Genomic DNA, 57,671 nt, shown 5'->3' with positions numbered 1-57,671 from the left:
CATGGTTTGCAGCACAAACTGAGAATACTGCAGCGATTGCTGCTGACCGGATTCAGCCAGCAACTTGGCATACTGCTCCAGCTTGGGCTGCAGCTCATCCAGATTGCGGCACAGCGGGAACACATACTGGATATAAGCCGCCAGTGCGTAGGCGCTCCATTCCATATCACCCGCATCCAGTGCCAGTTGATGGGCGTTGAGCAAGGACTCCATGCAGTGTTTCAGCGGTTCACGATAGTGGCGAATATAGCAGTCGAACAGCGTCAGCGTGCGGTGGTGAGTGAGCGTTGACAAGTTTTGCTCGTCCAGTTGTAACGCCAGTTTTCCCAGCCGATAGCCTTGGTCGATGGCATTGAACTGGCCGCAGAGCACGCCGCCATAACCGGCAAAGGCCAGTGCGGCCAAAGGACTGAGGCCGTGTTTGAGGGTCAGCTCGACCTGGCGTGCCATGACCAGCGGGCGTAGCTCTGAACTGGAGAATTTGATCGCGCCAAACATGCTGGCCAGGATCGGCATCGCAGCCAGTAGTTGCGGATCTTCCATGGCTGGTAGCTGCAATATTTTTTCCGGGGGCATCCGGCGTAACAGCCACTGGGTACGGGTGACGGCATAGGTCAACTGACCACGGCCGGGTATGGCGGGCATATTTACCCCCAGCTGCTGCAAAGCCAGTTGGGCCGTCTGCAAGGCCTGTTTGAATTCATTATTGGCGACTTGCGACTGGATCAGAATTTGATACACCCGGATGCGGTCGAGCAGTCGTGAGGCATGGGCTTCCACGGTACGAATCAGGGCCAGCATCTGTTCGTGCTTGCCCTTGATGTTGGCGATGTCCGCAGCGGCGGTGTGCAACTCCAAAGCCAGAGTATAGTCACGTTGCCAGCACTGTGATGGCAGGAGCGAAAGGCCGGTATTGAGGTAGTCCAGTGCAGAGTCGAACGCTGCAGATTCTCGTGCCCGAATACCGGCGCGCAGGTTGAGCCGGGCCAGTTGCAGGCGTTCATCATCGTGTTGGAGCAGCTTCTGTGCCTGATTGAGATGGTTGCTGATCTCGAAGATACGGCTATCGATCTCGTCGGGTTTGAGACTCTGTTCTAATTGCCGGCCGATTTGCAGATGCAGTTGCTCCAGCGCGGTATCGGCGATCAGCGAGTAGGCCGCTTGCTGCACTCTGTCATGCACGAAACGGAACCGGGTGCGCTCGGGCTCAATGTTCTGGAACAGCCGATAGCTGTCATCCTGAGGCACGATCAAACCTTCGCTCATGGCAGGCCAAAGGCGGTCGGTAACATCGCGAGGAGGGTGCCCGCTAACGACAGACAGGGTGCGCAGGTTGAAGTGGCTGCCGATGCAAGCCGCCAGCGGCAATACCTTTTGGGTGGCCAGTGGCAGACGCTGGATCTTATTGACCATCAACTCGATCACATTATCGGTCATTTCCTGAGAATGGATGGCGTCCTCATCCCATTGCCAGCGCTGTTCGCGGAAACTGATCAACCCATCCTGATGCAGTGCATGTAAAAACTGGCTGAGGAAAAAGGGGTTGCCCTGGGTTTTTGCCATGCAGGCACGGGCGAGGCCGTGGCAGGTTGTGCGTTCGACCTTCAAGGTATCAGCGATCAGCTGATTGACTTCAGTCAGCTCCAGCGGTTGCAGTGCCAGCTCAAGGGGGGGCTGCGGGTTCTGTTGTAGACGCTCCAGCAGGGTGCGCAGTGGATGGGTTGCGCTCAGTTCGTGATCACGATAACTGCCGATCAGCATTAACCCCGGTGGGGCACTGACATTGACCAGTGTTTCGATCAGGTGCAGCGAGGCCAGATCCGCCCAGTGCAGATCATCCAGGAACAGCACCAGCGGCCGTTTGGGGGATGCGAGTACACGCAGCATCTGGGTGAACAGGCGGGAAAAACGGCTCTGTTCATCTGCCGGAGGCAGCGGGGGCAGATCCGGCTGGCTGCCGATGATCAGCTCCAGTTCGGGAATCAACTTGAGCAGCACCTGCGCCTGGCTGCCAATGCTGTCCAGCAGTTGCTGTCGCCAGCGTTCGATGCGCTCTTCAGGTTCGGTCAGAAGTTGGCGTACCAGCCCCTGCAGTGCCTGAAAAATAGCGTAATAGGGGCGGTTGCGGCGGAATTGGTCAAACTTGCCACCGCTGAAACTGCCACCCTGTTCGTTCACATACTGGCGCAGTTCATATACCAGACTGGTCTTGCCTACACCGGCATACCCGGTGATCAGGACCAGCGGAGATTCACTCCGGCAGCAGCGGTCGTACTGCTGGCGCAATTGCTGCAACAGGGGCTCGCGGCCATAGAGACGCTGTGGCATCTGGAAGCGTGCCGAGAGATCCTGCTGGCCTGGCTGGAAGGTAAAGTCATGTTGGTGGCGCTGGTGTGCCTGCAGACATTGCTGCAGGTCGTGGATCAGGCCGACACTGGATTGATAGCGTTGGGCGGCGTCCTTGGACAGCAACTTGAGGATTACCCGCGACAGTATTTCAGGCAGCTGCGGGTTGAGCTGATGCGGTGAGCCGGGCTGTTTGGCAATATGGTCGTGTACCAGCGCCATGCCATCATCACCCATGAAAGGCGGACGTCCGGTCATCATTTCGTACAGGCTGGCACCCAGGCTGTAGTAATCGCTGCGGTAGTCGATACTGCGGTTGATGCGACCGGTCTGTTCCGGTGCGATGTAGGCCAGTCCTTCCTGGCTCAGGTCCGGTGTATGCCAGTTGGCCTGTTCACGGCTCAATCCGGTGCTGCGGGAAAAACCGATCAGCTCAACCATGCCGGTGTCGGGGTTGAGCAGCAGATGGTCGGGGCTGATCTGTTTGTGGGTGATGCCCGCTTCATGCAGCCGACCGAGCAGGTTGCTGATACGGATGGCGATCGCCAGCCATTGCGGCCATTCCAGTTTCTGTTCGACGATCAGCTGGCGCAGTGGCAGCGAGCCGGAGTCGATGTAGATGGCCGCCGGACCGCTCTCCAGCGTAAGCAGATCCAGCGGCTCCATGATGCCCCGTATGCGTAGACGGGACAGAATGTCGTACTCATGCTGGAAACGACTTAACCGGTCGCGGCTGCACTGGTTGCGGTTGAGTTGCTTGATGACCACATCTCGACCATCCTTGAGTCGTACCGCGCGACTGATACGGCAGTCGTTGCTCCGGTGCAGCTGGCGGTAGATGCGGTAGCCTTCAGGGGCCTTCATGTGCCGGTGTTGCCAGCGAACATGTAGCCGGCGCCATGGGCGGTCAGGATCAGCTGGGGATTGGACGGGTTGTCGCCCAGCTTGCGCCGCAGACGGCCGATCAATACATCGACGGAACGGTCGTTGGGTGTCCATTCGCGGTCATGGATGGCATCCATCAGCTGATCACGAGACAGAACCTGGCCCGGGTGGTTGACCAGCGCCTGTAACAGTTTAAATTCGCCCTCGGGCAGACGCTCGTGCTGGCCGTCCGGGCTGGTCAATTGGCGTTTGTGCGGGTCCAGTACCCAGCCTTCAAAGTGATAGCCGGTTGTTGTCCGCGCGTCGCTCTGGGTCTGTGGCCGGTCGGCATTGAACATCCGCCAGAGCAGGTTCTTGGAGCGTACGAGCAACTCACGCGGATTGAAGGGCTTGGTAACATAATCGTCTGCCCCCAGTTCCAGGCCAACAATCCGGTCGATCTCGTCGCCCTTGCTGGTCACCAGGATAATACCGACGCTGGAACTGGCACGCAGCTCGCGGGTAACGGTGAGACCATCCTTGCCAGGCAAACTGATATCCAGCAGAACCAAGTCGATGCGTTCACGTTCGATGCGTTCGCGCAGGTTGTTGGCCTGATCAGTTTCGGACACGCGGTAGCCTTCGTTTTCAAAATAGCTGACCAGCAGAGAGCGTGAAGCCAGATCATCTTCAACAATGAGAATATGAGCGTCGGCGGGTGTGGTTTTCATCTGCAGGGTCTCTTCTTGCTGCGGTGGTCGCCACCGGTGTGCGAGTGGGTACGGGGAGGAATATCAACTGAGCGGCGCAAAAGTGAAAGGTATTTTTACATCCTGTTACATCTGGGCACAACTTAGCACAAAAGCTGAGAACTTGGTTTACATGCCCCGTTTAGTTTAGCCATAAGCACTGAAGCGGATTGAGGCACTGTGCCGGCGGGCCGCTCGGGCGAAACACAAGATCCATCTCATCAGTGAGGGAGTGATGGCATTGAGTAATAATAATTCGAAACGTGCAGTTTTGGGCACGGGCGTATTGGCATTGGCCGGGTTGGCCAGCATGCCGCTACACGCCCAAGATGCAGAGCAGATCATCAAGGACCGTTGTCTGGCGTGTCACACCGTTAGCGGTGATGCCGAAGCCCCCAGCTTCTCGCGTATCAGTCAGCAACGTAAAACGCCAGAAGGCTGGTTGATGACACTCAACCGAATGACCCATCTGCGAGGCCTGGAACTTGCCGCTGGCGAAAAACGGGCACTGGTGCAGTACCTGTCTGACACTCAGGGCCTGGCCCCTGAAGAGGCGGCGCCTTACCGTTATCTGCTGGAACAGGACACCAATCGCGTTGAGTCCGGTATTGAACCGGCACTGGCCGAAACCTGTTCCCGCTGTCACTCCGCCGCCCGTTTCAGCCTGCAGCGCCGTACCGAGCAGGAATGGAAATACCTGGTCGACTTCCACATGGGCCAGTTCCCGACTACTGAACTGCATTCTCTGGCCCGTGACCGTGAATGGTACAAGATTGCCAGCACGGAAACTGCCGCTGAACTGGGTCAGCGTTTCCCGCTGATCACGCAGGAGTGGAACAACTGGCAGCAAGCAGTCAAAACCGATCTGATGGGCCGCTGGCGCATCACCGGCTTCGTGCCGGGCAAAGGCGAATTCGATGCTTGGATGAGTGCGGTCAAAACCTCCGACAACCATTACGACGTGACGCTGGACGGTCACTATGCCGATGGCACCCTGCTGTCCGGCGCGGGCAAGGCAACCGTATATACCGGTTATGAATGGCGTGCCAGCCTGACCATCGATGGCGTGAAAATGCGTCAGGTGATGGCGGCTGATAAAAAAGCCAACCGGCTTGAAGGTCGCATGTTCCTGGCAGCCGAACGCGAGATCGGCGGCGAAGTGAGCGGTGTACGTGATCAGAACATGGCCGCACTGGTTGCGGTGCAGCCGTCCTACCTGCGCGCAGGTGAAAGCGCTGAACTGACCCTGATCGGCCAGTACCTCAAGGGTGATATTGATCTGGGCGAAGGCGTTGTTGTCGAGAAAATTCTGTCTCGTGCGGATGACCGCATTACTTTGATTGCGAAAGCGACCGGCAGTGAAGGCCTGCGCACGCCGCGTGTGGGAACCGCGGCGGATAACGCGGGTCTGGCGGTGTACAGCGAATTGGCCCGTGTTGAAGTATTGCCTGCCAATGCGGTCAGCCGTATCGGCGGTGCTGGTGGCAAGATGGAAAAAGTACGCGCCGCCTACCGTGCCGTGGGTTACAGCGCCGGTGCTGACGGCAAACCGGGGACTGACGATGATCTGCGCTTGGGTTACATGCCTGCGAGCTGGAGCATCAAGCCAGCCGATGAAGTGGCTGCCCATGACAAAGATGAACAATACGCGGGCAGCATTAATGCCGCCGGTATCTTCACGCCGGGTGATGCCGGGCCTAACCCGGAACGCAAAATGTCGGCCAATAACGTCGGTCGTCTGACCGTGGTTGCAACCGTTGCCGACAGCAGCGCCAAGGTTGAGGGTGAGGGCAGCATGCTGGTCTCGGTTCCCGACTTCGTGCGCCGCGTGCTGGACTGATCGATAGCGCATGCTGAACACGCAGCTACCCAATAGAACAACAACGAGGTGAGTATGGGCGCCATGACGCTAGTGAAACCGAATCTGCACCGGGTTGATGTTGATGCCCGTCAGATGCTGTTTCATATCCCCAGCAGCAGTATCTTCGAGCTCGACGAACTTGGCCGTGAACTGCTTCACGTGTTCGATTGCCATGAGCAGGTCCAGCCGGAACACCTGGCTGAACTGCAGGTGCGTTATTCGGTAGAAGCTGTCAATGAAGTGCTGGACGAGCTGCGCAGCCTGGAGGTGATCTCCGAGGCGGGCGTGGTGGCCCGGATTAACCCCGAGCCGCAGAAGGTGGACAAGTTTCCGTTGAATACCGTGGTGTTGAACGTCAACACCGGTTGCAACCTGAGCTGCACTTATTGCTACAAGGAAGATCTGACCACCCCGTCCAAGGGTGAGAAGATGGCGTCTGCGACGGCGATCCAGTCGGTCGAGATGATGCTGCGGGAGTCGCCGAACCAGCCCAACTACAACGTGGTGTTCTTTGGTGGGGAACCACTGAGCAACATGACGCTGATCCGTGAAGTGGTTGCCTACTGCGAGGAACGTTTCGCGGCACTGGATGCCACAGTGGACTTCACCATGACCACCAACGCCACCTTACTCAACGAGTCGCTGGTGGATTGGTTCAACGAACATCGCTTCGGCCTGACCATCTCCATGGACGGACCCAAGGCGATGCACGATAAGAACCGAATTACGGTTGGCGGTCAGGGCACCTACGACGTGGTGCGGCGCAAGGTGGAAATGCTGCTGGCGCGCTACACAGCACGTCCGGTGGGCTGTCGCGTTACCTTGACACGTGGCGTCACTGATGTGGAGACGATCTACGATCACCTCAGTGGCGAGCTGGGCTTCTTTGAAGTTGGCTTTGGTCCAGTGACCTCGGGCGATATTGCCGAGTACAACCTGACTGGCGAAGAGCTGGTTGAGGTGTTCGCGGGGATGAAACGTCTGGGCAAGCGCTATCTGGATGCCGCGTTGCGCAATGAAAACTTCGGCTACGGCAACATGCACCAGCTGATTACCGACATGTATGAGGGCAACAAGAAACTGGTGCCCTGCGGCGCCGGTATCGGTCTGCTGGCGGTGGACAAGGATGGCGGGCTCAACCTGTGCCACCGGTTCACCGGCTCGGACATGCCGCTGTTCGGTGATATCGAGAATGGCATCGACCGGCCGCGTCTGGCCGAGTTTGTCGAGAAGCGTCTTGATCGCAGCAATACCGGCTGTGAAACCTGCCGTATTCGTAACCTCTGTTCGGGTGGTTGCTACCACGAAAGTTATGCCAAATATGGAGATCCGACGCATCCTTCCTACCACTACTGCGACCTGATGCGAGACTGGGTCGATTTCGGCGTGGAAGTGTATTCGCGGATCATGCTCGAGAACCCGGGGTTCTTCGACGCATACGTCTCTCCCAGGAGGAGTGCCTGATATGAAACACCTGAAATCTCTGAACAAAAAAGCACAGTTGATCAACAAGGCCATCAGCCCGGAAGAAGTGGAAGATGTGGTGGCCATGCAGACCGTTGTTGGCTGCACCGCGACAACTGACCCGGGTTGGGAACTGGACCCCTTTGGTGGTCTGGGCTCACTCTGCCAGCCGATGGAGTCCGACCTCTACGGTTGTGCCGATGCCTGCTGGTGGCCGGCGCAGGTGCCGGACACCATGAACACCTACCCGAACTGGGGTGAAGGTGTGGCGAAAGCCGATAAGGACTGGCGCAAGCTGGACGGTATTTTCGAGGATGCAGAGTAAGGGAATTTGGTGATGAAACTGAATAAACTGTTTAAATCGGCCGGACTGGTCGGCTCGCTGGCGCTGGGCAGTGTGTTGTCGGCGGTGGCTCCGGCGGCGATGGCAGATCAAGAATACCTGCTGACCGTCACCCGTCCCAACCAGCTGCATGTGATCGACATGGAGACCAACAAGGTTGCCCGCACCTGTGATATTCCGGGTGACTTCGGGTCCGGTATCATGTCGGTACATCCCGACGGCACCCACGTGTTCATCCTGGGGCACAACTGGGAAGACGTATACGGCTTTGATATCCGTACCTGTGAAGTGACTTTCCATGCGGCACAATCCACACCGACGTTGCAGGTGAAGAGTTACCAGTCACTGGCGGTCAGTGCGGATGGCAAGGAACTGTATACCGTACAGAACCCGACTCGGAAACACCGTGACCGTTTCGAAGTGCTGGAACCGCGTCTGGCGGTCTTCAACATCGCAGACGGCATGGGTGCCGAACCGGTACGTACCTTTCCAGTGGACCGTCGCATTACCAAGATTGTTGCGACTGAAACCGGTGAAGTGGTACTCGGTGGGGCTGACTTGAAAGCGATCAACCCGCAGACCGGTGAAACCCGCATTGTTACGAAGCTGGCCAACTGGGAACGCGGTCCGCAGTGGCTTCCGCCTGATGCATTTGCCATGCACAGCCAGGGCAACCAGTCCAACGAGTACATCATGCCGTACTCCACGGCGAAGTTTACCGACGATACCATGAACTTCGAAACCGCTGAATGGTGGTGGGGCATGGCGCGTGTTGATCTGGAGACGGGTAAAGTCGAGCGTCGTGAGATCTTCCCGTTCGAGTTCATCATCTTCAACTTTGTCAGTGATCCGCGTAACAACGATATCCTGTACGGCAGCTTCAACACGCTGTCCAAGCATGATATCAGCCAACAGAAGACACTGGCTGTGAAGGAGATGCCGCACACCTACTACACCATCAATATCTCCGGTGATGGTGAAACCCTCTACGTGGGCGGTACCAGTAGTGATATCTCGATCCATGACTCCGAGACTCTGGACAAGATCGGTTCAATCCAGCTGACTGGTGACATGAGCACGGCCGATATGCGGGTAGCCACCATCAAGGACTGATATCTGGCTGAGTCTTGTAATCGGGTATAGTCAACGGGAGGTGCCGGCAACGGGCCTCCCGTTTTTGTCGTCTGGTATTGAAATACGGCTGAGGAATTCAACATGCTAAACTGGCTGGTACGCGCCATTCATGCGCCCGACCGCACCCAGCTGGAACGCGGTTTCCACTGGTTATACAGCTTCGTCAAACCGCAGCGGCGGGCCATCATCGGCCTGCTGGGGTTATCGTTCATTGGCTCTGCACTGGTGCTGCTACAACCCTGGCTGACCAAGCTGCTGATCGACGATGGGTTACTGGCCAAAGACTACGGCATGCTGATCCAGATGGCGATCGCCATGGTGTTGGTGGGCGTGTTCAGTACGGCACTTGCCGGCCTTAATCGTTATCTGCACACGCAGCTGTCTGGCCGCATCCTGTTTGCTCTGCGCACCGACCTGTATGCGCACCTGCAACGGCTGTCGCCGTCGTTTTTCGGTCAGCGCCGGATTGGTGATCTGCTGTCCCGCATCGATGGGGATGTGGCGGCGATCCAGCGTTTTGCCGTGGACAGCCTGTTCTCGGCGGTGAGCAGCATTATAGGGTTGGTCGGGGCGCTGGTACTGCTGGTTGCGCTGTCCTGGCAGCTGTCACTGCTGGTACTGGTGCTGATTCCACTGGAAATTGTCTGGCTGCGCTGGATGCGGCGCAAGGTGGAACTGCGCACCCGCGAAATGCGTGAACGCTCGGCGGATCTGTCCAGCTTTCTGGTGGAAACCTTGCCCGCGATTAAGTTTATCCAGTCCAGTGGTCAGGAAGCGCGCGAACGTACCCGGCTGGGCGGTCTTAACGACAATTATCTGGACAAGCTGTTGCAACTGCAGGTGACTGAATTCTTTACCCATGCCATTCCCGGCACTTTGACTTCAATCACACGTGCCAGTGCGTTCCTGATCGGTGGTTGGTGGGTGATACAAGGGCAGTGGCAGCTGGGTTCACTGATCGCATTTTCCACGTATCTGGGGATGGCGACAGGGCCGGTGAACAGCTTGCTTGGTCTGTATGTCGCGATCCAGCGGATGAGTGTCAGTCTTAACCGGGTCAGTGAACTGCGGCTGACCGATGCCGAGATCGATTCACCAGCGCAGCCCAAGCCGCTGCCGCAGCCGCTACAGGGTGAGTTGACGCTGCAGGGCGTCAGTTTTGCTTATGAAGGACGGGAGCCGGTGCTGAGTCAAGTCAGTGTGGTATTGCCGGCGGGACAAAAGATCGCCTTGGCCGGTGCTTCAGGTGCGGGTAAATCAACACTGATCGACCTGCTGCAGCGTCACTACGATCCTCAGGCAGGGCAGGTGTTGCTTGATGGTGTGGATATTCGTGAGTTGGGGCTGGCGGACTTGCGCCGCAGCGTGGCAGTCGTGTCTCAGGAGATCACGTTGTTCAGGGGTTCGCTGGCGGACAATCTGCGCTATGCCTGCCCAACAGCCAGCGACGAACAGGTGCGTGAAGCGGCTCGCGAGGCACAGCTGGATGCGTTGATCGATTACCTGCCGCAGGGGCTGGATACGCCTCTGGGTGAACGTGGTCAGCAGCTCTCCGGTGGGCAGAAACAGCGTATTGCCATCGCTCGTGCGCTGTTGCAGCAGCCGGCGGTACTGGTGCTGGATGAGGCAACCTCGGCAGTGGATGAGGCCACCGAACAGCAGGTAATTGCGGCGGTGGACCGGCTGTTTGCTGGCCGTACCCGTATTCTGATCAGCCATCGACCCTCAACACTGGCGGGGGCTGATCATCGGTTGTTGTTGCAAAATGGCCATCTGAGCACCATGGAGGAGGTTAGCCGTGTCGACTGATGTTGTCCGTATCGGCGTGGTGGATTCCGGGCATGGAGTTGCACAGAAGGTGACCGGCAGTGCCGCCTTTGCGGTGGAAGAGGGACAGCTCTGGTTAGCGGATGCGGTGCCGGATCAGCTCGGCCACGGCAGCCGCATTATCGAGATTATCCAGACACTGGCACCGGACGCTGAAGTGCTGTCGGCCCAAGTGTTTCATGACCGTTTCACCACTACAGCAGCGCAGGTGGCGGCGGCCATCGATTGGCTGGTGGAGGAGGGTGCACAGCTGATCAATTTAAGCTTGGGGCTACGTCAGGATCGAGAGTCGTTGCGTGAGGCCTGTGCCCGTGCGCGCAAACGGGGGGTAATTCTGTGTGCGGCCAGCCCGGCACGGGGCGAGCCGGTGTATCCCTCGGCATATTCCGGTGTTTTTCGCATGACCGGTGATGCCCGCTGTTCGCGCACCGAAATCACCCACCTGGATACCGAATTTGCCGATTTCGGTGCCTGTGTGCGGCCGCTGGATGAGACGCCGGGGCAGTCGGGTGCCAGTTTAGGCTGTGCCCATCTGAGCGCACATCTGGCGGGTTACCTGCGAGATGCGGACCAGCCACGGGTGAGTGCTGCCCGCGCATGGCTAATTGAACGATCCTGTTATCAAGGGCCGGAACAGAGAGGGGTGGTGGATGCGTGAGTCGGACATTTTGGTGCTGGGCGGCGGTCCGGCCGGTGGCGCGGTGGCCATCGGTTTGAGCCGTTTAGGCTATCGCGTGACGTTGGTGAGTGAGCCGCGCCCCTTCGATGCTGTGGAGGGAATCTCCGAGCGCGTCATTCAAGGCATGCAAGGGGCCGGTTTCGGCTTTGCGCTCAGCGCAATGGCTGAGCCTTCACCCCGGCAGGTAACCTGGAACGGTGTCACCAACGCCGCCAACACCGAGCGGCTGGTAACCCGTCAACGTTTTGATCAGGCGCTGCTGCTGGATCTGGCCCGGCAGGGGGTGCAGGTGATACAGGGGCGGATACAGAGCTGTCATGCCATGAAGACAGGCTATCAGGCTGAGGTCGCGTTGTCTGCAGGTGGGCAGGAGCAGATATATGGCGATTTTCTGGTTGAGGCCCGTGGTCGTGCAGCTCCAGCTGCGGGGGTGCCGCGGATCAAGGGCACGCAGACGGTTTCATTGCTGCAATACTGGCAGGGCGCGCATGCGGTGCCGTGCACAGCGGTACAGAGCTTTGCCGATGGCTGGGCCTGGTTGGCGATGCGGGCGGACGGTCGGCGCTATCTACAGCTGACGCTGGACGTGGCCAGCGTTGCCTTGCCACCCAAGCGGCAGCTGGGCGACTGGTGCCGCGAGCGGTTGCAGCAACTGGAGCAGGCGCAGCCCTTTATCGAAGGTGCCGAACCGGTCGGCGAAGTTTACGCCCGCACCAGCACACCGGTGCTGTGTGAGCAGAGCGCCGGTCACAACTGGATACGGGTCGGTGATGCAGCAATGGCGGTCGACCCGCTGTCCGGTAACGGTATCTTTCAGGCACTATCATCCGCCTTGCAGGCTCCGGCGGTGGTTAATACCTTGATCCGTCACCCCGAACGGGCAGAACTGGCCAGGCAATTTCATGAGGCCCGTATCGAAGGGCTGTTTTACCGCTTTGCCCGTATTGGCCGTGACTTTTACGCTCAGGAATCGCAATGGCCGGATACACCCTTTTGGCAGGCCCGTCGCCAGTGGCCAGACAGGCAGCCCATGCATCTTGAAATTACACCCGACCAGGTCACAACCGCCATGCGGCCAGTCGTTCAGGACGGGGTGATCATTGAGGCACCAGTGGTGGTTACGCCAGATCAGCCACTGGGTATCTGGCACCTGAATGGCCTGCCGCTGGCCCCGTTGCTGGACGCCATTCGTTCCGAGCCCGGTACTTTGCCTGCAGCGGTGCTGGCTCGCACGGTCGGTATCGATAAGGGGGCTTTGTTGGCGCAGTGGATGCAACAGCAGAGGTGGGTATACTGAGACCACTTTAAAAACAACAGGGACGCTGGGTTCATGATTAAACTTTTGCTGGCTTTCTTTTTTGGAGTAGGCCTGGCGGTTTTAGCCTTCATGGCGAAGCCTCTTCTCGCACCGCCCCCTCCATCTGTGCACGTCAGTGCCGAGGCGGCGCAGGCCGCCGTAGCGACTCGCAAGCTGTTGGCGCCGCATATGATCGAGCTGATGACGGCCGATATTACTGTTAAACGTTCGATCATTGATCAGTATTTTTACGCTCCCAAGATCAATGAGGCGCGACAGCTGTATCCGGTGACGGAATCGGTGCTGGAAATTGATGGCGTATATACGGAAGTATTTACCCCGGCCGAGGGCATCCCCCCACAGAATGCTCACCGGGTGCTGATCAATCTCCATGGCGGGGGTTTTGCTCTGGGGGCGCGAACCGAAGGGCGGCTCGAATCGATTCCGGTTGCCAGTGTGGCAGGCATAAGGGTGATCAGTATCGATTACCGCCAAGGACCGGAACATCGGTTCCCGGCTGCGAGTGAAGATGTTGCCAAGGTTTACCGCCACTTGCTGCAAACCTATACACCCGAGCAGATCGGCATCTTCGGCTGCTCGGCTGGCGGATTGCTGACGGCACAGTCGGTTGCCTGGTTTAATGCACACGGCCTGCCCACACCGGGTGCTGTGGGGATTTTCTGTGCCGGTGCCGGAAAATTTGGTACGGGGGATGCGGGTGTGATTGCTGATACGTTTGGCAGTAGCATCGGCGTTGATGATGACTTCGCCTATTTTGCGCAGGCGGATTGGAATAGCGCGCTGGTCGCGCCTCAGGAACACCCCAATGTGCTGGAGCGTTTCCCGCCAACGCTACTGATTACCAGCACACGGGATTTTGCCATGAGTTCGACACTGGTAACACACCAGCGTCTGGTCGAGGCTGGGGTCGACGCGGAACTGCATGTGTATGAGGGACTCGGTCACTACTTTTTCGCGGACACCGGGCTGCCGGAATCACGGCATGTGTTTGATGTGATTGCCCGCTTTTTTGATCAAGAATTGGCTGCTGCCGAACCCTTGATGCCAACGGCACGGTAGGCATCGATAATGTGCTGGACGTCTTTCTGTCGGCCTTGTTGTACACGCTGGTAATGGTTCAGAGTACGGCGTAGATACTGTTCGGCAATACGCGTCTGTGCAGGTGTGTCGGCATGCCAGATGTGGTCGCCGGCAGTACTGACGCTCGGCAGGGTGGGATCAGCCTGTGCCGAGCCGGTAACCAACAGGATCTCATAGAAACGCTGCTTGTCCTGTACCAGAGCCTCTTCAATCCGCTTGAAATCGTGTCGGATGAGCAGCTGTCGTAACCTGAACGGGTGGTAAACAGGGCATAACAGATAGTCGATGTCAGCGTGGGGGTGGCGTCGATGGATCTGGTCGACACAATCAGTCATTAATTCGCCCCCGACACCGGCAATAATGACCAAGTGCTTGCCCGAATGGTCCTCCAGCGGCAGTTGTGCCATATCCATGCAATGCGTCTGCCAAAGGCTTGTTGGGTAGTGTTGCCGCAGGCGTGTGTCCAGGGCATCTATCAGTTCGGGTACCACGTCGACAAAATGAATACAGGCTGTGCGCTGTTCGGTCAGTAGTGCCGCGCCCAGATAGCCGTGGTCACAGCAACAGTCCCAGATATGGGTATAGCCTGCCTCGGCCATCGATAGGATCTGCTGTAATCGCTTGCTGAGTTTCACGCAATAGCCTGCCCGGTTGATGTCATGACGGTGTATTTGCGGCCATTGTAAAACCGCTGTGGCCGAACTGCACCTGTCCGTCTCTGTCGTTTTACGTCGCTATGATCGCCTGCTCGGTAGTCAGCCGAAAATGAAACAGGGTATAGTCGCAGCTTTACGCATTCGGAACCTTTTGTGATGCAAGTGAATCGTGCCAGCAGCATACTGGGAGCGTTGTTTTTGCAGGCCTGCATGTTGTTGCTGTTGCTCGGTATCGCATCAGCCGTGCAGGCCAGCGTGGCGGTGACGCTGGAAGAAGGTGTGTCGCGTTATACCGTTCCTGACCGCAACGTTTGGCATCGACTGGTGGAGCCGCTGGATGATCCTTCCCATTTGGCGTTGTTGGACGCATTCGAGAGATCCAGAGCAGCCGAGGCGTCTCTGGTCGGACAGCGTGGCCCGGTTATCGCCCGGCTTGAGTTGAGCCATGTGGGACAGGCGAATGAGCAATGGTATCTGTTGTTCAATGCCAACTATATAGATCAAGGCGTTGCCTACTGGAAACCCGAAGCCGGCCCGCCGGTGGCGCTGGAGGAATTCTCACAACTGAACGACGAACGGACGCCGCGTTTGCTCCATTATCAGGCGATCAGTTTGCCGTTGGTACCCGGCGATAGGGGCGAGATACTGATCTATGTGAACGCCCGCCATTATGCCGATCCCTTCGCAATAGAACTGATGAACCAGAATGACTTCGTGCAGTATCAGTTCGTGGTGAATAGCGGCAGCATTGCTGCAATTTCGGTCATGATGACGCTAACTCTGCTCGCGCTGATACTGTTCTGGCGTACCCGCTACTGGGTCACGCTGGCCTGTGCCGGTTATATTGGCTTACATGCGTTGGGCTGGGCGGCATCGTCAGGGTTACTTGATGACCTGTTCGACTGGACGCGCTGGAATACAACCTATGCAGGAATGTTGCTGTTTCCGTTTGCGATTGCCTGTGCAAGCCAATTCACCCGATTGTTGTTTAATGACCACAAAAATCATCACCGGATCGCGCTCTATTTGAACCTGTTGAGCATGAGCACATTGTATGCGCACAAACAGGGTAAGCAACGTGCGCGTAGGGAAATGCTGACACATGTGTCATAGCCATACAGCGCCCCTGCCATTGCAGGAGGGGCGCTGTATTCAGGACCTTAGCGATCCACGCGATGGATCTTGTCCGGATTCGGTTTGGCTTGCCAGGGCAGGCTGGAGTTCTGCCAACCGTTCTGAATACGGAACCCTTTCTTATCTCCTTCCTTCACGCTACTGCCCTGAAAGCCGTTGATGACATAGCGTGCGTTTTTGAAGCCGTTCTCAATCAGGTAATTGGCGCTGGGTAAGCCACGCTCGCTGCCAGAACGGCACAGGGTAATAATGGTGGCGTTGTGATCAAGACCGCGTGCTTCCAGTGCCTGTTCAACTTGCTGGATGAACTTCGGATTCTGGTACAGGCGGAAACGATTCTTGTCGCTGTCCCATTGGGTGCGGTCGACCATCAGATAAGGAATGTTCAGATCAACACTGTCGGTAAAGCCGATGAACATGATCTCGACTGGGTCGCGCACATCGATAAACAGCACCTGTTCGTCCTGTTGTACCAGATCATAAGTGGCTTGGGGGGTGATGCCGACTTCGCTGGCCTGAGCAGGCATAACGGTGGCCATCAGCGCAGCTGACACGACGATTGATGAAAGCAGTTTTTTCATGGGATCTCTCCTGGTGTTCTGATCAGAAATTGAATACACGCAGGTGATCATCGATCATCTGATCAGCAATGGCGGGTGGTTTGGCGACGCCAACACCGTCACGCAAGTCGGATGCAGCGTGTTCGCTGTTGGGAAGATAGAGGGCACATACGTTGATTGTTGCACCCCCTTTTTGCAATTTGGACATTAGCTGTTCTGGTGTGACATTTTTGGGTTTGAGCGGTGTGCTGGTTGTGTTCTTGAGGGCAAGATCACCAGCTTGGTCGCACAGCAATACATCCACTTGAGTCCCTTTGGCCTGCATGGTGTTGGCCAACACCATCGCCATGCCTTGCGTTTGCACAGAGCCGCTGTTGACGATCACGAGGGCTTTATCGATAGCATCTGCCTGAACGCCGGTGGCAATGAGAGCGGAGTAGAGTGCAATGGATGCGAAGAAACGGTCTTTCATGTAGAACCCCCATAGAATAAGCTTATATTCAATTAGAATAAACTAATATTAATTGTGTGTGAAGTCGGTCTGGCGATATCGGGTGCCCTGTGGGGGAGGGCGACAGGCGTTCATGGGCTCGGAAATGCGAAGGGATTCGTTATACAATTCAGCCCGGCCGCTGCCTGCTGTATGAACCGCAGGGCATGACGGCGTGCAACGTCAACAGTACCCGAGGACATGATGAGCCTGATCTGGAATGAAAGTGTGGGTGTGAACCCGTTTGCTGCGATAGCAGGGGATGCAACGGAATGCCGTTTCCATTACGCAGAGTCGGCTGCAACCAATGATACGTTGGTCAAAGATGCCTTCGAGGAGTGCTTGGCAATGGCGATCTCGTATCTGAATGCCAACGTCAAAAACGAATCGCTCTATTTCATCGTGGCATGGGATCCAACCACTTCGGTGGTGAATGTGGTCGTCACCGATGATCAAAAACAGAATGATGCCCATGATGTCGTGACCTGCCGCTTTGCTGCGCTGAATGAGGCCAAGGCAGATCAATCGTCTTCTTTGCAGCAGTATTCGGACACGGTCAAGTTTTGGATAAAAGACTATTTGTCTACCAACGGCCCTTTCATGCACTATTCGTTGGTGGCGTTGTATACCGATGGCACCCGAGCCGACACCTGCATTCTGTAGTGTCGGCGGGCTGTTTAATCTGGTCTGTCCGCTGTTCTGTTCAGGAGTTGATGTGAACTTCGATCCCCCCCTTGAAACCGTTACCCTGTTACGCCGTTACAAGCGTTTTCTGGCCGATGTTCGGCGCGCTGATGGCAGCGAGATGACCGTGCATTGCCCCAACACTGGCTCGATGAAGAACTGTGTGCTGGATGGCGAGCAGCCGGCACTGGTTTCGGATAGCGCTAACCCAAAGCGCAAGTATCGGTACACCCTGGAAGCCTTGCAGGTGGCGCATGGTCATTGGGCGGGTGTGAACACCAGTCGCACCAATGCTCTGGTGGAGGAAGCGGTGCGGGGCGGGTGGATTCCTGAGTTATCGCCTGCCAGTGGTGTGGAGCGAGAGGTCACGTACGGCGATAGCCGTTTCGATCTTGCGCTGGGGCCGCGTAACGACCCCCATACGTATATTGAAGTGAAAAATGTCACGCTGGGTCCAGGCCCGGAAGATGTGGATGATGGTGTGATCGCCTTTCCGGATTCGGTAACCGTGCGGGGGCAAAAACATCTGACTACCTTGATGCAGGTGGTGGCATCCGGCAAACGGGCGGTGCTGTTCTTTTGTGTACAGCACACGGGCGCAACAGCGGCCCGACCGGCTGATGAAATTGATGCGCGTTATGGTCAGTTGCTGCGTGAGGCTATTGCCAGCGGAGTACAGGTACTGGCTTGGAAAGTGGATGTGTCGCCGCACCGATTCGAGCTGCAATCTGAGGTGCCGGTGTTGCTGTCGAGTTAGGACTGATACACCTGAGATAACAGAATACTGCTGCTTTTTTCATACAGGTCAAAGGAAGCAGCGTATTCTTCGGTTTCTGCTGTCACCAGTGGTATTTTTTTGTCAAAATGAATGTTCAGTAATTATTCAGGTGATGATCGGTACGCAAGGTATTGGTCTCGTTACAGCCTGTGAATAGCCCCCATCTTCGAGAAGCAGTACATGAAGTATATTCTGACTCTCTTTTGCATGTTATTTCTCCTGCCTGTTGCTACCGCGAATGCCAATGAGCGCAAGAGCTACACTATCGGCGTAGTGCCGCAATATGAGCAGCGCAAACTGTTTGATATCTGGCAGCCGATCATCACGGCCCTGGAGCAGGAGCTGGATTTCAACCTGGAGCTGATCGGCAGTCCAAAGATTCCAGTGTTTGAGAAAAAATTTCTGGCTGGCGAATATGATTTTGCCTACATGAATCCGTACCACCTGCTTAAGGCCAATGAATCCCAGGGGTATATTCCGCTGGTGCGTGATACCCGACAGTTGAAGGGTATTCTGGTGGTCAAGAAAGACAGCCCGTATCAGCAGGTGAGTGATCTGGATAAAAAGATTATCGCCTTTCCTTCACCCAATGCGCTGGGGGCTTCACTGCTGATGCGGGCGGACTTGAATACGCTGCTGCAGTTGGAGTTTTTCCCTCGTTATGTGCAGACGCACAGTTCCGTGTATTTGAATGTGGCGTTAGGTCAAACCGCAGCCGGTGGTGGCGTGTTGGGTACCCTGAAGCAACAACCGCCCGAGTTGCGTGAGCGTTTGCGTGTTATTTACGAGACCAGAGGCATGAACCCGCACCCGCTATCGGCGCATCCGCGTGTGCCTGAAGCCGACCGTGAAGCATTTCAGCGTGCTTGGCTGAAGCTGGCAGCGACGGCAGGGGGGAAGCAGTTAATGTCACGTATTCCAATGCCCCAGCCTGTAAAGGCAGAGCTGCAGGATTATGACGCCATGCATGCATGGGGTCTGGATGATTTTTATATCCTTGAGTAATACGCAGTTGTAGGACGTTGTACATGGGATTACGTACCAAATTTACCTTGCTGCTGGTTGTGCTTGCCTGCAGTTTTATGGCCTATATCCATTATTTGGTGATACCGCCAGTGGGTGAACGGGCGCTGGGAATTGCCGAGAGTGGCCATCGGGCGCATTTACAGCTGACAGCCGAAGCGATCACGCCGTCCCTGCTGGAAAGTGACCTGGCCAAAGTCTATGAGCTGCTCAATGCGATTCGGTATGACAACCCGAGCTGGCGCCAAGTTGAGCTATACAGCCCCGGGGGGGCGCGTCTTTACCCCCTGGCTGAGCATGTCGACTTTACTGATGATATTCCTATCCTGATTCTGGAAGCGCCGGTTGGATTCCTGAAACCGCCGATTGCCAATCTGGTGGTCAGTGTGGATATGAGTAGCAGTATTGGCATCGCGCAGGAGCTCGAAGCATCATTATTACTGGCGTTGGGGCTGCTGCTGCTGGTGTTGCTGGTTGTAGTTTGGTGCGAAGTCGAATGGTTGATTCGGCGTCCCTTGGCGCAGATGGTGTTGGCTGCCCGCAAATTGATCAAGGGCGACTTTCATGCCGCCTTACCGCTGCGCAACAGCGACGAGATCGGTGAGTTGGCCGGTGCGTTTGCAGATATGCGTGCCGTGATGGAGCGCCACCATATTGATGTGGCGGCCGAACTGGAACAGCAGCGCGCGCATGCAAGGCTGTTACAACTGGAAAAGTTGCGGGCGGAATTTGATGCCACGCATGATGTGTTGACCGGACTGCTGAACCGCCGAGAGCTGGAGCGGCAGGTATCGATTGCGCTGGATCAGGTGCAGGCGGACCCGAGTAAACGCTATGCCTTGCTGTTCATCGATCTTGACCATTTCAAGGCAGTTAATGACAGTTGTGGACACTTGGCAGGTGATCAATTGCTATGTGAGATCACCAGTGTCATGCGCCGACGCATTCGTGAACAAGATGTGTTTGCGCGTATGGGGGGGGATGAATTTGCCATTCTGCTGCCGAGATGTGACGTGAAGGCGGGTGCCCGCATTGCTCACGATGTGTGTTGGTCGGTATTCCAATACTGTTTTGAATATGACCAGCAGATATTCCGCATTGGTAGCAGTATCGGATTGACAGAGTTGACTGCTAACAGCATGGGGGTCGAACAGGTTATCGTCGAGGCTGATGCGGCCTGTTACAAGGCCAAGCGAAAGGGACGCAACCGTGTTGAACTGGCGGATCATTTGGAATGTGCCGGTATTGCGCCGATCGGCAAGGATTGAAACAGGGCTTTCGTTTTTCTGAGCAGAGCACTTATCATAGGGCCTTTGTTGAATCATGGAATGATAAGGCCAGCTTTGTATGAAAGATGATTATGTCTATCGTGAACGTCATGTTGAACCGGATCTGCAGCGAGCGTTCCGTTTGGGTGAAGGTAAAATCAGTGGCTATTGCTCACTGTTTCTAGGTGCGCTGAGCTTGCTGGCTGTGTATGCCTACCTTTATCCTGCCTACCTGACCACGCTTGAATTGCGTCAGGCCTATGATGCCGAGCTGCTGCAGCAGGTGTTGAAATATGGCATGTATTTTTCACTGCTGTTCGGCGTACTAACTTTCTATTTCAACCGTTACAAGCGCTTGGGTGCAGCGGGCATCGGTTTGACCCTGCTGGGGTTTGCGCTTGGCGGTTATTCCATTCCCATTGGCAATGTTGAACCGCAGCGGCTGTCGCTGGGGGCTGATTGGTTGATCCTGGCATTTCTGGGGTCCACGCTGGTGTTCATGACGCTGGAGAAGCTATTCCCCAAATACCCGGGACAGGTGATCCTGCGGTCGGAATGGGGTGTAGACCTGGTCTACTTCTGTTTCAATCATCTAATGATTTCGGCGATTCTGATTTACGCCAACTATCACGCCAGTCACTTCGATTGGGCCATCAGCCCGGCTGTGCAGGAAACGGTAAGGTCGGCACCGGTATGGCTGCAAGTGGCTCTGATTATCCTGTGTGCCGATTTCGTGCTGTACTGCGAGCATCGACTGTTTCACGAAGTACGTTCACTCTGGCCGATTCATGCGGTACATCACTCGGTCGAGGATTTGGATTGGCTGGCCGGTTCGCGGGGGCATTTCATTCAAGTGTTCTCGGAGCGGGCACTGGTGATGATTCCTCTCTATTTGCTGGGGGCTGACGAGACAGCACTGAATATCTACGTTACCTTCGCTGCATTACAGGCGATTTTGATTCACTGCAACCTGCGTATTCCGTTCGGACCGATCAAATTTGTGCTGGTGACGCCGCAGTTTCATCACTGGCACCACAGTTCGGAAGCCCCTGCCATCGATACCAACTATGGTGCACATACGGTGATTTTTGATCGCTTGTTTGGTACCTACCATATGCCGCTGAATTATTGGCCCGCTGAATATGGCACGACCGTGCGTTTGCCGCGCGGCTATGTGGCGCAGATTCTCTATCCGTTCAAAAAACTGCTGCAGCGCAAGTGACCAAGCGTGGCCGGTGTGCGGGACCCTGTCCGCCTCACCGGCGTGTACATTACCCGCGTGACAGGAATGTATCGGTGCTGATGACGTCTGCATAGGCAAAAGCCAATGCAGCCATGAAGGCGGCATGTACCTGTGCAGCGGGTACCTGTACGCCGTTGAACTCTGCATCCAGCGTGGCGCAGGCGTCGTGGAGTACGGTGTTGGCGTAGCCCAAATCCCCGGCTGCGCGGGTGATCGCATCGATACAGATATGGCTCATGGCACCGACAATCACCAGCTCGGTGATCTGTTCACGTTGCAGCAAGGCCTGCAATTCAGTCCCCTTGAAACTGTTCACTTCGTTCTTGAGAATCTGGAACTCGCCATCCGCAGGGCGCAGGTCAGCATGAATGTTGGCACCTTCGCTGCCTGGTACAAAGAACGGTGCGTCGTTGGACGGAAACTCATGACGTACATGAATGACCGGCTGCTGGCGCTCACGAAAGGTGGCAAGCACTTTGGCCGTATTAGCGGCAGCCGTTTCGATACCGGTTAATGTCCATTTGCCCTGCGGGAAGTAGTCGTTCTGCATATCGACGATAATCAGCGCGGTCTTGCTCATGTGAGTCTCCTGTTAGGTTAGTGCTGATTATCCTAACGCGGCCTGTTAGTCTGAGCTGGTGGCAATACTGACAATAAAAAGGCAAAAACTGACATGTCGCAGACTATCAATGTCGCTATTTTGATGATCCCGGGCACAGCACTGTCCGCGGTCTACGGGTTGATCGACCTGTTCCAGAGTGCCAATCGCATATTGAATGAGCTACAGCATGCACCTGACCTTACGTTCAGCATCAGCCGCTGGCAGCTGGACGCGGGGCAGGTGATCGCCGTTGATGCGGATGCATGTTCGCCTTCGCTGGTGATTGTGCCGCCGGTACTGGACGGGCAGTTGTATCTGGAACCACAGCCGGCCATCAGTTCCCGGTTGAATAGTTGGCATCAGCAGGGGGCCGTTATCAGCTCGGCCTGTGCCGGTGCGTTTCTGTTGGCACAGGCCGGCCTGCTGGAGGGGCGTCGCGCTACGACACACTGGCAACTGGAGGGCGCATTCCGGTACGCGTTTCCCGATGTCGAGCTCGATACCGATGCGTTACTGCTGGTGGATTCTGACCTGGTAACGGCCGGTGGCGTCATGTCCTGGGTGGACCTTGGGCTGCATTTGATCGGTCGCTATGTGCCGCCAACGGTGGTGCAGGCGCTGGGCCGGTTTTTGCTGGTGGACACCGGTGTGCGGCAGCAAAGCTACTATCGGAGCTTCATACCGGTACTGGATCATAACGATCGTGCCATTCTGCACGTGCAGCACCATATTCATCGTATCTACGCCCAGCCGTTGAACGTGGCACAGATGGCCGCAAAGGCCGCATTGACCGAACGCACCTTTATCCGGCGCTTCCAGAAGGCAACAGGGCTGAGACCGGCGGAATATCTGCAACAACAGCGGGTTCACAAGGCGCGAGAAAAACTCGAAAACACGGCGACAACGGTGGAGCAGGTGGCCTGGCAAGTCGGCTATGAGGATGTTAGTGCGTTTCGCCGGATGTTTCAGAAACAGACAGGACTGACACCGAGTCAATACCGAGAGCGTTTTGCCGGAGGAGGACAACATGAATTCGGGTTGCACTCCTGGCGATGATGAATGTTTGGCATTCAGTGCCAATACCTCCTACCTTTGAAGCAATCATCATCGTTGACTGAAGGAACTGCCAATGCGGACGGCACTCTGGCTTATTACGTTCATGCTGTTCTTTGTATGGTCTGCGTACCAGCCGGCTGATCGTCTCACCTGGTATCTGGAAGTACTGCCAGCAGTGCTGGTGCTTGGCGTGCTGGCGGCAACCCGCCACCGCATGCCCTTGACGCCGCTTGTTTATCAATTGTTGTTGGTTCACTGCATCATCTTGATGATCGGCGGCCACTATACCTATGCCGGTGTTCCACTGTTTGATTATCTGCGGGACCTTACCGGCGGTTCACGCAACAACTATGACAAACTGGGGCATTTTGCCCAGGGCTTTGTGCCGGCGTTGGTGGCCCGTGAGCTGATTATCCGCTGGCAGTTGATCAACGGTCGTGGATGGCAGGTTTTTTTCATATTGTGTTTCTGTTTGGCGGTCAGTGCGTTTTATGAGCTGCTTGAATGGTGGGTGGCGCTGATTTCGGCGACTGCGGCTGAATCTTTCCTGGGGACGCAAGGCTATGTGTGGGATACGCAATCGGATATGGCCTGGGCGCTGTTTGGTGCGATGATGGCATTGACCCTGCTGAGCTCCCAACAGGATGCGCAGCTCAAAAGGCTTGGATTCAGCGACTAATACGGTACTGTGCGAACGCGAAGTTTCATGCGAACGGTGATACATTTGATATAACTGCTGTGGATACGCATGAAGTACCACATAATATCGACTCTTTATCATGTTTTGTGTGTAAAAGTAATGACGTGTTTTGGGTATTTGAATGCCATGTGCCCTGACCTCGTCGGCACGTGTCCAGGTAGGTTTTGATACAGGAGTTCCCCATGTTGGATACACATATTCGCAAAATATTGCTGACTATGCTGTGTATCACCCAGCTGTCTGTGCCTTATGTTTGGGCGGGTACTCTGCAGGATGTACTGCGTCACGGCGATATTCGTTGTGGGGTTTTTCCGGATGATCCCGGTCGCAGTGCGATTGATCTGGAAGGCAATTGGTACGGGTTCTATGTAGATTTCTGTCGTGCAACCGCCGCAGCGTTATTTGGTAACCCAGATCGGGTGCAATATGTTGAAGTAGATGCCACCACTCGCTTTACCACACTTCAGCAACGTCAAACCGATACGGTCATGTATAGCACGACCTGGACAATGGACCGCGAGAACCGCTATCAAGTTGCTTTTCCAGCCGTTTACCTGTTCGACAGTCAGGATATTATGGTACGTGCGCACTCCGGCATTCAACAGCTGGCGGACCTGCAGGGTAAAACCATTTGTGTAACGGAAAATACGTCGACCCACCTTACGTTGCGCAGTATGCTGATGCAGCAGAAGATCAACGCGCAGATCCAGTTTACCAACGGTGACAGCTTCTTCCGTGGTCACTGTGATGCGTACACCGCTGACCGAATGAATCTGGCAGTCAATCGTGCCAATCGTGCCGATAACCCCAGTGAATACAAACTATTGTCTGTTCACCTGTCACGAGAGCCTATTGGCCCCATGGTGCGGAATGATGATCCCGAATGGGAACGGGTGATACGGGCGGTCGTGCATGGCCTCATTCTGGCGGATGAGAAGGGCATTACCCAGGCCAATGTGGGCACGATACGGGAGCAGAGTTTGGATCCGGAAGTCCTCAGCTTGTTGGGACGTCGTGGCACATTCGGGCCTCAGCTGGGGCTGCGTGATGACTGGGCTTATAAAATGTTGTCCAGCGTCGGTAATTACAGCGAGATCTATCAGCGTCACTATGGTCCCGGTACTGCCATTGATATAGCGCCGGGTATGAACAAACCGTGGTCCCGCGGTGGGCTGTTGTTTGCGCCATTATTTCGCTAATGCCTTTAGAGACCTGTTATGCAGCGACTTGAACATAGTATCGGCACTCGTCTCACCTTGATTATCAGCGCGATATTCGGCCTCTATTTGATAGCGGTTTCGGCGATCGGTTATGTCATGTATCAGCAGTATCAAGGCTTTAGTCACCTTGCCAGTCGTCAGTTTGATCGTGCGATGGCTGCTGCCGAGCTGACACGGGACGCTGAAGTCATCGCGGCTGAAGTGTTCGAAGTAATGGTCGGCAGTCGACGTTCAGTGAGTGCCGGTAATGAACGGGCTGATAATCTGGCTAACCTTTACAAGACAGCGCGTGAGCGGCTGGATGAATTGGACCGCCTGGAAGTCGTGGATATTTCTGCTCGGCTTGCACTGGATCGCTGGCAGGGGCCGTTCTTCAAAAGCCTGGGGCAGCTTGGTCAGCAGCTTGAGTCGGAAAAAATGTTACAGCAGGCACAGCTGCAGCGGCTAGACAGGATTTTTCTGTTATTACAGCAATTACCGCTGAATATGGATACCCCAGAGTTACAACCGTATCAACATCGTTTTGTCAGTCATGCGTTAGCAGCACTGGCCGTCGCATCATCAGCATTGAGTACAGAGCGCCCGGGCCATATTGCACAGTTGGAAAGGACTGGGCGGCAGGCGCTGCAGCAATTAGCGGCATTGCCGTTGCAGGATGAGGCGTCGATCAAGGTGCGTCAAAAGTTGCAGGAGGCCTTACCGGAGGTGTTCGAAAGCCGTTTGCCATTACTGAAAAGCGCCCGTGCAACGCTTGCTACCGCGCGTCATACACGGGTGTTGGCGCAAAAATTGACGGGTGCCACGTTTAATTACCATCTGCAATTGAAAGCCTCCGCAAAGCAGGCGATTGCTGCACACCAGGGACTGATTCGACACTCCTTGCTGGGGCTGTTTGCAGCTTCTTTGGCGCTGGTTGCAGTTACGATCGGTGCAGTGATGTATGTCAGGCGTAATATTGTGCAACGGATCAACCGTCTCAGTGCTGCCATGCAGTCTCACTTACATGGACGTTGGGTACCGATACCACAGGATGGAGCGGACGAAATCAGTGAAATGGGGGCCAGCTTTGCCGTCTTTGTTGATGCACGACGGAAGGCAGAGCTGCAATTGGAAGAGATGAATGTGCATCTGCAGCAGATGAATACCGAACTGGAGCGCCTGAGTACCACGGATTCACTTACCCAGACCCCGAATCGGCGCTGTTTCGATCAGCAGCTGGAGTTGGAGTGGTACAGAGCTTTGCGAGAAGGCCGTACGCTGTCTGTAGTAATGGCGGATATTGACCTGTTCAAATGCTTTAATGACACTTACGGCCATCAGAAAGGTGACGAGTGCTTGCAACAAGTGGCACAGGCGATGGCCAGTCAGCTCAAACGTAGCAGCGACATGATTGCCCGTTACGGGGGGGAAGAATTTATTCTTCTGTTACCGGGTCAGAGGTTAGAGCAGGCAGTACAGTTGGCTGAAAATCTGGCTGATGCGGTGCGTCAGTTGGACATTGAACACCATGGTTCGCCCTTAGGGCGGGTGACTGTCAGTCTTGGTGTGGCAGCACAAATTCCCTTGCCGCAGGGGCGGGTTGAGCAGTTGATCCATGATGCGGATAACGCACTGTATATGGCCAAGAAACAGGGAAGAGACCAAGTTTGCACGGGGTCAATCGGTGCAAGCCAGTCCGTCACGTGAGTTGCCGTGCCACTGCCTGATCGAGGAATGTTCATGTTTGAGTCTAAAGGCTTTGAACTGCTGCGGCAGGCAATTGAGGCCTATTATCCACTTTCGGACTCGACCTGGCATGCGTTGGTACAATGTTGTCGTTATCAGCCGTTGAGACGTCGCCAGTTTCTCTGTCAGGCAGGTGAAATACCGCTGAGTTTTGCTTTTGTTTCCAAGGGGTTATTACGGGTCTTTGTACTGGATGATAAAGGGCGTGAGTACAACAAAAATTTCTTTATGGAAGGAGAATTTCCTGGTTCCATGGCAGCGCTGTTGCGTCGAGAGCCTTCGATGCACTCAATTCAGGCACTCGAAGAATCGGTCGTTATTGAAATCGACTTCCAGCGTTTTCGTAGCCTTCTTTATCGCTCTGAGGACTTGAAGCTGTTCCAGATTCATTATCTGGAAACCAACTGGTTACTAGCCAAGGATGCACGCGAGACTCAAATGGTTCAGGAGGATGCTGCTGAGCGCTACCAACGTTTTCTGGTGGACAAGCCAGCTCTGGCTGCACGATTGCCGCAATATCATATCGCTTCCCACCTTGGCATTACACCGACACAGTTAAGCCGTATCCGCAAAAAAACCTGAATTCTCAACCTATGTAAATGAGCCTGGTATTGTCACTGCGTATTCTGGTTGTAGTTGGCGGCGGTATTGTCGCGTGTGTGAACTCATTTGCGGGAGCTTATTATGACCTTACTCGATGCCTTGAATCAGCGTTATGCCGTTAAACGATTCTCAGACAGCATCCTCGAGCCAGAACGGATCGATGCTTTGCTGGAAGCTACGCGTCTCAGTCCATCGGCGTTTGGTGTTCAGCCCTATCGGTTGATTCTGATTCAGAACCCGGCAGTGCGAGCAGAGCTGCTACCTCATTCGATGGGGCAGGACAAAGTACTTCACTCGTCACATCTATTAGTATTTGCGGCTTGTACGTTCGTAGATGCACCGATGGTTGATCAGCTTGTCAGTCATATGGCAGCCCGGCGTGGCGGCGATCTGGAAGACTATGCCGGTTTGTCACAGCATGTGAAAAGCTTCTTGAGTGATATGAATGCTGAGGAAAAATCTGTGTGGGCTGAGCAGCAATTATTCATCGCCCTGGGAACCTGCTTGACCAGCGCTGCCTTGCTGGATATTGACTGTTGCCCGATGACCGGTATTGATCGGGCCGGTTATGACTGCGTGCTCGGATTGTCACAGGAGGGATTGAGAACCGTGGCAATCTGTGCCTTGGGACAGCATCATCCCGATGACGTTGCCGCGTCACAGGTAAAAGTGAGGCTACCGGCTGAGGAGATGATTTTGAGGTTGTCATGACACAGCTTTTTCCGTGGCTCGCCTTATCTGCCGGTGCAGCCATCGCCATTCAAGCAGGGATGAATGCCCGCTTGGGTGTGGTGCTAGGTAACACGATGCTCGGTACCAGCATCGCGTTTGCTGTTGCCTGCCTAGCCTCGTTATTGGTACTGGTGCTGCAACGCAGTGAGCTGCCGGGCATCGGGCGGGTTGGCAGCGTTCCGGTATACCTCTGGTGGGGTGGCGTGATCAGTGCGTTTGGCGTGGGACTGCTTTATTTCCTGATTCCACGGATGGGAATGGGGCCCATGACGTCCTTTGCATTGACAGGGCAAATTGTCCTAGCGGTTATCTGCAGTCATTTTGGTTGGTTTGATCAACCGGTCCGTCCGATAAACGGAACTCGATTAGTCGGTATGGTTGTCCTTGTTGCTGGTGTAAGTCTTATCTACTGGGAAAAAACCTGATGGAATATTCACTCAAAAAAGCCAATATCGACAACCTGACGGGGCTGTGGCAGTTGATGGGGCGAACTGAATGGTTTGACGGCTTGGTGCAGTCAGTCAGCTGGCCTTATCGAACTTGGCTGGAATGGGGGCAAGAAAAACAATACGTAGATCAGCATTTGTTGAACAGAATCACACCGGGCTATCTGTTCCCGGTTTGGGATGCCGATGCTGACACAGCGGAGTTGGAAAGTTCTCTTTTAGCAAACGGTTTTGAGATGGGACTACAGCAGTTGGCGATGGTGTTGCCCTTGAAGGCTGAAACTGCCGATACCCGCACGGATACATTAAATGTATGTGTTTTGCAAAATAGCGCTGAGGTTGAGCGTTGGTCTTTGCTGTGTGGCCAAGCATTCGGTTACCAGGTTGATGCTGCCGTAATCGAACAGGTGCGTCAGCAAACGGATGTCGAAGTTTTTTGGGCTGTTCGTGAAGGAGAACCGATCGCGACTGCGATTATGTATCAGACGGGTAATGTGGCCGGTGTTCACCAAGTCGGTGTGCCCCCTGAGCACCAGGGACAAGGCGTTGCACGTGCATTGATGCAACAGCTAGTAGCGCGTGCTCAGGCCAGAGGGGTTAAGCACCTCTGCCTGCAAGCTTCAGTTGCGGGTGAGCCTTTGTATCGAAGCCTGGGGTTTTTACCCCAGTTCAGTATACGAAGTTATCGACGACGTTGAGCGGCACTGACAGCGGCACAGGCCACTGTCAGTCGAGTGATCAAATTTTCATCAATACCGATTTGAGTTCGGTGTAGTGTTCGAGACAGGCGGCACCCATTTCGCGACCCAGACCGGACTGTTTGAAGCCGCCAAAGGGTAGTGATGGGTCCAGCGCGGTGTGGCAATTGACCCAAACGCTACCGGATTTGATCCGCGGAATCATGCGGTGTACCGCTGACAGGTTATTGGACCAGATGCTGGCGCCAAGGCCGTACTGGCTGTCGTTGGCAATGCGTATCGCGTCCTCGATATCGTCGAATGGCATAGCCACCAGTACTGGACCGAAAATCTCCTCCTGTACCAGTGTCGAACGCTGATCCACATCCACCACGACCGTCGGTTGGATAAAATACCCTGGGCCCTGACGATCACCACCGGTGGTGAGGCGTGCACCTTCGGCCAGGCCTTTTTCGATGAAACCATGCACGCGCTGTTGTTGTACCGCCGATACCAGTGGCCCCATCTCCGTATTCGGATCCAGACCATTGCCCAGACGGATCTTGCTCGCGATATCGGTGATATCCGCCACTAGGTTGTCGAACAGCTTGCGCTGCACATATAGGCGTGAGCCGGCACAGCACACTTGCCCCTGATTGAAGAAGATCGCATTGGCCGCGCCCGCTGCAGCTTCTTGCAGGTCGGCGTCATCCAATACAATGGTGGGCGACTTGCCGCCCAGCTCGAGTGTCACGCGTGTCATATGATCCATGGCGGCCTTGCCGATCAGCTTGCCAATGCCGGTTGAGCCGGTAAAGGTGAGCTTGTCCACATCCGGATGGGAAGACAGTGCGGCACCTGCATCATGTCCCAGGCCGGGTACGACATTCAAAACCCCCGGCGGGTATCCGGCTTCCAGTGCCAACTCACCCAGTCTTAATGCAGTCAGTGGAGTGTCTTCGGCAGGCTTGAGTACAACCGTGCAGCCGGTCGCCAGCGCTGGCCCCAGCTTCCAGCAAGCTAGCAACAGCGGGAAATTCCAGGCCACAATCGCACCCACCACCCCGACCGGTTCGCGCCGGGTATAACCATGGAACTGCGCGCCGGGCATGAACGGAACCGAAGGCTGTACGCTGCTGCCCTCGATTTTCGTTGCCCAGCCAGCCATATAGCGCAGAAAGTTGACGGCAAGTTGAATATCCACGCCCTTGGCGATGGCCACACTTTTGCCGTTGTCCATGCATTCGATTTCGGCCAGAGATTGTGCATTGGCTTCAATAAGGTCAGCAAAACGCCACAGCAGACGTTCACGCTCAACCGGCGTCATGCGACTCCAGCTGGAATCATCAAAGGTGCGGCGTGCAACAGCAACCGCCTGATTAATATCCTCGGCGGTACCACAGGCCACACGTGTGAAACGCTCACCCGTGGCGGGGTTAATCACATCAATCTCTTTCCCGCCCGTGGCGGCTGGGCGCTGCTCTCCGATGAGCAGAGCGTGGCTGCGAGTAATAAACGCCTGAGTGTCAGGATGAAGGGCAAACTCAGTCATGGTGAACCTCTTGTCGTTATCGTTGTGTCTCCTGTTTGATCATCGCAATGGCTGTGCCAGGTTTTAAAAAACTCATAACTATTTGAAAGTGAACATATTTATTTTTATGTTTGTTGGTTTTTCGAGTTAAAACCTGTCGCAGAATGAGACAGGCGTTGCGTGATGATCCACTTGGCGAAAGGGAGCAGGCAGCAGGGAGCGGTAGTAGGGGCGGTGTGTCAGGTTGAAACAGCTGTCGCGTTTTAAAACAGATCCGGCAAGTGGGTGCATGGGGTCAAAAGTAGTAGTTCTTTATTCAAGGTATTGTTTCTTAAGATAAAAGTTAAGTTGGCACAGGCTATGCTTATTTCCATGAGACTTTACATGCCCCTTGATTTTCAACGGGTGTCTCTAGTGAGACCCTCGGAAATGACCATAGAAGGAGGTCAGACCTTGAATACAACAGCATTAAAACCACTTGGGAGCGGCCTGCTGGCACTGGCAGTCGCTTTGGCGACTCAGTCATCACAGGCGGCATCCGAAGCAGAACAGATCATTCAGGGTAAATGCCTGGCCTGCCATGCTCAGGAAGGCGATCAGCAATGGAGCCGCATTAGTCACCAGCGAAAGACACCTGAAGGCTGGTTAATGACTATCGCACGCATGCAGATAATGCATGGTCTTGAGATCAGTGACGAGGATCGTCGCATGTTGGTGAAATATCTGGCGGATCGTCAAGGTTTAGCACCGTCTGAAACCGAGGGCGCACGCTATGCTCTGGAGCGGCGTTTAAACACCCAGGAATCATTCGAATCCCAGGGCTTCACCGAAATGTGTGCTCGTTGCCACTCCGGTGCTCGCGTGCTGCTGCAACGACGTCCGGCATCAGAATGGGAGCATCTGGTGCACTTCCATCTGGGGCAGTGGCCGACCACTGAATTTCAGGCATTGGCACGTGATCGTGACTGGCTGGACCTTGCGTTGAACAAAATGGTGCCGGAGCTGGCCGAGACACAACCCCTTGACTCCGAGGCCTGGATCGCCTGGCAACAACAGGCTGAAGCCCCCGTTGCAGGTGATTGGACTTTGGCTGGGCATATGCCGGGTAAAGGGAATTTCCATGCTCGCATGAACGTGACATCCGCTGAAGGCGAAGACCAGTTCACACTGACGCTCACCGGTGAGTATGCAGACGGCACCGTCTTGGCAGGAACAGGACAGGCGATTCTCTATACGGGTTATGAATGGCGCGCCAATATCGAAATAAATGATCAGATGATGCGTCAGGTGTTTGTATTAAATGATGGCCAGCTGAATGGTCGCATGTTTTTACGCGACCAGGATGAAGTCGGTGCAGATGTGGTTGCAGTGCGCGATGCCAAGGGTACTAGCCGTATCTTGGCGCTGCAACCCTCCCATATAAAGGCAGGTAGCGAAGCGGAAATCAGTATTGTTGGCACGGGCTTGAGTGGTCTGCCGATATTGGGTAATGGCGTTGACGTTGTCGAAGTCCTCAGTGCAAGCCCCGACCTGATTCGAGTACGTGCTCGTGCTTCAGCGAATGGCATTGGGGTGAGTACACCAGCGGTCGGTGCCATAGAGGGAGAACGCTTTGTTGTTTATGACCGCATCGCCGCAGTAAAAGTCGTGCCTGAATTTGCAGTCGCTCGGATTGGTGGCAACGGTAGCTCCACACCTAAAGTCGAAGCACGTTTTGAAGCCGAAGCCTGGGCGGCGGGCCCTGATGGCAAGCCGGGTACCGATGACGACTATCGTATTGGCATGGTGCCAGCCAATTGGGCGGTTGCACCGTTCAATGAGGTAGCTGATGCCGATGGTGACGTGCGTTTCAGCGGTCAGATGAACGCGAACACTGGGGTGTTCACACCGGCGGCGGCTGGCCCCAATCCGCAGCGCCGCATGATGACCAATAACGCGGGTAACCTGAAGGTACAGGCGACTGTCCAGGATGGAGCGCAGACCCTTAGCGCTGAAGGTCAGATGATCGTGACCGTACAGCGCTGGAACAACCCACCTATTCCGTGATGAACAGTAAAACCCAAGAGTATTGATTGATAATCTGAAAGGGGAAATAGGCATGGGCGCTGTACTCAACTTGGTTGAACACAATCTGCACGAAGTGCAGGTCGGGGAGACCCGAATGCTGTTCCATATCCCGTCAAGCTCGCTGTTTGCACTGGATCGTCTAACCTCGGATATTTTTGACCGGCTACGCAAGGGTGCAGAACCGGCCGAAGTATTGGTGTCAGATTTGAGCAACTGTTTTTCTGAACAGGAGATCATGGAAACAGTGCGCGAACTGCTGGCTTTGGAACTGGTGAATGATGGTCGACCGCTGACCGACGAGATCGGCACACGCAGAGTTGATCAGTTTCCACTGACCACGGTGGTACTGAACGTCAATACCGGCTGTAACCTCAGCTGTACTTATTGCTACAAGGAAGACCTGGATACCCCGTCTGCCGGGCGCAAGATGGAGTTGCAAACCGCCATCGACTCGGTGGAGATGCTGCTGCGAGAATCGCCGGATGAAGAGCGCTACACCGTTGTGTTCTTTGGCGGTGAGCCGCTCAGCAACCGCCCTCTGATCACGGCGATGGTGGAATATTGCGAACGTCGGTTCGCCGAGCTTGGCAAGCCGGTGGATTTTGTCATGACCACCAACGCCACGCTGCTCACGGATGAAATCATCGACTGGCTTAACGCGCACCGGTTCGGGCTGTCGGTCAGCATGGACGGGCCCAAGGCGATCCACGACAAGAACCGGATCACCGTGGGCGGGCAGGGCACTTATGATGTGGTACGCCGCAAGGCGCAGCGCCTGCTGGAGCGGTACGATTCACGCCCGATCGGGGCACGAGTCACACTGACCAAAGGCACCACTGAGGTTGAGCGGATATGGGATCACCTGTTCAACGAGATGGGGTTTTCCGAAGTGGGATTTGCGCCGGTCACTTCCGGTGATGTCTCCACCTTTAACCTCAGCTCAGAGGAGTTGATCGAAGTGTTTGCCGGTATGAAACGACTGGGGCAACGCTATCTTGAGGCCGCACTGGAGCACCGCAATATTGGGTTCTCCAATATGCATCAGTTGATCACGGATCTGCATGAAGGGCACAAGAAAGCGCTGCCTTGCGGAGCCGGACTCAAGATGCTGGCGGTGGATCATGAAGGCGAATTGAACCTATGTCACCGGTTCACCGGCTCAGATATGCCGACCTTCGGCAACGTTAAAAGCGGTGTGCAACATGTTGAGTTGGGGGACTTCCTGTCCAAACGGCTGGACCGCACTGATACCGGTTGTGCCAGCTGTCGTATTCGCAACCTCTGCTCAGGTGGCTGTTACCACGAGAGCTACGCCCGGTATGGCGACCCCACCCATCCGACCTATCACTACTGTGACCTGATGCGAGACTGGGTCGACTTCGGCATCGAAGTCTACAGCCGCATCATGGCGGCTAACCCCGCCTTCATAGACCAGTTTATCTCGCCGCGGAGGGCGCACTGATATGAAACATCTCAAAGCGATCAATAACAAGGCGCAACTGCTGAGTCAGGCGGTTGCTGATGACAGCGTGGAAGAGGTTGTGGCCATGAGTTCACTGGCAGGCTGTACTGCGACCACTGACCCGGGCTGGGAGATCGATGCCTTTGGTGGTGTGACCTCACTGTGTCAGCCGATGGAAGCCGATCTCTATGGTTGTGCCGATCCATGCTGGTGGCCGGCTCAGGTGCCGGACATGATGAACACGTACCCGGACTGGAACAAGGATGCGATGAATTCGAAAGATGACTGGCGCAATCTGGGTACCGTGTTCCCGCAAGACAAGAACTAAGCTGAGGGTGATTTGATAATGGATAACAAACAACTTACATCACTGATGCCTGTTGCCGCGCTGATTTTGGGAGTATTACTTCCCGGCAGTGTGCTGGCCAAGGAGCCGGCGCTTGAAAAGGAGCACGAGTATATGGTGGTGGCCAACTACCCCAACAATATACACGTCATCGACTTACAGACCGATCAGCTTTATAAAAGCTGTGAGCTGCCGGACGCATTTGGCCCAGGTGTTACTCAGATCGCGCCAGATGGTAAGACCGCCTACATTCTCAATAATCATTATGAGGATATTTACGGGGTCAATCTGGATAACTGTGAAGTGACTTTCCATGCCTCCATGTCGCTGCAAAAAGGTGAACGAACCAAATCGATTTTCTCTTTTGCCATAAGTGCCGACGGTAACGAACTGTATGCGGTGCAGAATCCCACGATGCTGTATCGCGATCATTATCGGGTGCAGCCGCCCCGCCTTGCTGTGTATGACACCGGTGCCGGGCTTAATGCCAAACCGATACGTACGTTTCCGTCGCCACGTCAGGTGACGGTGATGCAGACTGGTGATGATGGCACCCTCTACATGGCTGGTGCCGACATTTACAAGGTGGATGTGAATACAGGTAAAGTGGATGTGGCGATTCCCAGTCGTAACTGGCAGCGTCCGTTGTATGCCCCGCCTGATGTGTTGAATGCCTGGCCAATCCAATCGCCATCCAAGGATTTCACCATCCTTTACACCACAGCGAAATTCCAGGATGAAAGTTACAACCTTGAAACGGCGGACTGGATCTATGGTTTTATGAATGTGAATCTGGAAACCGGGGAAACTGAAACCACGGACTTTGGCCCTCTTACTGAGATCTACTTTACAGGTATACGGTCACCCAAAGATCCGAACCTGGTGTATGGCGTTCTGAACCGTCTAGCTAAATACGATATCAAGAAGAAAGAATTGGTGCAGGCAGCTGAACTCGATCACTCCTATTACTGCATTGCCATCAATCATGACGGTAGCAAGATTTATCTGGGCGGTACGTTTAATGATGTCGCCATCTACAACGCTGACAGCATGGAAAAGCTGGGTAATATCCAGCTACCCGGCGGCGATATGGCGATATCGACTTCCCAGATATTCATTCGATAGTGTCATAACCCCCTGTCTGCTCCCATGCACTGGCAGGCTTGCCCGGATCGTGGTCCGGGCCTTTTCGACAGGGACTCAGGAGAAACACTGATGCAAAAAACGATTCTGGCTACCGCCTTAGCGGCACTGATCTCAACCCCGGCGTCGGCCTATAACCTCTACAGTGAAAATGGCACTGAACTGAATCTCGATATTGAAGCGGTCTTCGGTATCTTTACCAGTGAGGAAAACTACAACCAAGGAGCGAAAACGAAAGGGGGTGGTTCTGACTGGCAGGAAGGCTATATCAAGTATGGCTTTTCTGGACATCACACATACAATTCGGGAAGCAGTCTTTATGCGGGTCTGAATGTGGTCAGCTCGGGGAGCTGGGGGGATGGTGATGCAGGTGGCTTTACCTCCGGTGACGAAAGCGATACCGACCTTGAGGATGCCTACCTTGGATGGCATTCCGGTAACCTGATCCCGGTGTTGGGTGAAGATGGTTTGGACCTGTCTTTTGGTCGTCAAAATTTTTCCATTGGCGATGGTTTCCTCATCAATGGGGATTCGCTGAACCTAGGCGATGCATTGAACGGCGGAGGTTATGACTTTGATCGTGGTGGCGCGTATTGGTTGGCAGCGCGCAAAGCGTTTGACCGTACTGCCATTGCTCGTATCGGAGGTGCCAACGGTCTGCGCGCAGACCTTTTCTGGATTGAATCCGATAACCCGGCGCAGGCGATGACCGAGTTGGCAGGCATTAACGCAGAGTATGTCACCCCTGAGGGTACATTCGGTGTGGCCTATATCGAAGGCATGGATGTGAATGACAAGTATGCTCAGGCACTGGGTTATACTCATCGCGATGGACAGCAGACGTTGAGTACGCGTTATCAGGGTAATGCGGGTGTCGAAAACCTGTTCCTTTCCGGCGAGTTCGTGACTCAGGATCAGGGTGATAACACACGCAAAGATGGTGATGCCTGGTATGCCGAAGCGGGCTGGACCTTTGCAGACTTGCCTTGGTCACCTGGTGTGAATTACCGCTATGCCAGTTTTGATGAAGGTTTTGACCCGCTGTTCTTTGGTTTCAACCGGGGCTATGGCACTTGGTTCCAGGGAGAGGTTGCGGCTAACTATGCAGGTCCTTTCAACTCCGCGACCGATGTCCACCATATAGGTGTGAAAGCGACGCCAACGGAAATGTTGAGCATTGGAGCACTGTTTTTCGATTTCAATGATACTGCTGGTGGCAGTGGGGCGCTGGATGGCCAAGAGATTGACATTTACGCCGAGTGGACAGTAACCCCTAACCTGATCGTCAGCCCGTTAATCGGCTTCTATTCGCCGGATAACAGTTCGGCCGCAGGTGGCTCCCAGATCGGCAGCAATGACACCAATGTGTATGGCCAGGTGATCGCAATTGTGCCGTTTTAATCCTGTTTAGCCTTTTCCCTTTCAGGGCAGCATGTGCTGCCCTTTTTAGTTTATTGAGTGCTATTCACGCGGTACCACAATGATCGGACGCATCATCAAGGGGCTGTTGAAAAAGGGATCGCAGCTACAGCGCTCGGGTGGGTCTTTGATCTCTGGCCAAAGGTGTACCGACCGGGCTTTCAAAATCGGAAATGTATAGGGCTGATTACCGACAGCACCCTGTTCCGTGCCGGAAAACTCCCCCAGTGCCGTGACTAAACGACCAGAGGTGTAGATCGCAGGATCGATAAAAGACGGTACTCGGATCAGGAAGCGTCCGTCACTCCGGTCGCTTTTCAGTGGGCGGCCACTTGTATTGAGCGCAAATTGAACGACCTCTATTTCACTGCCTTCCGCCTGGTTTCTGACTTCGGTAATTTCTCCTCCCCAGCGGGCCAAGCTGACTTCCTGAGTTTGGGTTACCTCCGTGAATGGCAGCAGTGACTGCTCTGTGGTCGGGCGAAGTTCCTCTGGGATTGACGCACAGCCACTGAGCAATAGAGCGCAGGCAAGAAGGCGGTAGCGATTCTGCATGGGGTAATCCTCCTGTGAACAGTCATACGAATCTGACAGCTTTGATCGGGAGATGTTCGTGTTGGGTGTGGCCCATATATTGCTTCAGTGTATGCAGGGGCGCCGGTGTTTGCACCCGGTGTGTCTTTGACGTATACAAAGGTGAGCGTAATGCTGTTACATTTTCGGGAAAATAAAAATAAAGAGGCCGACATTATGGCACCCCGGTTACGTCAGGATTTAATCAGTGATCCTGTCCATGCTGCGCGCATTGCGCGTGAACGTTTGCAGTCCGAAGGGCAGTTGCCTGAGGGCTATCTGCGCGATGAAATAGCGGCTTCGTGGCGGCGCAGTCTTGATGCAGGCCTTGAATGCTCAAGTGATCAGGGGCGCATTATCGATGATGTGTCCGACCTAATAGCGTTCAGGGACCAGCACGAGTTGCTGCTGCACGTTGCCATGCCCGAAATTGAACAGCTGACGCACCAGTTTGGAGATCAGGGCCTGGTCTTGCTGGCGAATGCTGACGCCCGATTGCTGAGCATGGAAGGGTGTGATCATGTTTTGTCGCCATTGAAGCGAATGGCACTAAGACAAGGTGTTTCCTGGAGTGAAGACAATCGCGGCACTAATGCTCTGGGAACGGCTGTCGTCGAACGGCGTGCCATCGTAATTAATGAAGAAGAGCACTTTCTCGATAATATAGCCCATTTTTCCTGTGCATCATCACCTTTCTTTGATGCCGATGGTCAGCTGATGGGAGTGCTTGATCTGACCCGAATAGGGCGTAATGACCAACCGCAAGATACCCTTGGCATTATTCAATTAGCTGCCCGAAACATAGAGGGGCGTCTGTTTGCCAGCCAATACCAGAACCAGGTCGTGATCGCGTTTCATCCTCGTCAGCAATTTCTTCGCTCCGCGTGGCAGGGACTGGTGGCACTGGGGGAAGATGGCCATGTGTTGGCGATCAACGAGCAGGGCTGTCAGCTGTTGGGGCGAGCGCGGGAGTTGCTGGTTGGCAAAACAATCGATGAACTGGTTGGTGAAAGTGTTGGAGTACTGCTTAATACTTGCCTGCGGCAAAGGATTGCTTCGGTCCAGACTCGTGCTGGCGAACTCTATTGCGAACTTTTGCAATTTCCCGACCGTCTGCTGCCAGCTACGCCAGTAAAGCAGATTTCGCCGCCGACACGGCAGCAGCAACCGTCGACCGATCCTGTCGAGCATTTTGCGGCAGATGAGCCTCGGCTACAACGGTCCATGCGGATGGCGGCACGTGCGATGGGGCAAGAGATCCCGGTGTTGTTACATGGGGAAACCGGCAGTGGCAAAGAAGTTGCTGCCAAGGCTCTGCATGACGGAAGCTTACGCCGTAAGCAGCCTTTTGTAGCGGTGAACTGTGCCGCAATTCCAGAAGGACTGATCGAATCTGAACTGTTTGGTTATCGAGAAGGCGCCTTTACCGGCTCGCGTAAGGGCGGAATGATGGGCCGCTTTCAGCAGGCCAACGGTGGCACCCTGTTCTTGGACGAAATTGGTGATATGCCCTTATCAATTCAGGCGCGTTTACTGAGAGTGTTGCAGGAACGCATGGTGGCACCCTTGGGTGGTGGGGAAGAGGTCGCACTGGATATTGCGCTTATTGGTGCGACTCACCGCAACCTCAAGCAGATGGTGGCAGAGGGGACTTTCCGCGAAGACCTGTATTACCGCCTTAATGGTATCAGTGTCAGTCTGCCTGCGCTGCGTGAACGCAAGAACTTCAATGCTCTTTGTCAGCGCTTGCTAGCGCAATTGGGGTGCTCAGAGGTATCCCTTGATCCTGACCTGCAGGGGCAGCTGGTCGAATATGCATGGCCGGGTAATTTTCGCCAATTGGAGATGGTGTTGAAAGTGGCGCTGGCATTTATGGAGCCACAGGAAACTGTGTTGACTGACGAGCATCTGAGTGACGATTTTCTACAAGAGCTGGATGCGCCTCCCGCACTGCGAGGAACCTTGCAGGAAACCCAGGAAGTATTGATCCGCCAGGCATTAGAGCAGCATAAAGGCAAGGTAACAGCCGCTGCCGAAGCGTTGGGTGTCAGCCGAGCGACCCTGTACCGGCGTATGAAAGCTCTGGGTATCGACTAAGTCTCCGGCTTGACTGATATAAACGATTTCAGCTCTTGAGGAGGTGATGAATGCAGGATCCCGCGTAGGTTCTTGTCTCTTGTTACAAATGGTTACAAACCACCACAAGTTCACACAATAAACGCGCATCTGGTTTACAGCATCGCTCTACGCTTGGGTCATTACAAAAAAAGCACAGGCGATCGTCAGGCCCATGCCTCGGGGATATGCCACTGTCCAGGGATAATGCCCATGCAAACAAAAATCATCCGTCGTACTTCCGGTTACCTTCTCAGCGCTGCCATCACGGCAGTGATAGCAGCACCGGCTTCCGCTTACAACCTGTACAGCCAGAATGGCAGTGAATTGAACCTGGACATCGAAGCGGTTTTCGGTGTGTTTTCCAGCCAGGAAAACTACCTGTTTGATGGTGACCGCGACGGTGCCAGCTGGCAGGAAGGTTACATCAAGTACGGCCTTTCAGGCAGCCATACCTACGGTGAATCTGGCGCAGGTGTTTACGCAGGCTTGAATCTGATCAGCTCCGGTACTTGGGGTGATGGCGATGCGGGTGGTTTTACCTCTGGCGACGAGCGTGAAACCGATCTGGAAGACGCTTATATCGGCTGGCGTTCAGGCAATCTGATCCCGATGCTGGGAGAAGACGGTTTGGACCTGTCCTTCGGTCGTCAGCAATTTACCCTGGGTGATGGTTTCCTCATCAATGGCGATGCGCTGAACTTTGGTGATGCGCTGGACAGCAGCCTGAACCGCGGTGGTGCCTATTGGCTGGCGGGGCGTAAGGCATTTGACCGCACCGCTATTGCCCGTATCGGCGGCAGCGAAGGTTTGCGTGCCGATTTGTTCTGGCTGGAATCGGATAACCGTGCTCAGGCTGAAATGGAGCTGGCCGGTATCAATGCCGAATATGTGCTGCCTGAAGGTACCTTCGGGGTGAGTTACATCGAAGGCCTGGATGTCAACGAAACCTATGGTCTGGCGCATCGCGATGGCCAGCAGACGCTGAGCCTGCGTTATCAGGGCAATGCCGGTGTCGAGAATCTGTTCCTGTCCGGTGAATTCGTGACTCAGGATCAGGGCAACAGCAGCGTTGCTGATGCGGATGCCTGGTATGCCGAAGCAGGCTGGACCTTTGCCGATATGCCGTGGTCACCGAGCGTGAACTACCGCTATGCCAGCTTTGATTCAGGCTTTGATCCGCTGTTCTTCGGTTTCAACCGTGGCTACGGCACCTGGTTCCAGGGTGAAGTGGCGGCCAACTATGCCGGTCCGTTCAACTCCGGTACCGATGTTCACCATGTTGGCGTGAAGGCCACCCCGACCGAGATGTTGACGGTAGGCGCGCTGTTCTTTGACTTCAGTGATACCGACGGTAATGGTGCCAATGACGGCCAGGAAATTGACCTGTATGCCGAGTGGGTGGTCACGCCGAACTTGATCGTCAGCCCGCTGGTCGGCTTTTATACACCAGACAGCAGCAATGGCACCCAGATCGGTAACGATGATACCAATGTCTACGCGCAGATGATTGCAATCGTCCCGTTCTGATTTGACTATGCTTTACTCACACGCTGCTGGTCGCTTGTCGGCAGCGTTCGTTTCAATATGAAGGATCTCTTGATGCAAACGGTATCGACTCTTTATATCAATGGTCAGGCGGTTGCCGGTGACCGTGACGCCTTCCCGGTTATCAATCCGGCAACGGGCGACGCTTTTGCGCACTGCCCCGCAGCATCGCCGGAGCAAGTGGATGATGCGGTGGCAGCGGCTGGAGCAGCATTCAAGACGTTCCAGTACACGCCGAATGCAGAACTCAAGGCGATGCTGCACCGTATTGCTGATCTGATTGATGCCCATGCTGATGAATTGGCTCAGCTGGTCACGCTGGAACAGGGCAAGCCGCTGGCGCTGGCGCAGATGGAAGTGGGGGCCGCGGCGGGCTGGACCCGTTATACAGCGGACTTGGAGATTCCGGTCAAGGTGATCGAGGACAGCGAAACACGTTTGGCTGAACTGCATTACAAACCGCTGGGTGTTGTGGGTTCCATTACGCCGTGGAACTGGCCGCTAATGATTGCTGTATGGCACATCATGCCAGCGTTGCGTACCGGCAACACGGTTGTGTCAAAGCCGTCATCATTTACCCCGTTCAGCACATTGAAACTGGTCGAGCTGATCAATGAAGTGGTGCCAGCGGGTGTGATCAATATTGTGACCGGCGAAGGTGGCATCGGTCGTGCCATGACGCAACATGCGGATATCCGTAAAATCGTATTTACCGGCTCGACTCCGACCGGTCAGGATATCATGCGTAATGCGGCGGATAACCTGAAACGTCTGACGTTGGAGCTGGGTGGCAATGATGCTGGCATCGTGCTGCCAGGTGCCGATCTGGATAGAATCGCACCGGCTCTGTTTCAGACCGCATTCATCAACATGGGCCAGACCTGTGCGGCGCTTAAGCGTCTCTATGTGCATGAATCCCAGTATGAAGACCTGTGCCAACGTCTGGCTAAGATTGCCACCGAGCAGGTTGTCGGTAACGGTCTGGAAGTAGATGTGACCTTTGGTCCGGTCCAAAACAAGGCGCAGCTGGCTATTGTGGCTGAGTTGGTGAGTGACGCCAAGCAACAGGGTGCACGTGTACTCAGCGGTGGCGACGTGCAGTCAGGTAACGGCTATTTCTACCCGCCGACCATCGTCGCCGATGTTAGCAACGGCGTGCGCCTGGTTGATGAAGAACAGTTCGGTCCGGCCCTGCCGGTGGTGCGCTACAGCGACATCGATGAGGCAGTGGCCATGGCCAATGATAACGTCAACGGCCTGGGCGCATCCGTCTGGGGCGAAGATGTTGAGCAGGCGCGCTCGGTGGCGGTGCGTCTGGAGAGTGGTACAGCCTGGATCAACAATCATTCTGAAGTCTTGCCCCACTGCCCCTTCGGTGGCAGCAAGATGTCCGGTATCGGTGTTGAGTTCGGTGAGGAAGGTTTGCTCGAATATACTCAGTCACAGTTGCTCAATATCAGCCGCGGCTGATTCCTGCATCATCTCACTTTCCCGCTATTGCTACGGAAGTGCTTGCCGGGGCCTTTGCCCCGGCTTTTTTGTGTCTGGAATTCACGAATAAGGCGGTATCATCCATTACCTAACGTACTTTCCCCCGCGACCATGAACGCCATGCCGCCATCAAGGCGTAGCCACCGCACAAGGCAAATGCGATCTGCAGCAGCTGCATCAGCGCCGGATATTGCTCGGGTACCAGCTGGGCATTGCCGATCATCAGGTTGAACAGGAATACCACCACGGCCATGCCGAGCATGTTGCCCATCGTGCGCGAGATGTTGAGCAGTGACGAGGCGATGCTGAGTCTGTCGGTAGGCACTACGCTGAGTGCGCCGTTGTTGTTGGGCGAAGAAAACAGCCCGAAGCCCGTGCCCATCACCAGCAGGGCAATGACAACCTGAGTCATGCTGCTGTCCTGATCCAGCAGTGCCAGCACCATAAAACCGCTGGCGAACAGCAGGCAACCGAGGGTGGCCGGAATGCGGGGGTCGAAATGATCCGACAGGCGACCGGCAATCGGTGCCAGTACCGCCATCATCATTGCCTGCAACAGCATCAACTGCCCCGCCTCGGCAGGTGACAGTTCACGGATATATTGCAGGTAGAGGCTGAGCATGAATTGCAGCGGATAGTTGGCGGCATACATGAAAAAGCTGGCTTGAATCGAACGGAAAAAGACCTGGTTCTGTACCATGCGCCGCAGCCGGATCAGCGGGTAGGGCGAATGTTCCTGCTGATAGACAAAGCCGGCCAATAATAGCAGGCCGCAACCGGCCAGCACGCCACCACTCAGTGCGGGTAGCCCCGATAGGCCGACAAAAAACAGACTGGAGGCGGCAATGAACAGTAGGCTGCCGATCCAGTCGAGTTTTTCATCCTGCAGGCGTTCGGTTTCCCGGACATGGATCGCGACCAGTACCGCGCACAGGATCGCCAATGGCAGCGGTGCAAGGAACACGGCGTGCCAGTCCCACCACTCGGTGAGCCAGCCGCCGATCGGAGGGCCGCAGGTGAGTCCCAGATAGACCGAAGTCGACGTCAGCCCCAGCGCCATGCCGCGTCCATGTTGGGCGAATACCTGTGAGACGATGGCCATGCCGGTACCGAAGACCATGGCACCGGCGATCCCTTGCAGCAGTCGCATCAGTAGCAGCCAATAAATATGGTTGATCAGTGTGACCGCAAACGAGCTGAGCGAGAACAGCAACAGGCCGGCCAGAAACACCTTTTTGCGCCCGACCATGTCGGCGATGCGGCCAGCAGGCAGCTGCAGGGCAATGGCACCGAGCAGGTTCATGGTCGGAATCCAGCTCACGAGTACGGCATCTGCATTGAGGTCAGCGGCGATGGCCGGCAGGGCGACATTGACTGCCGACATGCTTAGCGGCATCAGAAAGGTTGCGACACAGATACTGAGCAGGGTGAGCCAGCGAACAGATGCGGAGGCGTAGGGGGTGTCATGGTGCACGGTCATGGCAAACCTGTGGCGAGATAATGAGTATTACATTTTAGTGAGGCTGGTGAGAAAGAACAGTTATCCGTTGCATACAACGAAAAAAGCCGACCCTGGGGTCGGCTTCGATTACCGCATGGCGATCACAGCAGGTTGTAGATGAACACCACTGCAATACCTGCCGGAGTCAGGTAACGCAACACAAACATGAAGGCGCGGTACAGGCCGCCCTGCAAGCCGAGTTCTTGGTCCAGACCCTGACGTTTCATCGCCCAACCGGCAAACAGCGCAATGGCCAGGCCGCCCAGCGGCATCATCAGGTTGGAGACCAGGAAGTCGAGCAGGTCAAAGACAGTTTTGCCTTCGAAGAACGGAATGAACGCCAGCGGATGAACCTCAGCCCAAACGTTGAAGGACAGCACGGTGCCGACCCCCACGAGCCAAATTGCGAAGCCGCCGAAGAAGGCGCTTTTGGCACGGTTGATGCCCTTGTGTTCTTCCAGCCATTCTACCACCGGTTCCAGCATGGAGATGGCGGAGGTGATGGCCGCAACCAGCAGCAGGGCGAAGAACAGGGTGCCGAAGATCACGCCACCGGTCATCTGGCCAAAGGCCAGCGGCAGGGTAACGAAAATCAGGCCGGGGCCTGCACCGGGCTCAAGGCCGTTGGCAAATACCAGCGGGAAGATCGCCAGACCAGCAAGCAGTGCGACACCGGTATCCATGAAGGCAATGGTGATGGCGGTACGGGTAATGTTGACGTTCTGTGGCAGGTAGGAGCCGTAAGCCATCATCACGCCGATGCCGATGCTCAGGGTGAAGGCGGCGTGGCCAAGGGCGGTCAATACGCCTTCAGTGGTGAGCTTGCTGAAGTCTGGCGAGAACATGAAGTTGACCGCTTCACCGAATTTACCGGTCGTGGTGGCGTAGCCCACCATAATGAACAGCAACACGAACAGCAGCGGCATTAGCATGTTGATCGCTTTTTCCATGCCGGAGCGGATGCCGCGGCCGACAATCAGGACTACGATGATCATGAAAACGCTGTGCCAGAGCAGCAGGTCGCCGGTGCTGGCTAGCATGCCGCCGAATGCGCCGCCGATAGCGTCAGCATCTGCGCCGGTAAACATGCCGGAGGCGGCCTTGCCCACGTACGCCAGTGCCCAGCCGCCAATCACGGAATAGAAAGACAATACCAGGAAGGAGGCGATGATGCCGTTCCAGCCGATGATACGCCAGCCTTTGCGGGTGCCTTCGGTTTCGGTCAGTTCGCGCATGCTGGCCACAGGGCTCTGGCCACCACGACGGCCAATCATGACTTCAGCGATCAGCACGGGGATACCGACGATTGCGATACAGGCCAGATAGACCAGTACGAAAGCGCCCCCACCGTTTTCACCCGTGATGTAAGGGAATTTCCAGATGTTGCCCAGCCCTACGGCGGAGCCTACAGCTGCCAGAATAAAGGCCATGCGGGATGACCAGAGGTTGCCGGCCTGCTGGTGTGCCTTGGGTGTTGCTTGACTCATTATACGAGTTCTCCGGTATCGTTATTGTTATCGGTCAGTGCCGGTACTGAAAAGCCTCTGCAGTGGGGGCAGAGGCTTTTTCTGGCTACTCAGTGCGTCCGAGCACCTCCTGCAGGGCGTGGGCCACCCGTGACAAAGTGTTGGCGGACAATCCGGCAATGTTGATCCGACTGGAGTCCAGCATGTAGATGCCAAACTCGTCGCGCAGGATCTTAACCTGTTGCGGATTGATCCCGAGGAAAGAGAACATGCCGCGCTGCCGTTCGATAAAACTGAAGTCACCGGCCGGGGCCAATGCTTCGCTGAAAGCGCTACGAAGCTCGATAATACGCCTGCACATGGCGTCGAGTTCGTGGTGCCATGCCTGGGTCAGCGCGGGGGTGTCGAGAATCAGCTCGACGACCGCTGCACCATGCGCAGGCGGCATGGAGTAGTGCGACCGGATCGCACTAAGCAGCTGACTGGTGGCGGCCCGTCCCTGTTGGGCATTGGCTGCAATCAGCATCAGGGCACCGGTACGTTCACGGTAGAGACCGAAGTTCTTGGAGCAAGAGGACGCTACGATGACTTCCGGCAGGCGTTCTGCCATCAGTCGAACACCGTGCGCATCCTGATCCAGTCCTTCACCCAGGCCCTGGTAAGCAATATCGATAAACGGCAGTAGCCCTTTACGTTCAATAAGATCCGTGACAGCGGTCCATTGATCGGGGCTCAGATCTGCGCCGGACGGATTATGACAGCAGCCGTGCAGGAGTACCACATCACCGGCATCGGCCAGTTCCAGCGCGGCCATCATGGCGTCGAAGTCGACGCTCAGCGTGGCTGTATCCAGATAGGGATATTCACGGATGGTCAAACCGGCTCCACCGAGTAGCGGGATATGGTTGGCCCAGGTCGGGGTGCTGACCCACACGGTGGCATCCGGCTTGCAGAGGCGTAGAAACTCGGCGGCCATGCGCAGCGCGCCGCAGCCACCCGGCGTTTGTACCGTATTGACCCGCTGGTCGTTCAGTGCGGGATGACCCGCGCCGAGGATCAGCTGGCTGATCAGGTGATTGAACCCTTCAGCTCCGGCCGGGCCGATGTAGGCCTTGGTGGCTTCGGTTTCCAGCAGGCGTTGTTGGGCGCTCTGCACAGCGGCCATGATCGGTGTATGACCGGCTTCGTCGCGATAGACGCCGACACCCAGGTCGACCTTGTCGGTGCGGGAATCTTCACGAAAGCTTTTCATCAATCCCAGAATCGGGTCCTGGGGCAGGGTGTTGAGATGTTCAAACATGGGTTGCCTCCTCAGTCTTGGCGACTTTGATCAGCGTCGGACGGCTGGTTGCAAATGCTTTCAGCAGGAGGGCGCGTTTTTCAGCGACGGCGTCTGCTGCCTGTTCACGTACCGGGCCATAACCACGGATGTCAGCGGGCAGAGCGGCCAACTCCAGAGCGAACTCATGGTTGTTGGCCTTCAGTTCCAGGGCGATGCGTTCCAGCAACGTCAGATAATCCGCCAGCAGTGCACGATCCAGCTTGCGATCGGCGGCAAAGCGGAAGGGGTCCAAAGCGGTGTTGCGCAGGCCCTTAAGCGGTGCCAACACTTTCATTGCCTTCAGCATCCAGGGACCGAACTGACGTTTCATCGGTCGACCTTTCGCATCCTTTTTGCCACCCAAAATGGGGGGGGCCAAATTGAAGTTGATACGGTAGTCGCCCTCGAAGGTCTGCTCGACCTCTTTCAGGAAGTCAGTCTGGGTGAACAGACGCGCCACTTCATACTCATCTTTATAGGACATCAGGCGGAATAGTTGTTGCGCCACGGTACGGGTCAGTTCCAGTTCGGGTTTCTTGCCCAGTGATAGTTCAGCGCTGCGGATCTGTTCCACTTGCTGCTGGTACTGTGTCGCCCATGCACTGTTCTGGTACTCGGTCAGATGCTGCATGCGGCGCTCGATCAGCTGCTCCAGCGTTTCCTGTTCCGGTGTAACCGGTTTGGCACGTGCTTCCTCGCTGAGCTGGGATTCAACCCAGGCGCGGTCGTCAGCGGCGAGTCGGCCCCAGTTGAACGCCTGCTTGTTACGATCAATCGCGACGCCGTTCAGTTCAATGGCGCGGGTCAGTGCTGCCAGTGAGACCGGCACCAGTCCTTTCTGCCAAGCAAACCCGAGCATCATCACGTTGGAGAATACGGTATCCCCCAGCAGTTTTTCAGCGATCATGTTGGCATCCAGCTGGTCGAAGGCATTTTCGCCCACGGCATCCTTGAGCAGCTTGAGGCGTTTCTCGGCCTGCATGTCGGCATCACGGAACAGCACATAATCCGCGGTAGCCAATTCGGCTTCGTTGGCAACGATGCGCGTATGGTTCGGGCGCAGTACGTTCAGTGCCTTTTGTGAAGTGGCAACCACCATGTCACAGGCAACGATGGCATCGGCCTGGCCGTTTTCAATCCGGACCTGATGCAGGGTTGCAGGCGAGGGTGCCAGGCGTACATAGCTGAGTACGGTGCCGCCTTTCTGGGCGAAGCCCATGAAGTCCAGTACCGATGCACCTTTGGACTCCAGGTGGGCAGCCATGGTGATCAGCTGACCGACCGTGACGATACCGGTGCCGCCGACACCACCGACCAGCAGGTCATAGCTGCCTGCCAGTGCCGGAATGGTCGGTGCGTTCAGTGCGGCGACGCGCTGTTCCAGTTCTGCACCCAGATCCAGTCCCTTGGACTTGCGCAGCTGACCGCCTTCGATGGTGACGAAGCTCGGGCAGAAACCGTTGACGCAGGAGAAATCCTTGTTGCAGGAAGATTGGTCGATCTTGCGCTTGCGGCCCAGTGCGGTGTTGCGTGGCACGACGGACAAACAGTTGGACTGAGTCGAACAGTCACCACAGCCTTCACACACATGGTGGTTGATAAAGGCACGTTTGGCCGGGTCCGGGAACTGGCCGCGCTTGCGGCGACGGCGTTTTTCGGCGGCACAGGTCTGATCGTAAATCAGAATGGTACAGCCCGAAATGTCGCGCAGTTCGCGCTGGATGGCATCCAGCTCGGAACGGTCATGGAAGGTTACGCCAGCCGGGAACAGGGATTCGTTGCCTTTGTACTTTTCGGGCTCGTCGCTCAGCACCACTACACGCTTGGCACCTTCAGCCGATACCTGCTTGGCGATAGCGTCGACGGTGATCTGGCCATCCACCGGCTGACCGCCGGTCATGGCGACCGCGTCGTTGAACAGGATCTTGTAGGTGATATTGATTCCGGCCGCGATTGCCTGGCGAATGGCCATGGAACCGGAATGGAAGTAGGTGCCTTCGCCCAGGTTCTGGAATACGTGCGCGTTGCCGGTGTAGCGGCTCTTGCCAATCCAGTTGACGCCTTCACCGCCCATCTGGATCAGGGACTCGGTGTCGCGATCCATCCAGGAGGCCATGAAATGACAGCCGATACCGGCCTGAGCCTTGCTGCCTTCCGGAACCTTGGTGGAGGAGTTGTGCGGGCAGCCGGAGCAGAAGTAGGGCATGCGGCGCACGCCACCCGGATCGGTGATGCCCAGCGAGCAGTTGATCTGCTCCATGCTCTCGGTGAACTTCACGCCGAAAAAGCGATCCAGGCGTGCAGACAGGTAACCGGCCAGCAATTTCGGGCTCAGTTCGCCTACGTAAGGGATCAGTGGTTCGCCGTTCTGGTCCTGCTTGCCGGTGATCAGTACTTCGCCGGGGCGGTCCGGTTCCGACAGGTATTCCTTGATCTGGCTCTCGATAATGCCGCGCTTTTCTTCGATGACGAGGATTTCGTCCTTGCCACGGACAAAGTCCATGATGCCCTGGCGCTCCAGCGGCCAGACCATGCCGATCTTGTAGATGTCGATACCCAGTTCACTGGCGCGCGCTTCGTCGATGCCCAGTAGCTGCAGAGCTTCCATCAGGTCCAGATGGGCTTTGCCGGTACTGACGATGCCGAAGCGAGCCGCCGTGTTGTCGAAGACGCGACGGTCAATCGGGTTGGCACGGGCGAATGCCTGAACCGCTGCGAGCTTGTGCTCGATACGGGTTTCCAGCTGAGGTCCGGGCAGGTCCGGCCAGCGGTAATGCAGGCCATCGGCCGGCGGGGTGAAATCGGTCGGGGTTACAAACGTCGGCAGCGGCTTCAACTCGACAGAGGAGGCGCTTTCAACAGTCTCGGAGATCGCCTTGAAACCGACCCAGCAACCGCTGAAACGGGACAGGGCATAGCCCCAAAGACCAAATTCTTCGTATTCCGCGAGGCTGGCCGGGTTGATGGTCGGCATGAACCAGGCCATGAACGCGACATCGGATTGGTGCGGCATGGAGGAGGACACGCAGCCATGATCGTCACCGGCCACGACCAGTACGCCGCCATGAGGGGAGCTGCCATAGGTGGTACCGTGCTTGAGCGCATCACCGGCACGGTCGACGCCTGGGCCCTTGCCGTACCAAAGGCCGAATACGCCGTCGACCTGCTTGTCGGCATCGGTTTCAACCTGCTGGCTGCCGAGTATGATCGTGGCGGCCAAGTCTTCATTGATCGCTGGAATGAAGTCGACCTTATGTGCATCCAGTAACTTCTTGGTCTGCCACAGTGCCTGGTCGTATGCGCCCAGAGGCGAACCACGATAACCACTGATCAGGCCTGCGGTATTGAGGCCGTTTTTCTGGTCCAGACGTGCCTGTATCAGCGGGATGCGTACCAGAGCCTGGGTGCCGGTCAGGAAGACACGGCCTGAGTCGCGCAGATAACGGTCTTCAAGACGGTAGTCGTCTAGTGCGGTGGGAGTGGCAGACATACCCGGAACCTCTCTTGTTGGATCTTGTTGTTATGTCGAGCGATCTGCTGAATAACTGAGCCGATGCACCCGTATAGCGTGAGAAAAATTGTAGGGAGATGTGGCCTGAAGGTGCTTGCTATTTTACAGAAGAAAACCACTTTTAAAGAAAGGATGTTTCTTTTTGTGTTTTTTTAAGGAAGAATATTTGAAAAAATTGGAGTGTTACCAAATGAAACAGGTTGAGCTTGACGGTTTTGATCGTAAAATCCTGCATCATCTTCAACAGGATGGGCGTATCAGCAACCAACAGTTGGCTGAGCGGGTGGGGTTGTCTCCGGCGGCGTGTTGGCGGCGCGTACGGGCACTGGAAGAGCAGGGAGCGATTGCCGGGTACAGTGCGCTACTCAACCCTGAAGTCATGGGGCAGGCGTTGAGCGTATTTGTGCTGGTTTCGTTGCAGCGGCACAACCTCGACAGTACTGAAGAATTTGAGCGTCAGGTGCTGGCTTACACCGAAGTGCTACAGTGTTTCGCCGTGACCGGAAATGCAGATTTTGTACTCCGTGTGGTGGTGCCGGATATGCGCTCCTATGATCGCTTTCTGAACGAAAAAATCTTTACGCTTCAGGGGATTGCACAGGTCCACTCCAATTTTGCATTGCGTGAGATCAAGAATACGCAACATCTTCCATTATGAGATCAGTAATCATTTACGGGGGTGGTTGGGCAGTGTTATAAACAGACTATTGTATTTTCGTTGGGTGTCAGGGAGGTGATCCGAGCGGAAGCTGTTACGTATCTGAATGGATCAGATGATGCCCCTGACTATTAATGCCGACACTTTGCCACGTTACCAAACCCGCGCCATTCTCGGGATGGTGTGCATTTTGATGCTGGTCGTCTCCGCTTTCTTCATCTCCACTACCTATAATGCCGGCTACGAACGCATTCAGCAGCAATGGCATGAGTTCGAAGTGCGTAATCAGCAAAAACTGCGTAATGAAGTCGATGCGACGCTGCATTACCTCAATTTTACCCGCCAGCAAACCGAACAGGTACTCAAACAGCAGATCAAATCCGAGGTGCAGCAAGCCGTTACGCTTGTGCGCTCAATGTATGCGATTGAGAGCGTACGTCACGCGGATGATCCCGAGGCCGTTGCCAGCCTGATTAGGGAGTCACTCAGGGACCTGCGTTTTTTTGATGGACGTGGTTACATCTTTATCGACACCCTTGAGGGCAAGTGCGTCTTGCTGCCGACGCAGCCGGAAACTGAGGGGCAGTCATTACTGGATAACCGGGACGATACCGGGCACTTCATCATGCAAGGGCTGATCGATGCGGTGCAGAACCCTAACAGCAATGGCTATTCAGCCTACCGTTGGTATGCGCCAGATTACCTTGATCAGATGCGGGACAAAATTGCCTACGTTGAATACTTCGAGCCGCTGAACTGGATCATCGGTACCGGCGACTATCTGTACCAGGTTGAAAATGACATCAAGCAGCAGGCACTGCAGCGTTTGGGTAGCTTGCGTCTGGATAATGATGGGTATATCGCGGTACTGGATAATGGTGGGAAAGTGCTGCTGTCGCCGTCACGGCCTGGCACTGAAGGGCTCAGCCTGGCCGGACTGGATGCCGAGCATCGTGAAATGGTCAGCTGGTTGATTGCTCAAGCAACGCCAGAAGGACGTTTTGTTGAGTATGAATGGTATGGGCTCGACTCCAGTGAGCGCAGAGACAAGATGGCGCTGGTACAGGAAGTACCGGAGTGGGGCTGGGTGCTGGTTGCCGGTGTGTATCAGGATAAGCTGATGGCGGCACTGGACGCACAGAAAATACGGTTGGAGGCTGAGCTGCAGGCGGATCTGCAGGCCTTGCTGTTACTGTTGGTTGCAGCATTGGTGGTGGCAATGGGGGTCGCGTTGTTGATTACCCGTTGGCTCAGGCTGCTGATGCAACGTTATCAGGGTGAGATTGACCAGCGCCAGATTGACCTGGAAAACCGGTCGCGTGAATTGCAGTTGGCTGGCAAGGTTTTTGAGGCGGCCGGTGAGGGGGCCATGATCAGTGATGCACGCAACCGGATTATGGCGGTGAATCCTGCGTTTACCCGCATTACCGGTTACGCGGCCGAGGATGTTGTAGGTCGCTGTCCTGCGCTGCTGTCTTCCGGCCAGCACAGTCGCGTATTTTATGAGCGGTTATGGCAAACATTAGCCGAAGAAAAACGCTGGCAAGGTGAAATCTGGAACCGCCGCCGCAGTGGTGAGGTGTATCCGCAGTGGTTGTCGATTACGGTGGTAGAAGATGAACAGGGCGAGGTGAGTAACTACGTGGCCATGTTCAATGACATCACCGAGCGCAAGGCGACAGAGGATCAGTTGCGCTACCTGTCTGACTTCGATGCCTTGACCGATCTGCCCAACCGGGGCTTGCTGCGAGAACGTACGATGCAGGCGATCACGCGTGCGCAGCGGCGTAACGAACAGATGGCGTTATTGGTTATCGACTTGGACCGCTTCAAAAATGTTAACGACACCCTGGGGCATGGCGCAGGGGATATGTTGCTGAAGACAATGGCTCAGCGCCTGCTGCGTAAAATTGGCAGTACGGATACGCTGAGTCGCCTGGGTGGTGATGAGTTCGTCGTATTGCTGCCGAATGTGGCAGAGTTGGGTGATTTGTATGCACTTATCAAAGGTTACCTGGAGCAGATAGCCACGCCCCTGAAGCTCGATAACCATGAGCTGGTTGTGACTGCCAGTGCCGGTTTGGCGATATACCCTTATGACGGTGAAGACTTCGAAACGCTCCTGCGTAATGCCGATACCGCGTTGTACCATGCCAAAGGCAGTGGGCGTAATATGCTGGAGGTGTTTACGCCTGAGATGAATCAACAGGTGTCAGAGCGTCTGTTGATGGAAGTCCGCTTGCGTGATGCACTTAAACGTCAGGAGTTTGAGCTGTACTATCAGCCGCAATATGATCTCGGCCGTAACTGTTTGTCAGGATGTGAAGCCTTGATCCGCTGGAATAGCCCCGATGGTCTGGTAATGCCGGACCAATTCATTCCCCTGGCGGAAGAAACCGGGCTGATCATTCCCATCGGCACCTGGGTATTAGAAGAAGCATGCCGTCAGGGAGCCATCTGGAACCGTGCTTTGGCGACGCCTGTCTCCGTTGCTGTTAATGTTTCTGCGGTTCAGTTCCGCCCGGCGCTGGTGAACGAGGTGCGTGGTGCGCTGGACAGAACCGGTTTTGAGCCTGAACAGCTGGTGCTGGAAGTAACGGAAAGTGTGCTGATGAGTGATATCGAAGGCTCGATACGGTTGCTGGAGCAGTTGCGTTCATTAGGTATTCGCATTGCGCTGGATGACTTCGGAACCGGTTATGCCAGCTTGGCGTACCTGAAGCGTTTCGTGCTGGACAAGTTGAAGATCGATCGCACCTTTATCATGGGCATTCCTGAAGACAAGGATGACGTTGCGATCACGTCATCGATTATTGATATGGCGCGCCATCTCAATATCATCACGGTTGCTGAAGGGGTGGAAACCGAGGCGCATTGTGAGTTCTTGCGCAAGGCGGGCTGTAATCTTGCGCAGGGTTATTACTTCGACAAGCCTTTGCCGGCGGAGGTGTTCAGCCAGCGGCTGCAGTGAAAGAGGCTGGCCTAGAGCCAACCCTTGTGTTTGAAGAACAGGTAAGGCGAGATGGCTGATACGACCATCAGGCCCAGGGCCATCGGGTAGCCAAACGCCCAGTCAAGCTCCGGCATGCTGTGGAAGTTCATGCCATACACGGTACCAACGAGGGTCGGTGGCAGAAAGACGACCGCTGCGATGGAAAATATCTTAATGATCTGGTTCTGGCGGATATTGATGAAGCCCTGAGCTGCATTCAGCAGGAAGTTGATCTTCTCGAAGACGAAGGTGGCGTGTGCCATCAGCGTATCAAGGTCGCGGAGAATCTCGCGGCAGGTCTCCATTTCAGCCGGTTGCTGGCGGATATGTCGCAACAAAAATGAGGTGGAGCGTTGTGTATCCATCAGGCAGAGCCGAATCTGGCCGTTGCTGTCCTCCAGCTTGGCCAGGCAGTCCAGCTGTTCGCCCAAATCCGCATCTCTATTTTCCAGTACTTCGTTACTGACCTGCTCCAGGCTGCGGTGCAGATCTTCCAGCTGGTCCGCCAGGTTATCGACCTTCTGTTCAAACAGTGCCATCAATACCTGTAGCGGTGAACTGGCTTCGACCCAGCCTCGCCGTGCCCGCAGGCGGGTCAGCCGGAAATCGGGCAGTTCCACATCACGGGTGCTGATCAGGCGCTGTGGGTTCAGGGTGAAGGCGACGGTGGCCGTTCTGAAACGCCCTTCGGACTGATACAGAAAGAGCGAATGCACATGCAGATCGTCGCCCTCGACAAAATAACGGGCACTGGACTCGATCTCTTCCACTTCATCAGCATCAGGCAGGCTTTGAGGGAACAGCTGCTCGATCGCCTGACGTTCGGCAGTATCAGCATCCTGAAGGTCAATCCAGCTGGCTCGCTCCAGATGAGTGTGGAGAGCATTGCTCTCCACCTCTTGCTCGCGCAGCTTGCCTGTTTCCAGAGCAAAGGTGCGAATCACGGGCATATCTCCTTATCGTGCGATTACGCTGCGTTCATGACGCCGTATATCAAATAGGCGGTGTACGCTATAAAGATCGCAACCAGCAGTCCACCCTCGGGACGGTTGATGCGTCCCTGTCCACGGAAGCCGTAGCCCAAAATAAACAGGGACAGGGTCAGGCCAGCCATGACAACCCAATCGCGGGTCAAGACTTCTGGCGAGAAGGACATCGGGTGAATGGTACCAGCGATACCGACCACGGCCAGAGTGTTGAACATGTTGGAGCCGATGACGTTGCCAATGGCCAGATCATGCTCGTTCTTGCGTACCGCAATGATGGATGCAGCCAGCTCCGGCAGGGATGTGCCAATAGCAACAACGGTGAGACCGATGATCAGATCGCTGACGCCCATGGCGCTGGCAATATCGACCGCGCCCCAGACTAGTACGCGTGAGCTGATTACCAGCAGGACAAGGCCCAGTAGTAGCCAGAACATAGCGCTGCGCAGTGGCATGTCCGGTTCACTGTCCATTTCCTGCTGCACATCACTGCCCAAGGCGTCACCACGTTGGCGCATGCCCTGCATGATGGACCAGCCCATGATTGCAAAGAACACACCCAGCAAGGTCCAGGCCTCGATCGCGGTGATCTGTCCATCCATCAGCTGATAGCCGGCCAGGAGCGTAATAATTGCCAGCAGGGGCAGTTCCTTGCGCAAAATCTGTGAATGCACGGCGATGGGGCTGAGCAGGGCAGTAATACCCAGAATCAATGCAATATTGGTGATGTTGGAACCATAGCCGTTGCCCAGTGCCAGGTTGGGGTTACCCTGCGCTGATGCAAAAGCCGAAACCACCATCTCAGGTGCCGACGTGCCAAACCCGATGATTACCATACCGATAAGCAGAGGGGGCATGCCGGCATGCTTAGCCGTTGCTGCGGCACCATCAATGAAACGATCAGCACTCCAGACCAGCAATGCCAGTCCACCTATTACGGCTAAAATTGCCATCAACATTTGTATAAAAGCTCCTTCGTTATTCACATATTCTGTGCAGCTGCGAATGATACTCTGACAGCGCCGCCGCGTCTGCGTTTGCAGAAAGTGAAAAAAAGTTTGAGATAGGGGGTTGTGCTTTGAAAACAACGATCTATAATACGCACCTCAATTGATGAGGCATCGCCGGTAACGGCAGCAAGTCAGGTCAATTGATAGAGTGGTGAGGTGTCCGAGTGGCCGAAGGAGCACGCCTGGAAAGTGTGTATACCGCAAGGTATCGAGGGTTCGAATCCCTCCCTCACCGCCATTTACTTTTATAGTAAATACAGTCACTTAGGAGCGCTTAAGCTGCTCCAATCCTAAAATGGGAATGTCCAGGGTAATAAGCTGGGAGCTCTCGTCGCAATACCCCCTTCTAAGTTGTTTAAATTCTTTCTCTGAAGTCCCTTTTACTGCATCGTTATTCATAGTTTTGCCTTTCGTTTGTTTTGCATCGGAAGTAAACATGCCTATTGATGAACTGCTGCTAGCTGGAACTGGATACCTAGTAACGTTAGTCGGATTGCCAATCATTGGCGTGATTGTTGGTGCATTTTTAAGGAACGTATGAATAAGCCCCGACAGAGCCATTAAAACTGCATTTTCTCTGGGGCAAGGTGCATAAAATGCGCACGTTTCCCCCTTTTTAATCGGCTGCAACTGCCTTTTCAGGCAGTACAGACGGATTAGCCCTGCGATCTCAACATCTGATCCACGCGCACAATATTGGTCAGAGCGAACAATATAGCCAGCTTGCCATCGTTTTTCTTCAGCCCACGATAGCGGGCTTTTACAAAACCGAACTGACACTTGATGATCCGAAACGGATGCTCAACCTTGGCGCGGAGGCTGGCCTTCAGATACTCGGTGCGGATTCTGACCTTATTGATCCGGGGATGCTTTTTCAGGGACTTCAGCTTCCCTGGCTGTTCGGCGATGTACCAGTCCGCACTGACATCTTTCAGCTCGTCTCGCTTTTCGGCGCCACGGTAACCCGCATCAGCAAAGATGAATGCTTCTTCACCGTGCAGTAGCTGGTCAGCCTGATTGAGATCGTGCTCGTTTGCGGCAGTTGTGCTGAAACTGTGTGTGATGCCGGTGCGGGCATCCACACCTATATGAGCTTTCAAGCCGAAATGCCACTGGTTGCCTTTTTTGGTCTGATGCATCTCCGGCGATCCGCCGTTGCGGGCACGCTTGCCCGTTTTGTTCTTGGTGGAGCTGGGTGCTTCGATGATGGTGGCATCAATAAGTGAGCCCTCTTTCAGAAGGACACCGGCTTCCGACAGCCATTGGCTCA

At 55.3% G+C, this 57,671-nt stretch carries 48 protein-coding genes and 1 tRNA gene (1 of these 49 running past the window's edge); 33 read left to right on the top strand and 16 right to left on the bottom strand.

What is annotated here, in order from left to right; all coding sequences use genetic code 11:
- Together CLV44_RS15055 and torR are read right to left on the bottom strand one after the other, a co-directional pair.
- Positions 1-3,210, bottom strand: partial view of an AAA family ATPase gene (locus CLV44_RS15055; protein ID WP_106592946.1) — the 5' portion only. The gene continues 3,132 nt to the left of window position 1, outside the view; the window shows 3,210 of its 6,342 coding nt (coding positions 1-3,210); the start codon lies at positions 3,208-3,210; its stop codon lies off the left edge, out of view.
- Entirely contained in the window at positions 3,207-3,941 is a 735-nt protein-coding gene (torR, locus tag CLV44_RS15050) for a two-component system response regulator TorR (protein ID WP_106592945.1), read from the bottom strand. Before torR ends, CLV44_RS15055 begins: the two co-directional genes overlap by 4 nt.
- 253 nt (positions 3,942-4,194) lie before the next feature.
- On the opposite strand from torR, the gene peaA (CLV44_RS15045) reads away from it, so the two are divergent.
- The 8 genes from peaA (CLV44_RS15045) (at position 4,195) to CLV44_RS15010 (ending at position 13,644) form a co-directional block, all read left to right on the top strand.
- Positions 4,195-5,799, top strand: coding sequence for a quinohemoprotein amine dehydrogenase subunit alpha (gene peaA / locus CLV44_RS15045; protein ID WP_106592944.1), 1,605 nt, complete (start codon positions 4,195-4,197; stop codon positions 5,797-5,799).
- A gap of 54 nt (positions 5,800-5,853) precedes the next feature.
- Positions 5,854-7,284 (top strand): quinohemoprotein amine dehydrogenase maturation protein, encoded by a 1,431-nt coding sequence (gene peaB / locus CLV44_RS15040; protein WP_106592943.1) that lies wholly within the window; start codon positions 5,854-5,856, stop codon positions 7,282-7,284.
- Between the two features lies 1 nt (position 7,285).
- Positions 7,286-7,609, top strand: coding sequence for a quinohemoprotein amine dehydrogenase subunit gamma (gene qhpC / locus CLV44_RS15035; RefSeq protein WP_106592942.1), 324 nt, complete (start codon positions 7,286-7,288; stop codon positions 7,607-7,609).
- 12 nt (positions 7,610-7,621) lie between these two features.
- Positions 7,622-8,740 (top strand): quinohemoprotein amine dehydrogenase subunit beta, encoded by a 1,119-nt coding sequence (gene peaD / locus CLV44_RS15030; RefSeq protein ID WP_106592941.1) that lies wholly within the window; start codon positions 7,622-7,624, stop codon positions 8,738-8,740.
- Between the two features lie 102 nt (positions 8,741-8,842).
- Complete coding sequence (locus CLV44_RS15025) at positions 8,843-10,570, top strand: ABC transporter ATP-binding protein (protein WP_106592940.1); 1,728 nt, start codon at positions 8,843-8,845, stop codon at positions 10,568-10,570.
- Positions 10,560-11,246, top strand: coding sequence for a subtilisin-like serine protease QhpE (gene qhpE, locus CLV44_RS15020; protein WP_106592939.1), 687 nt, complete (start codon positions 10,560-10,562; stop codon positions 11,244-11,246). Before CLV44_RS15025 ends, qhpE begins: the two co-directional genes overlap by 11 nt.
- Positions 11,239-12,564, top strand: a complete 1,326-nt coding sequence (gene qhpG, locus CLV44_RS15015) for a flavin-dependent monooxygenase QhpG (protein ID WP_106592938.1) — start codon at positions 11,239-11,241, stop codon at positions 12,562-12,564. The genes qhpE and qhpG overlap by 8 nt, the downstream gene beginning before the upstream one ends.
- A gap of 90 nt (positions 12,565-12,654) precedes the next feature.
- A complete protein-coding gene (locus CLV44_RS15010) occupies positions 12,655-13,644 on the top strand; it encodes an alpha/beta hydrolase (RefSeq protein WP_170069367.1) in 990 nt (329 codons plus the stop codon).
- On the opposite strand, the gene CLV44_RS15005 is transcribed toward CLV44_RS15010, so the two are convergent.
- Positions 13,599-14,300, bottom strand: coding sequence for a tRNA (adenine(22)-N(1))-methyltransferase (locus tag CLV44_RS15005; RefSeq protein ID WP_106592936.1), 702 nt, complete (start codon positions 14,298-14,300; stop codon positions 13,599-13,601). The two genes, CLV44_RS15010 and CLV44_RS15005, sit on opposite strands and share 46 nt — an antisense overlap.
- A gap of 177 nt (positions 14,301-14,477) precedes the next feature.
- On the opposite strand from CLV44_RS15005, the gene CLV44_RS15000 reads away from it, so the two are divergent.
- A complete protein-coding gene (locus CLV44_RS15000; protein WP_106592935.1) occupies positions 14,478-15,434 on the top strand; it encodes a hypothetical protein in 957 nt (318 codons plus the stop codon).
- A 47-nt stretch (positions 15,435-15,481) separates the two neighbouring features.
- Here the strand turns inward: CLV44_RS15000 and CLV44_RS14995 are convergent, their stop codons facing one another.
- Both CLV44_RS14995 and CLV44_RS14990 read right to left on the bottom strand, forming a co-directional pair.
- Positions 15,482-16,036 carry a rhodanese-like domain-containing protein gene (locus CLV44_RS14995; RefSeq protein WP_106592934.1) on the bottom strand — a complete coding sequence of 185 codons (555 nt, stop codon included), beginning with the start codon at positions 16,034-16,036 and terminating at the stop codon, positions 15,482-15,484.
- A gap of 22 nt (positions 16,037-16,058) precedes the next feature.
- Entirely contained in the window at positions 16,059-16,487 is a 429-nt protein-coding gene (locus CLV44_RS14990) for a DsrE family protein (RefSeq protein WP_106592933.1), read from the bottom strand.
- Between the two features lie 222 nt (positions 16,488-16,709).
- On the opposite strand from CLV44_RS14990, the gene CLV44_RS14985 reads away from it, so the two are divergent.
- The 5 genes from CLV44_RS14985 to CLV44_RS14965 all read left to right on the top strand — a co-directional run bounded on the left by CLV44_RS14985 (position 16,710) and on the right by CLV44_RS14965 (position 21,480).
- Positions 16,710-17,168, top strand: coding sequence for a hypothetical protein (locus CLV44_RS14985; protein ID WP_106592932.1), 459 nt, complete (start codon positions 16,710-16,712; stop codon positions 17,166-17,168).
- 52 nt (positions 17,169-17,220) lie between these two features.
- The gene (sfsA, locus tag CLV44_RS14980) at positions 17,221-17,946 is read left to right on the top strand and encodes a DNA/RNA nuclease SfsA (protein WP_106592931.1); all 726 of its coding nucleotides are present in this window, start codon (positions 17,221-17,223) and stop codon (positions 17,944-17,946) included.
- A gap of 201 nt (positions 17,947-18,147) precedes the next feature.
- The gene (locus CLV44_RS14975) at positions 18,148-18,972 is read left to right on the top strand and encodes a phosphate/phosphite/phosphonate ABC transporter substrate-binding protein (RefSeq protein WP_106592930.1); all 825 of its coding nucleotides are present in this window, start codon (positions 18,148-18,150) and stop codon (positions 18,970-18,972) included.
- 23 nt (positions 18,973-18,995) lie between these two features.
- Entirely contained in the window at positions 18,996-20,258 is a 1,263-nt protein-coding gene (locus CLV44_RS14970; protein ID WP_106592929.1) for a GGDEF domain-containing protein, read from the top strand.
- Positions 20,259-20,337: 79 nt separating this feature from the next.
- Positions 20,338-21,480: a sterol desaturase family protein gene (locus tag CLV44_RS14965; protein ID WP_106592928.1), complete on the top strand. Its 1,143-nt coding sequence runs from the start codon at positions 20,338-20,340 to the stop codon at positions 21,478-21,480.
- Positions 21,481-21,529: 49 nt separating this feature from the next.
- On the opposite strand, the gene CLV44_RS14960 is transcribed toward CLV44_RS14965, so the two are convergent.
- Complete coding sequence (locus CLV44_RS14960; RefSeq protein WP_106592927.1) at positions 21,530-22,081, bottom strand: cysteine hydrolase family protein; 552 nt, start codon at positions 22,079-22,081, stop codon at positions 21,530-21,532.
- A gap of 93 nt (positions 22,082-22,174) precedes the next feature.
- Between CLV44_RS14960 and CLV44_RS14955 the strand changes: the two genes are divergently transcribed.
- The 8 genes from CLV44_RS14955 (at position 22,175) to CLV44_RS14920 (ending at position 29,282) form a co-directional block, all read left to right on the top strand.
- On the top strand, positions 22,175-23,158 hold the full coding sequence (locus CLV44_RS14955) for a GlxA family transcriptional regulator (RefSeq protein WP_106592926.1): 984 nt from the start codon (positions 22,175-22,177) through the stop codon (positions 23,156-23,158).
- A gap of 73 nt (positions 23,159-23,231) precedes the next feature.
- The gene (locus CLV44_RS14950) at positions 23,232-23,837 is read left to right on the top strand and encodes a DUF2238 domain-containing protein (protein ID WP_106592925.1); all 606 of its coding nucleotides are present in this window, start codon (positions 23,232-23,234) and stop codon (positions 23,835-23,837) included.
- 203 nt (positions 23,838-24,040) lie between these two features.
- A complete protein-coding gene (locus CLV44_RS14945; RefSeq protein WP_245912705.1) occupies positions 24,041-25,057 on the top strand; it encodes an amino acid ABC transporter substrate-binding protein in 1,017 nt (338 codons plus the stop codon).
- Positions 25,058-25,075: 18 nt separating this feature from the next.
- Positions 25,076-26,764, top strand: coding sequence for a diguanylate cyclase (locus CLV44_RS14940; RefSeq protein WP_106592924.1), 1,689 nt, complete (start codon positions 25,076-25,078; stop codon positions 26,762-26,764).
- A gap of 33 nt (positions 26,765-26,797) precedes the next feature.
- Positions 26,798-27,385 (top strand): Crp/Fnr family transcriptional regulator, encoded by a 588-nt coding sequence (locus tag CLV44_RS14935; RefSeq protein ID WP_106592923.1) that lies wholly within the window; start codon positions 26,798-26,800, stop codon positions 27,383-27,385.
- A 102-nt stretch (positions 27,386-27,487) separates the two neighbouring features.
- Positions 27,488-28,117, top strand: a complete 630-nt coding sequence (locus CLV44_RS14930; protein ID WP_106592922.1) for a nitroreductase family protein — start codon at positions 27,488-27,490, stop codon at positions 28,115-28,117.
- On the top strand, positions 28,114-28,563 hold the full coding sequence (locus CLV44_RS14925; protein ID WP_106592921.1) for a DMT family transporter: 450 nt from the start codon (positions 28,114-28,116) through the stop codon (positions 28,561-28,563). Before CLV44_RS14930 ends, CLV44_RS14925 begins: the two co-directional genes overlap by 4 nt.
- The gene (locus tag CLV44_RS14920; RefSeq protein ID WP_106592920.1) at positions 28,563-29,282 is read left to right on the top strand and encodes a GNAT family N-acetyltransferase; all 720 of its coding nucleotides are present in this window, start codon (positions 28,563-28,565) and stop codon (positions 29,280-29,282) included. Before CLV44_RS14925 ends, CLV44_RS14920 begins: the two co-directional genes overlap by 1 nt.
- A gap of 40 nt (positions 29,283-29,322) precedes the next feature.
- Here CLV44_RS14920 and CLV44_RS14915 read toward each other — a convergent pair whose 3' ends face one another.
- Positions 29,323-30,813, bottom strand: coding sequence for an aldehyde dehydrogenase family protein (locus tag CLV44_RS14915; RefSeq protein ID WP_106592919.1), 1,491 nt, complete (start codon positions 30,811-30,813; stop codon positions 29,323-29,325).
- A gap of 432 nt (positions 30,814-31,245) precedes the next feature.
- Here CLV44_RS14915 and peaA (CLV44_RS14910) point away from each other — a divergent pair, with 432 nt between their 5' ends.
- The 5 genes from peaA (CLV44_RS14910) to CLV44_RS14890 all read left to right on the top strand — a co-directional run bounded on the left by peaA (CLV44_RS14910) (position 31,246) and on the right by CLV44_RS14890 (position 37,211).
- Entirely contained in the window at positions 31,246-32,838 is a 1,593-nt protein-coding gene (gene peaA, locus CLV44_RS14910; protein ID WP_211298157.1) for a quinohemoprotein amine dehydrogenase subunit alpha, read from the top strand.
- A gap of 52 nt (positions 32,839-32,890) precedes the next feature.
- On the top strand, positions 32,891-34,321 hold the full coding sequence (gene peaB / locus CLV44_RS14905; RefSeq protein WP_106592917.1) for a quinohemoprotein amine dehydrogenase maturation protein: 1,431 nt from the start codon (positions 32,891-32,893) through the stop codon (positions 34,319-34,321).
- Position 34,322: 1 nt separating this feature from the next.
- A complete protein-coding gene (gene qhpC / locus CLV44_RS14900; protein ID WP_106592916.1) occupies positions 34,323-34,649 on the top strand; it encodes a quinohemoprotein amine dehydrogenase subunit gamma in 327 nt (108 codons plus the stop codon).
- Positions 34,650-34,667: 18 nt separating this feature from the next.
- The gene (gene peaD, locus CLV44_RS14895; RefSeq protein WP_106592915.1) at positions 34,668-35,792 is read left to right on the top strand and encodes a quinohemoprotein amine dehydrogenase subunit beta; all 1,125 of its coding nucleotides are present in this window, start codon (positions 34,668-34,670) and stop codon (positions 35,790-35,792) included.
- A 90-nt stretch (positions 35,793-35,882) separates the two neighbouring features.
- Positions 35,883-37,211, top strand: a complete 1,329-nt coding sequence (locus tag CLV44_RS14890) for an alginate export family protein (RefSeq protein ID WP_106592914.1) — start codon at positions 35,883-35,885, stop codon at positions 37,209-37,211.
- A gap of 60 nt (positions 37,212-37,271) precedes the next feature.
- On the opposite strand, the gene CLV44_RS14885 is transcribed toward CLV44_RS14890, so the two are convergent.
- Positions 37,272-37,784: a Slp family lipoprotein gene (locus CLV44_RS14885; protein WP_106592913.1), complete on the bottom strand. Its 513-nt coding sequence runs from the start codon at positions 37,782-37,784 to the stop codon at positions 37,272-37,274.
- Positions 37,785-37,979: 195 nt separating this feature from the next.
- Here CLV44_RS14885 and CLV44_RS14880 point away from each other — a divergent pair, with 195 nt between their 5' ends.
- The 3 genes from CLV44_RS14880 (at position 37,980) to CLV44_RS14870 (ending at position 42,935) form a co-directional block, all read left to right on the top strand.
- Positions 37,980-39,899, top strand: a complete 1,920-nt coding sequence (locus CLV44_RS14880) for a sigma-54-dependent Fis family transcriptional regulator (protein ID WP_106592955.1) — start codon at positions 37,980-37,982, stop codon at positions 39,897-39,899.
- A gap of 231 nt (positions 39,900-40,130) precedes the next feature.
- A complete protein-coding gene (locus CLV44_RS14875) occupies positions 40,131-41,447 on the top strand; it encodes an alginate export family protein (protein ID WP_106592912.1) in 1,317 nt (438 codons plus the stop codon).
- 72 nt (positions 41,448-41,519) lie between these two features.
- The gene (locus CLV44_RS14870; protein ID WP_106592911.1) at positions 41,520-42,935 is read left to right on the top strand and encodes an aldehyde dehydrogenase family protein; all 1,416 of its coding nucleotides are present in this window, start codon (positions 41,520-41,522) and stop codon (positions 42,933-42,935) included.
- Between the two features lie 109 nt (positions 42,936-43,044).
- On the opposite strand, the gene CLV44_RS14865 is transcribed toward CLV44_RS14870, so the two are convergent.
- The 4 genes from CLV44_RS14865 to CLV44_RS14850 form a co-directional block, all read right to left on the bottom strand.
- Positions 43,045-44,436, bottom strand: a complete 1,392-nt coding sequence (locus tag CLV44_RS14865; protein WP_106592910.1) for an MFS transporter — start codon at positions 44,434-44,436, stop codon at positions 43,045-43,047.
- A gap of 122 nt (positions 44,437-44,558) precedes the next feature.
- Complete coding sequence (locus CLV44_RS14860) at positions 44,559-45,944, bottom strand: sodium-dependent transporter (RefSeq protein WP_106592909.1); 1,386 nt, start codon at positions 45,942-45,944, stop codon at positions 44,559-44,561.
- Positions 45,945-46,029: 85 nt separating this feature from the next.
- The gene (locus CLV44_RS14855) at positions 46,030-47,223 is read right to left on the bottom strand and encodes an amino acid aminotransferase (protein WP_106592908.1); all 1,194 of its coding nucleotides are present in this window, start codon (positions 47,221-47,223) and stop codon (positions 46,030-46,032) included.
- Positions 47,216-50,734: an indolepyruvate ferredoxin oxidoreductase family protein gene (locus CLV44_RS14850; protein ID WP_106592907.1), complete on the bottom strand. Its 3,519-nt coding sequence runs from the start codon at positions 50,732-50,734 to the stop codon at positions 47,216-47,218. The genes CLV44_RS14855 and CLV44_RS14850 overlap by 8 nt, the downstream gene beginning before the upstream one ends.
- A gap of 211 nt (positions 50,735-50,945) precedes the next feature.
- Between CLV44_RS14850 and CLV44_RS14845 the strand changes: the two genes are divergently transcribed.
- Both CLV44_RS14845 and CLV44_RS14840 read left to right on the top strand, forming a co-directional pair.
- Positions 50,946-51,413: an Lrp/AsnC family transcriptional regulator gene (locus CLV44_RS14845; protein ID WP_106592906.1), complete on the top strand. Its 468-nt coding sequence runs from the start codon at positions 50,946-50,948 to the stop codon at positions 51,411-51,413.
- A gap of 118 nt (positions 51,414-51,531) precedes the next feature.
- Positions 51,532-54,384: a bifunctional diguanylate cyclase/phosphodiesterase gene (locus tag CLV44_RS14840; protein ID WP_170069366.1), complete on the top strand. Its 2,853-nt coding sequence runs from the start codon at positions 51,532-51,534 to the stop codon at positions 54,382-54,384.
- An 11-nt stretch (positions 54,385-54,395) separates the two neighbouring features.
- Here the strand turns inward: CLV44_RS14840 and corA are convergent, their stop codons facing one another.
- Positions 54,396-55,355, bottom strand: a complete 960-nt coding sequence (corA, locus tag CLV44_RS14835) for a magnesium/cobalt transporter CorA (protein WP_425436458.1) — start codon at positions 55,353-55,355, stop codon at positions 54,396-54,398.
- 17 nt (positions 55,356-55,372) lie between these two features.
- Positions 55,373-56,350, bottom strand: coding sequence for a calcium/sodium antiporter (locus CLV44_RS14830; protein WP_106592904.1), 978 nt, complete (start codon positions 56,348-56,350; stop codon positions 55,373-55,375).
- 201 nt (positions 56,351-56,551) lie between these two features.
- On the opposite strand from CLV44_RS14830, the gene CLV44_RS14825 reads away from it, so the two are divergent.
- Positions 56,552-56,639: transfer RNA gene (locus CLV44_RS14825), tRNA-Ser, on the top strand.
- Positions 56,640-56,665: 26 nt separating this feature from the next.
- On the opposite strand, the gene CLV44_RS17255 is transcribed toward CLV44_RS14825, so the two are convergent.
- Entirely contained in the window at positions 56,666-57,031 is a 366-nt protein-coding gene (locus CLV44_RS17255; RefSeq protein WP_146140018.1) for a hypothetical protein, read from the bottom strand.
- Between the two features lie 26 nt (positions 57,032-57,057).
- Positions 57,058-57,671 (bottom strand): IS5 family transposase (locus CLV44_RS14820; RefSeq protein WP_106592903.1); only part of this gene is annotated, 614 nt, incomplete at its 5' end.

The organism is Marinobacterium halophilum (assembly GCF_003014615.1).
GTDB classification, from domain to species: domain Bacteria; phylum Pseudomonadota; class Gammaproteobacteria; order Pseudomonadales; family Balneatricaceae; genus Marinobacterium; species Marinobacterium halophilum.
Note: the sequence above shows the minus strand (reverse complement) of the source record. Positions and strands in the feature narration are given on the sequence as shown.

What these genes read in the sequence shown, in the direction of transcription:
- CLV44_RS14960 (WP_106592927.1), bottom strand. Translation starts at nt 22,081, where the DNA reads ATGAGCAAGACCGCGCTGATTATCGTCGATATGCAGAACGACTACTTC.
- CLV44_RS15025 (WP_106592940.1), top strand. Translation starts at nt 8,843, where the DNA reads ATGCTAAACTGGCTGGTACGCGCCATTCATGCGCCCGACCGCACCCAG.
- CLV44_RS14890 (WP_106592914.1), top strand. Translation starts at nt 35,883, where the DNA reads ATGCAAAAAACGATTCTGGCTACCGCCTTAGCGGCACTGATCTCAACC.
- CLV44_RS14880 (WP_106592955.1), top strand. Translation starts at nt 37,980, where the DNA reads ATGGCACCCCGGTTACGTCAGGATTTAATCAGTGATCCTGTCCATGCT.
- corA (WP_425436458.1), bottom strand. Translation starts at nt 55,355, where the DNA reads ATGCCCGTGATTCGCACCTTTGCTCTGGAAACAGGCAAGCTGCGCGAG.
- CLV44_RS14970 (WP_106592929.1), top strand. Translation starts at nt 18,996, where the DNA reads ATGGGATTACGTACCAAATTTACCTTGCTGCTGGTTGTGCTTGCCTGC.
- CLV44_RS14845 (WP_106592906.1), top strand. Translation starts at nt 50,946, where the DNA reads ATGAAACAGGTTGAGCTTGACGGTTTTGATCGTAAAATCCTGCATCAT.
- qhpC (WP_106592942.1), top strand. Translation starts at nt 7,286, where the DNA reads ATGAAACACCTGAAATCTCTGAACAAAAAAGCACAGTTGATCAACAAG.
- CLV44_RS14830 (WP_106592904.1), bottom strand. Translation starts at nt 56,350, where the DNA reads ATGTTGATGGCAATTTTAGCCGTAATAGGTGGACTGGCATTGCTGGTC.
- CLV44_RS14865 (WP_106592910.1), bottom strand. Translation starts at nt 44,436, where the DNA reads ATGACCGTGCACCATGACACCCCCTACGCCTCCGCATCTGTTCGCTGG.
- peaD (WP_106592941.1), top strand. Translation starts at nt 7,622, where the DNA reads ATGAAACTGAATAAACTGTTTAAATCGGCCGGACTGGTCGGCTCGCTG.
- CLV44_RS14925 (WP_106592921.1), top strand. Translation starts at nt 28,114, where the DNA reads ATGACACAGCTTTTTCCGTGGCTCGCCTTATCTGCCGGTGCAGCCATC.
- torR (WP_106592945.1), bottom strand. Translation starts at nt 3,941, where the DNA reads ATGAAAACCACACCCGCCGACGCTCATATTCTCATTGTTGAAGATGAT.
- CLV44_RS15000 (WP_106592935.1), top strand. Translation starts at nt 14,478, where the DNA reads ATGCAAGTGAATCGTGCCAGCAGCATACTGGGAGCGTTGTTTTTGCAG.
- CLV44_RS14965 (WP_106592928.1), top strand. Translation starts at nt 20,338, where the DNA reads ATGAAAGATGATTATGTCTATCGTGAACGTCATGTTGAACCGGATCTG.
- CLV44_RS14985 (WP_106592932.1), top strand. Translation starts at nt 16,710, where the DNA reads ATGAGCCTGATCTGGAATGAAAGTGTGGGTGTGAACCCGTTTGCTGCG.
- CLV44_RS14840 (WP_170069366.1), top strand. Translation starts at nt 51,532, where the DNA reads ATGCCCCTGACTATTAATGCCGACACTTTGCCACGTTACCAAACCCGC.
- CLV44_RS14885 (WP_106592913.1), bottom strand. Translation starts at nt 37,784, where the DNA reads ATGCAGAATCGCTACCGCCTTCTTGCCTGCGCTCTATTGCTCAGTGGC.
- CLV44_RS14990 (WP_106592933.1), bottom strand. Translation starts at nt 16,487, where the DNA reads ATGAAAGACCGTTTCTTCGCATCCATTGCACTCTACTCCGCTCTCATT.
- CLV44_RS14860 (WP_106592909.1), bottom strand. Translation starts at nt 45,944, where the DNA reads ATGAGTCAAGCAACACCCAAGGCACACCAGCAGGCCGGCAACCTCTGG.
- CLV44_RS15010 (WP_170069367.1), top strand. Translation starts at nt 12,655, where the DNA reads ATGGCGAAGCCTCTTCTCGCACCGCCCCCTCCATCTGTGCACGTCAGT.
- qhpC (WP_106592916.1), top strand. Translation starts at nt 34,323, where the DNA reads ATGAAACATCTCAAAGCGATCAATAACAAGGCGCAACTGCTGAGTCAG.
- peaB (WP_106592943.1), top strand. Translation starts at nt 5,854, where the DNA reads ATGGGCGCCATGACGCTAGTGAAACCGAATCTGCACCGGGTTGATGTT.
- CLV44_RS14920 (WP_106592920.1), top strand. Translation starts at nt 28,563, where the DNA reads ATGGAATATTCACTCAAAAAAGCCAATATCGACAACCTGACGGGGCTG.
- qhpG (WP_106592938.1), top strand. Translation starts at nt 11,239, where the DNA reads ATGCGTGAGTCGGACATTTTGGTGCTGGGCGGCGGTCCGGCCGGTGGC.
- CLV44_RS14915 (WP_106592919.1), bottom strand. Translation starts at nt 30,813, where the DNA reads ATGACTGAGTTTGCCCTTCATCCTGACACTCAGGCGTTTATTACTCGC.
- CLV44_RS14935 (WP_106592923.1), top strand. Translation starts at nt 26,798, where the DNA reads ATGTTTGAGTCTAAAGGCTTTGAACTGCTGCGGCAGGCAATTGAGGCC.
- CLV44_RS14875 (WP_106592912.1), top strand. Translation starts at nt 40,131, where the DNA reads ATGCAAACAAAAATCATCCGTCGTACTTCCGGTTACCTTCTCAGCGCT.
- CLV44_RS14945 (WP_245912705.1), top strand. Translation starts at nt 24,041, where the DNA reads ATGTTGGATACACATATTCGCAAAATATTGCTGACTATGCTGTGTATC.
- peaB (WP_106592917.1), top strand. Translation starts at nt 32,891, where the DNA reads ATGGGCGCTGTACTCAACTTGGTTGAACACAATCTGCACGAAGTGCAG.
- CLV44_RS14855 (WP_106592908.1), bottom strand. Translation starts at nt 47,223, where the DNA reads ATGTTTGAACATCTCAACACCCTGCCCCAGGACCCGATTCTGGGATTG.
- CLV44_RS14975 (WP_106592930.1), top strand. Translation starts at nt 18,148, where the DNA reads ATGAAGTATATTCTGACTCTCTTTTGCATGTTATTTCTCCTGCCTGTT.
- CLV44_RS14870 (WP_106592911.1), top strand. Translation starts at nt 41,520, where the DNA reads ATGCAAACGGTATCGACTCTTTATATCAATGGTCAGGCGGTTGCCGGT.
- CLV44_RS14950 (WP_106592925.1), top strand. Translation starts at nt 23,232, where the DNA reads ATGCGGACGGCACTCTGGCTTATTACGTTCATGCTGTTCTTTGTATGG.
- CLV44_RS14930 (WP_106592922.1), top strand. Translation starts at nt 27,488, where the DNA reads ATGACCTTACTCGATGCCTTGAATCAGCGTTATGCCGTTAAACGATTC.
- CLV44_RS14995 (WP_106592934.1), bottom strand. Translation starts at nt 16,036, where the DNA reads ATGAAAAAACTGCTTTCATCAATCGTCGTGTCAGCTGCGCTGATGGCC.
- peaA (WP_106592944.1), top strand. Translation starts at nt 4,195, where the DNA reads ATGGCATTGAGTAATAATAATTCGAAACGTGCAGTTTTGGGCACGGGC.
- peaD (WP_106592915.1), top strand. Translation starts at nt 34,668, where the DNA reads ATGGATAACAAACAACTTACATCACTGATGCCTGTTGCCGCGCTGATT.
- CLV44_RS14850 (WP_106592907.1), bottom strand. Translation starts at nt 50,734, where the DNA reads ATGTCTGCCACTCCCACCGCACTAGACGACTACCGTCTTGAAGACCGT.
- CLV44_RS14955 (WP_106592926.1), top strand. Translation starts at nt 22,175, where the DNA reads ATGTCGCAGACTATCAATGTCGCTATTTTGATGATCCCGGGCACAGCA.
- CLV44_RS14940 (WP_106592924.1), top strand. Translation starts at nt 25,076, where the DNA reads ATGCAGCGACTTGAACATAGTATCGGCACTCGTCTCACCTTGATTATC.